The organism is Dactylosporangium darangshiense, from assembly GCF_039537565.1.
Lineage (GTDB): Bacteria > Actinomycetota > Actinomycetes > Mycobacteriales > Micromonosporaceae > Dactylosporangium > Dactylosporangium darangshiense.
The window spans coordinates 1-55,437 of record NZ_BAABAT010000042.1 but is presented as its reverse complement, the minus strand read 5'-3'; the positions used below and the strand labels follow the sequence as shown (position 1 = coordinate 55,437).

Genomic DNA, 55,437 nt, shown 5'->3' with positions numbered 1-55,437 from the left:
CGGCGACATCCCCGGCGACTCGCGCCCGGGTGACGCCGCGTCGGCGGGCGTGACCGACTCCGCCTCGCCGCTGGTCGTCCCGCCGGCGAACCCGCCACAACCCGGCGTTTGCCCGGCGCCGCCGGGGGTGGAGCAGAAGCCCGGCGGCCCGCAGTACTCCCTGCCCTGCCGCGGCACCGACATCGCGCTCACCGTGGACGACGGGCCCGACCCGACGTACACCCCGAAGATGCTGGCCCTGCTCGCGCAGCAGGGAATCCGGGCCACGTTCTGCATGATCGGCCGCAGCGCCGCCGCGCACCCCGACCTCGTCAAGCGCGTCCTCGACGGCGGCCACCACATCGCCAACCACACGTTCAGCCACCCGATGAACATCGCGAAGATGCCCGCGGGCGCCGTCCACACGGAGATGGCGCGGGCCACCGACGCGATCGCCAAGGCGGCGGGCGGCGGATACCGGCCGAGGCTGTTCCGCTCCCCCGGCGGCGCCTGGTCCTCGACGGTCCTCGGGCAGTGCAGCGCCCTCGGGCTGCACCCGCTGGACTGGAGCGTGGACCCCCGGGACTGGAGCCGCCCCGGCGTCCAGCACATCGTGACCACGATCATGAAACAGACCCACCCCGGCTCGATCATCCTCGAGCACGACGGCGGCGGCAATCGCGAGCAGACCCTCACCGCCCTCGGCTTCGTCCTGCCCAAGCTCCGCGAGGCCGGGTACACCTTCGCCCAGCCCTGAATACGGGGCGCGGTTGCGTTGTTCGATGATCGTCTGTGCGCGCGTTCATAGTGACGCCGAGCATGGCGGCGGGAAGCCGGCCGGTCGTAGGGTGGCGCCGTGCATCCTCTGGAGCTCCGTCTGCGTGCCGCCACGCCCGGGCTGATCGCGTTGCCGTGGCTGGAGCCCTTGGCCGAGTGGGACGCCACGGAGGTGCCGTTCCGCGACATCCCGGTCGGCCCGAGCCGGCATCTGGTGCGGTTCGTCGAGACCGACGGCGCACTCTGGGCGTTGAAGGAGCTGCCGCAGCGCATTGCCGCGAAGGAGTACGCGGTGCTGCGAGACCTGGAGCGCCGCTCGCTTCCGGCGGTGCGCCCGGCCGGTCTGGTCATCCAGCCGTACGAGGACACCGCGATCCTCGTGACGCGCTACCTGGACCGGTCGTGGCAGTATCGCCGGCTGTTGATGCGGCTGCCTACGGAAGCGTCGAAGCACCGCGAGCGGCTGCTGGACGCGATGGCGAGTCTGCTGGTGGACCTGCACCGTAACGGGGTGTTCTGGGGCGACTGCTCGCTTGCGAACACCTTGTTCTCGCGCGACGGGCAGATCCTGCAGGCATTTCTCGTCGACGCCGAGACCAGCGAGATCCATCCGCAGCTCAGCGACGGGCAGCGGCAGTACGACATCGACATCCTTGTCGAGAATGTCGCCGCGGGCATGATGGACCTTGCGGCCCGGCTCGAACAGCCGCCCGAGGTCGAGGAGCTGCTCATCGAGGAGGCGTGCAGTGTCGCCACCCGCTATCAGGCACTGTGGGACGTCCTGCACGCCGAGCCGGTGTTTGCGTTCGACGACCGGTATCAGATCGAAGGGCAGATCCGGAAGCTGCACGATCTCGGGTTCGCCGTTGACGAGGTGAAGCTTGAGCCGACCGGCGAGAGCGGCGGGAAGGTGCGACTGAAGGTGGCGGTTGCCGCCCGCCGGTTCCACGCGACCCAGTTGCACGATCTGACCGGTCTTGATGTGGGAGAGGGCCAGGCGCGGATCCTGCTCGGTGACCTGCGGGCGTACCAGGCGCGTGTGCGGCAGGCCAATCCGGAGCTGACCGACGAGCGTGCGGCGCAACGTTGGCTGCAAGAGGTGTACCGGCCCGGTATGGCGAGGGCGCACGAGGCGGTGGGTGGACTCGGTGATCCGATCCAGGCGTACTGCGACCTGCTGGAGGTGCGCTGGCTGCTCAGCGAGCAGGCCGGGCAGGACGTTGGCGACGCGGCGGCGCTCGACGCGCTGCGGGACCGCTCGGTCCCGCCTCTGTCGGCGGCGAAAATGGCGATCGCGGAGGCCTCGACCGGCACGTTTCCCGCCCTGACCCCCCAGCTGCTCGCCGAGCTCTCCGACGACTGAGAAAGGTCCCATTCCCCACGACCGCGCACAAACCGCACGTCACAGCGACCGAACCGGATCTCGTCGGCGGTCGTCCGAGTGCCGGCTTACAAGGCGGCGCGGTAATGGGCGAGACGGTGCCGCTGCGCGACGAGGCGGCGCTCACCCGCGCGGCCGCGGCGTGGGTGGCCATGTACGGCGAGACGGGGCGTTCCACCATCCGGGCGGCGGGCCGGCCGCCGAGATGTACCGGGTGACGCCGCGGGTCGTGTTCGCGGCCGGCAAAGCCCGTTCACCCAGAACCGCTACCTGTTCGGGGTATATAGAGGAGCCATGCGCATTTCGATCTGGCCCGGCGCCGGGCAGCGGTACGACGAGATCCTCGAGGTGGCCCGGCACGCGGAGGCGACCGGGTGGGACGGCGTCTACGTCGCCGATCACTTCATGCCCAACGCCGGCCCGGGGCGGGACCCGCTCGCGCCGGTGCTCGAGTGCGGCAGCCTCGTCGCCGCGGTCGGGGCGGCCGTGCCCCGCGTGCGGATCGGGTCGCTGGTGTACGGCAACACGTACCGCCACCCCGCGGTACTGGCGAACATGGCCGCCACCGTGGACCACGTCACCGGCGGGCGGTTCACCCTCGGCGTCGGGGCCGGCTGGCAGGTCAACGAGCACGAGCAGTACGGCATCGAGCTGCCGCCCGTAAAGCAGCGCCTCGACCGGTTCGTGGAGGCCCTGGAGGTGCTCCACGGGCTCCTGCGGCGGCCGGGCACGACGCTGCACGGGGAGTACTACGACCTCACCGACGCCGTCTGCGAGCCAAAGCCGGTCCAGGACCCGCTGCCGATCCTCATCGGCGGCGGAGGCGAGCGGCGGATGCTCGGCATCGTCGCGCGGTACGCCGACGTGTGGAACACCTGGGGGCACCCGGAGGTCATCGCGCACAAGTCGGCGGTCCTCGACGAGTTCTGCGCCGCGCAGGGCCGCGACCCGAAGCAGATCGCCCGCACCGCGCAGGCCCTCGTGGTCGTCGACGGGCCGGTCCCGGACATGCCCATGCCCGTCATCGGCGGCAGCCCCGGGCAGCTGCAGGAGACCATGCAGCGGTACCGCGAAATCGGCCTCGACGAGCTCATCGTCCCCGACGGGCTGCTGGGCAAGGGCGCCGACCGGCTGCGCGCGATGGACACGATCCTGGGGCTATCCGCAGCTCATTAGAACTGTCGCGATGGTGCGAGCGTGCACGGCTGCAGCGGCCCCGGCCCGGATCGTCGCCCGGGCCGGGAGCCGCCACGTTGCCGGTCGGCGTCCCGGCCGCGCTCATCAGGCGATTCAGTACCGGATGGTGACCGTCGCCGCGCCCAGGACGATCGGCAGCTTCGACATGTCGACCTTGAGGACCTCGCCGTCGTCGACCGCGCCGCTGGCGTCCAGGGTCTTCTGGTGCACCAGGTACTTGCCCGAGGTCGCCGACTTCACCGGGGCGCAGGCCGTCGTGTCGGACAGGGCCGAGGCCTCGCACGCCGCCTCGTCCTGGCCGAGCAGGTGGTCCATGCCGAAGTCGCTGTCGTTGGCGATGTACAGCGTCCGCCCGCCGTCCGCGGCGGCGACGCCCTCGATCTTGTCGTGGCTGAAGAAGGCGCCCGACGGGTCGAGCTGGTTGAGCACGGTGCCGATCTCGAGGTACGGCGTCTTGCTCACCGGCGTGATACCGGCCTGCGCCAGCAGCAGCTCGGCCTTCGCGGTCGGCGCGTCGCCGACGTACGCGTCGATCGACTTCTGCCCGTTCGCGGTCGCCACCGTGTAGCCCAGCGGGTTGACGCCGTCGCCCTTGACGTCGGTGGCGCCGGACAGGTCGACCTCGTAGAGGTTCTTGAACGTCGCCGTGCCGGCCGCGCCCTGGCTGCCGTCGCGCTCGTCGACGAGGAACTTCGTGTCCGACAGGGCGGTGATCTCGCTGACCGCGCTGACCGTGGTGGCCGGGTTGGTGAGCAGGTAGAGGTACTCGTGCATCGCCTTCGTGCGCAGGTCGACGGTCACGATCCGCACCGGCGCGACGTTGGCCGGCTTGACGGTCTTGCCCTTGGCGTCCAGCCCGTAGTCGGACACCGTGAGCGCCGACTGCATGATCCCGCCGAGCGTGCGGCCGTCGGGCGTGACCGTGAGCCCCTCCATGCCCTTGTTCTTGGTCCGCAGCTTCAGCTCGATCGGCAGCGCGTGCGAGTCGACCTTGTGCCCGGCGTTGGTGCCCCACGGCGAGAGTCGCTCGAGCTCGGTGCCGTTCTTGTCGAAATGCGTGATGAACGGCCCGTACTCGTCGGAGATCCAGAAGCTGCCGTCGGCCAGAGCGACCACGCCCTCGGAGTCGTAGCCGTTGTTGGGGTCGAGCGTCACGGCCGGGTTGCTGCCCGGCACCGTGTACGGCACCGCCGGGTCGATCTGGTTGCCGTACAGATCCTCGGTCTTCTCCGCGCTCGCCGCGGCCTTCGTGACCGGGTTGGCCAGCCCGTTGTACGGCGTGCCGTCGGGCGCCTTGAGCCCGATCGTGCGCTGCAGCACCAGCTTGGCGCCGACGAGCTGGAACACGCCGATGCGCGGGTTGAAGGTCGGGGCGAGGAACACCTTCTCGCCGAGCGGCCCGAGGTCGTCGGCGTTGGGCCCCCGGTCGGTGACTCCGTAGAACCAGCCCGGCCGCCCCGGCACCGCGACGAACGACGAGCCGTAGCCGCCGCCGGAGATCTGCGCGGTGGTGCCGCCCGGCCCCTCGAGCCCGCCCAGCGACGGGATCTTGTCGCCGCCCGGAACGGCCCCCTTGCCGCTTACGGGCCAGGACGTTGAGGCGCATGCCCGCAACCAATCGGCGACGAGCGAACGCCAGGTGACCAGCCGGTGTCGCCTCATGGTCGGGAAACGGAATCAGTACTCACGTTCCGGCAACTGGGGTGAGATCGTTGTCGGATGATGGAGGCGGCGCGCCGCGCGCTCGAGCAGATGCGGGGCTCCCCCGACGCGTGGCACACGGTGCGCTACGAGCGTGTGACCGGCCCGGACGGGTATGACCGCGACGGGAACGCTGCGCGGCGGGCGGCGGTGTTGTGGGCGCTGCAGTACGACCACCGGGTCGAGGACCTGGCGCTGGTGCGGTGGCTGGCCGAGCAGGAGGCGCGATGCCGGCGCGAGGCGCCGTTCCAGGGCCTGACCGAGGAGACCGAGCTGGCCGGGTTCCTGCTCGCTCTCCTCGGCCAGGTCGAGGACGTGTGGCGGCAGTGGGAGATCAAGCGGGCCAACTTCGACACGTGGTGCGGCTACGACGTCGAGCATCTGGCCGCGGCCGGGGTGCAGCGCACCATCGCCTTCGTGCGCGGCAGCGAGCACTCCGAGCGCGACGACGTCCTCGAGCGGCTGCTGGGTCTGGACGAGGAGGACCTGAGCGGGTGGTGGGAGAGCTCGCGGTCGCGGTTCCCGGCCGACCCGGACGCCGAGGATCCGCTCACGTGGATCGGGCGCGCAAAGCTGGCCGACGAACTGGACCTCGCGCGCCGGTGGCTGGACCGGTGGGCCGCCGGACGGCCGCGGGACAAATCCACGCTGAGCGAGCTGCGGTACCAGCTGGCGGACCTGGGGGCCTTCGACGAGGCGGCCGCGGCACAGCGGGAGGCCCTGGCGTATGCCGGCAACGCCTGGGACTCGGCGTCGGGCCGGCGATCGCTGGCCGAGCTGGAGCGGCGGGCCGGGCATCATGATGCCGCGTGGGAGGCACTGCGGGCGTGCCGCCGGGCGCTGGACGATGTGCCCGGCTGGTCCGAGGTGGGCCTCGGCCGCATGTATGTCGAGGAGCTCTTTCTGCTGGCCGGCGCCGCCTCCGCCGCGTTGACCCGGACGGTGTTCGACGAGGCGGACCGCCAGGCAGGCTCGGTCGGCGACCTGCCGCTGGTGGTGTTGCGGGCGGCCGCGGAAGCGGCGGAGAAGGCCGGCCGCGACGACCGGGCACGGCATTACCGGACGCTGCGCGATGCCGAACAACGCCGCATCGAGGCCGAACTGCCGCGGTTCTGAAGCGCCCACGCGCCGCGACCACGGCCGTCCAGCAGCAGCTCGACGACCGGCCGCTGGGCATTGCCGGCGCGATCTCGCCGGACGGCTACCGGGTGAAGCCCTGGCATCGAGTCACCACGACACCGTTGACGAAGTACCTGGCGAAAGACTGTCCGCCGCCCGCGAGAGCGCTCGGCTGACCGGCGCGATCACAACGCGACGGCCGGGCGGCTCGGGCACAGTCACCTGAAGTGCGCGGCGGCGGGCCACGCGCTCGGCCAACGAGTGCGCGGCCCGCCCTGCTGAGCCACGGTCAGTTGACCGACGGGTTCAGTGCCACCTTGAGCCAGCCCGGCTTGCGCATGTCGAACTCTTCGTACGCCGTCATCACCTCGCGCATCGGCTCATGCTGGGTCAGCATCTGCTCCGGTCTGACCACGCCGGACTCGACCATCGCCAGCAGCTTCGGGATGTAGCGAGGGTGGTTGCCGTTGCCCATGTTGATGGTGAGGTTCTTGTTCATCGCGGTGCCGATCGGGAAGAATCGGTCCGTCGGCGGGTACACGCCGATGATCGCGAGGGTCCCCGCCTTAGCCAGGGACTCGATCGCCCAGTGGTGGGCCTGGGTCGGAGCGTCGCCGGGCCTCCAGCGGCCGTTGCGCTCGTTGGTCTTCGGGGCGATCTCCCGCAACTCCGCCCGGTGCAGTTCGTCCGTGTCTCGGGCTTTCGCGGCCGCCGGGCCGGACTTCGGGCTCTCCGCGTCGACCCCGACGGCGTCGATCGCCCGGTCCGGACCTATGCCACGGGTCAGTTCCATGATCGCTTCGACCGGGTCCACCTCGTTGAAGTTGATGACCTCGGCGCCGAGTGCCCGGGCACGTTCCAGCCGATCGGCGTGACCGTCGATCGCGAGCACCCGGCCCGCGCCGCGCTGGAACGCGGATAGAATGGCGAACTGACCCACCGGCCCGCAGCCCCAGACCGCAACCACGTCGCCGTCGGTGACCTGCGCGATGACCGCGCCGAAGTATCCCGTGGGGTAGATGTCCGACAGCGGGATCGCCTGCTCGTCGGTGATCGATTCGGGCAGCCCGAACAGGTTGGTGTGCGCGTAGGGGACGCGAGCGTACTCCGCCTGCAGACCGTTGAAGGAGCCGTTGTCCGCGGGCGCCCCGTAGAAGGCCGTTCCGGACCGGGCGCCGTTCGGGTTGATCGTGTCGCACTGCGCGTAGTAGCCGGCGCGGCAGTACGCGCACGAGCCGCAGCCGAGGACCGCGGATAACAGCACGCGGTCGCCGCGGCGGAAGTTGCGGACGTTTTTGCCGACCTCTTCGACCACGCCGACACCCTCGTGACCGAGGACGAGGCCCGGCCTCATCCCCCGCACGGTACCCCGGATGAAATGCAGATCAGTGCCGCATATCGCCGCGGTGGTGATGCGGACGATGGCATCGGTGGACTGCTCGATCTTCGGTTCGGGCACGGTGTCCAGGCGGATGTCCCCCACGTCATGCCACACAACTGCTTTCATCGCGCTCCTTCGTCCCGCCGAGTTTGATGTGACCCGGCGAGGCCTTCCCACGATTGCGCGGCTCTACCGCGGGGCGAGGGCTACTGCATGGCACGGTCGGCCACCGCGATGACGAATGCCACCGCGGTGGACACGAACGTACTGGGAAGATCTGCGACCGTCGATTGGGCGGTCGGGGACGAGCTACGGCGCGGGGGACTCGGTCGCGCCGATGGCGCGAATGCGGGCCGGCCACAGCGCCTTGGTACCGAGGGTCGTGACGATCGCGGGCACGAGCAGCGGGCGGATGAGGAATGTGTCGAGCAGAATCCCGAAAGCCATCGCGAATCCGAACTGGAACAGTTCCCGGATCGGCTGCGTCATCAGAACGGCGAACGTCGCGGCGAGGATGAGCCCGGCGGAGGACACGACCCCGCCGGTGCGGGTAACCGCCGCCCGGATCGCTTCCGGTAGCGCCCGGACGCGTAGCTCCTGCTTGAGCCGGCTCATCACGAAGATGTTGTAGTCAACGCCCAGGGCGACGAGGAACACGAAGATGTAGGCGGCGACCCGGTTGCCGATACCCTCGTCGCCCAGCACGGTCAGGGTCAGCAACGTGGTCGCCCCGAGCGTGGCGACGAACGACAACACCAGGGTCATGGCCAGGTAGACCGGCGCAAGGACGGAGCGCAGCAGCAGGCCGAGCACCACGGTGACGATCGCCAACACCAGCACGACGATGTAGCCCATGTCCCGGTCGAGCGCGTCACGGATGTCGGCGGTCTGCGCCGTCTCGCCGGCCACGAGCACCTCTGCGCCGCCAACACCGGCGTTCGCGGCCGCGGTGCCGGCGGCTGCGCGCAGCGGTGCGACCATGTCGAAGGCGTGGGAGCCGTACGGGTCGACGTCGAGAACGACCTGGACGGCCGCGGCGGTGCCGTCACCGCTGAGCTGTGGCCGCCCGCCGACGCGCGCCACCCCGTCGACGGCCCGCAGCGCCGCCGCGATCGCGGCGCTCTGCGCGGCGGTGACACCGGCACTGGAGTGCACCAGCACCGTGGTGGGGGCGATCTCGCCGGGGCCGAGGCCGTCACGCAGGAGCGCCTGGCCACGTGCCGAGTCGGTTTCGATGCGGAAGCCGCTGACGAAGTCGAAGCTGGTCCGGTAGTTCACCAGGCCGAGACTCAGCAGTGCGAGAACGGCGACGACTCCTGCGATCACCTTGGCCGGCGCGTCGGTCACCAGCCGCGCCACCCGATGCCAAGCGGCGCCGCCCAAGCCGCGCTGCGCGGCCCGGCGCTCGCTCAGCGGCCAGAACACGGCTCGGCCGGCCAGCAGTACCAGTGCAGGAATGAACGTAAACGCCACCAGCGCCATCGCCGCCACGCCCAGTGCAAGGTAGGGGCCGAACCCGCGCAGCGCAGGGGACGCCGACACCAGCAGGGCGAACATGGCCAGCACCACGGTCGAAGCGCTGGACAGCACCGTCTCACCGACGCCTCGCATGGCGATCTGCATTGCCCTGAAGCGGTCCGGCTCGTCGATCAGGGCCTCGCGATAGCGGGCGGTGATGATGAGGGCGTAGTCGGTGCCGACTCCGAACAGCAGCACCGTCATGATCGACGCCGTCTGGGAGCTGATGTCGAACCAGCCCGCGTGGGCCATCAGGGCGCCGAGGCTCTGCGCGACCCGCATCGCGACACCGACCGCCAGCAACGGAATCAGCGCCATCAGCGGTGAACGGTAGATCGCCAGCAGGATGGCCACCACGAGCACGACCGTGGCCAGAAGCAACGTCCTGTCGCCGCCGCTGAACACCGCCGTGGTGTCGGTCGCGATGCCGGCCGGGCCGGTCACCGCGACCTCGGCGTCACCGGCCTGCTGGTCGGCGACGCGACGCACGGCGGCAACTGTGTAGCGAAACGACGCATCCGACGGGCTGCCCTGCACGTTGGCGACCACGAGCTGGGTGCCGCCATCTGCGGAGACCAGGCCTTCGGCCGCCTGCGGAGCCCGCGCCGCCGAGATCACTCCGGCCACGCCGCCCGGACGGTCCGGTCCCGTCAGGACGTCGTTGATGCGCAGTGCGGCGTCGGCCGTCGCCTGCCGGTCGCTGCCGCGGCCGTGCACGACGATGATGGCGGGGGTTCCGGTCTGCTCGGGAAACGCCTGCCGCAACAGTTGACGTGCCCGCATCGAGTCCGACGCCGCCGGTGGCAGGTTCGCCGACGCGTTGTCTTCGACCGACTCGAGCTTCGGGGCGACGGCGGCCAACACCCCCACGATGATCAACCACAGGCCGACCGTCGCGGCGGCACGCAGCCGCGACGCCAGGAACATGCGCAGCAGGTTCGGATACATTCAGACGGTCCTCATCGACGGTGCAGCTTAGCGACAGGGGTGTCGCTAAGTTTTGAGGGACTCTAGCAGCCGCTTCATGCTGCCTGCCGGTGGGCATGACCATTGCGATGTGCGTGCGGGGAGAAGATGCCGAAGATCAGCGCGGGAACGGTCCGGGAGCATCGCGCGCGGCGTCTCGACCAACTTGTCGACGCCGCCGAAGCGATCATGGCCGAACATGGCGTCGACGGCCTGACGGCCGGCGCCGTAGCGACCCGCGCCGGCATCGCCCGCAACAGCATCTATCGGTACTTCGACTCCATCGACGAGCTCATCGAACTCGTCGTCACCCGCGAGTTCCCCGCGTGGGTGAGCGCGGTGAGCGCGGCGGTCGAGGCCGAGCGGACACCGCAGGCACGCGCCGTCGCCTATGTGCGCTCCAACCTCGAACTCGCCGCCCGCGGCAGCCACGGACGTCGGGCGGCGCTGTCACGCGGCGCCCTGTCGGCGGCCGGCCGACAACGCGTCAAGGACCTGCACGGCGACCTGACCGCCATCCTGGCGGAGGTGGTCAACGACCTCGACACGGCGCAGCCCGAGCTGCTGCACGCGGTCCTGCAGGCGCTGGTCGACGCCGGAATTGGTCGCATCGACGTCGGGGGCGAACCGCGGGGTGTCATCGACTACGCCTGCGATGCCGCCACGCTGCTCGTCGGCTGACCGTCCCGGGTCGCCCTGCGCCGCGCAACCCACCCTCCGGTCGATCAGGCGGTTGGCGATCGTGGGGGCGAGCACGGACTGGCCCGCGGCAGCGGTGCGCAGGCCGTGTGGCCCCGCTTCCATCCGCGGCCGTGTGCGCGGCGGACGGGGCCGCATGCGCGTGGCTGGTCGGGCCGGATCGCCGGCCGTTCGGACCCTGACGGTCGCGGACGGCCGGCATCCGGTGCTGTTTGCCGGAACGGTGCTGTGTCAGACGCCGATGTTCCGGCCGTCGACGCGCCACGCCACGGCGATGCCGGGCTTGGCGAAGTCACCGTCGGGCCAGTTCGATGCCGGGTTCTCGATCGACGCGCCGCTGATCTCGCCCGGGTGCTGGACGGCGACGAAGGCGCTCCTGTTGTCGGCGTGGATCCACGGGCCGCAGGTCTCCGCGCCGTAGGGGACTGTCAGGAACTGCTTGAGGCGACCCTTCTCAGGGCCTTCCAGCGGTACCGCGAAAAGACCGTCGTTGGTGCCCAGTGCGTTGCCGTCGGTGGCGATCCACAGGTTGCCGGCGCCGTCGAACGCGACGTTGTCCGGGCAGGAGATCGGCGAGACCTTGGTCTTGTCGAAGCCCATGAAGTACGTCGCCGGATCCTTGGGGTCGCCGCAGACGATCGGGATCGTCCAGGTGAACGTGGTCGCCGTGTGGTCGCCGTTGTCCTCGGTGATCTCGAAGATGTGGCCGTGCTTGTTGTTGGTGCGGGGGTTCGCCTCGTCGGCGGGCGCCTTGCCGGCCGGGCCGCGGGCCGTGTTGTTGGTCAGCGCGACGTAGATCTTGCCGGTCTTCGGGTTGGGCTCGACGTCCTCGGGCCGGTCCATCTTCGTGGCGCCGACCGCGTCGCCGGCGAGCCGGGTGAAGACCAGCACCTCCGCGGTGGTCATGCCCGGCACCTGCGACTGGCCGTCCTTGACCAGCGGTACCCACGTGCCGGTGCCGTTGAACGCGCCGTCGGTGGGCAGCTTGCCGCTGCCGTCGATCTCCGCGGCCGAGGTGAAGCCGAGCTTCGCCACGTAGAGCGTGCCGGACTCGAGGAGGGTCAGGTTGTGCCGGCGGGCGGAGGACGACTTGCCGGAGTCGAACTTCTTGTCCGACACGAACTTGTAGAGGTAGTCGAAGCGCTCGTCGTCGCCCATGTAGGCGACGGCCTTGCCGTTGCCGGCGATGACGACGTTGGCGCCCTCATGCTTCACCCGGCCGAGGGCCGTGTGCTTGCGCGGCGCCGAGTCCGGGGTGAACGGGTCGATCTCGACGATCCAGCCGAAACGGTTGGCCTCGTTGGGGTGCTTCGACAGGTCGAAGCGCTCGTCGGCGCGGTCCCATTTGCGGCTGCCGGACGGGTAGTGGTTGACGGTGTCGATCCCGTACCGGTTGAACCGGTCCTTGTCGACGCCGGTCGACGTCTCGGCGCCCACGAAGTACTGGTTGAAGTTCTCCTCGCCGGACAGGATGGTGCCCCAGGGCGTGACGCCGCCGGCACAGTTGTTCAGCGTGCCGATGACGTCGCGGCCGCTCGGGTCGGCCTTGGTCTTCAGCAGGGCGCTGCCGGCGGCCGGGCCGTCGACCGTGAAGTGCGTGGCGAGCGCGGTGACGCGGCGGTTGTACCGGCGCCGGCCCTTCGACACCGGCACCCAGCGGCCGGTGTCGCCGACCCGCTCGAGCTCGACGATCGACATGCCGTGGGCGGCCATCGCGACCCGCAGCTGCTCCACCGACAGCCCGTCGATGCCGGGGAAGCCGGGGAACATGAGGTCCTCGTTGGTGTACTCGTGGTTGCACACGAGCAGCGCCTGATCGCCGCGGCGGTCGAGCGGCAGCACCGCGACGAAGTCGTTGTTGTACCCGAACTGCTTCGACTGCGCCTCGGCGCTCTGCTTGGCCACGTTGAACCGCGGCGCGCCCGGCACGACCTCGTCGCCCCACTTGATGACGACGGCGTGCTCGTAGCCGTTGGGCACGACGATGCCGTCGACCTGGTTCGGGGTGACGGCCTTGAAGGTCAGCTGGGACGGCTCCGGCGACTTCGCCGCGAACGTGTCGACCTCCGGCAGCTCGACGTCCGTGCCGCCGGCTGCCGCGCCGGGGGCGGCGAACGCGGGCACGCCGGCGGCGGCGACGCCGGTGCCGGCCAGACCGATGGCGAGCGCGCCGCGCATGAGGCCGCGGCGGCTGACGCTGTTCACGAGGTCGCCGAAGTACTCGTTGTCCGACTGGTTCGGAACAGGGTGGTCGCAGGCGTTACCGCAGCGGTACAGGCAGGTCATGCGATCACGTCCGCTGTGGGTCACCTTCGCCGTGCCGATGAACGGCAGATGGCGCCGGGTTGGCTCCTGCATACGGGCTCCTTGCGAGAACGGAAGTCGTGTTCACCTGGGATTTCTTCGGCACCGTATGAGCCGATGGTGAACGCTGCTCGACCTCCAGCTGAACCATTACGTGGAGGTGTTCATATTCCTCGCAATTTGGACAATAGCGGGCCGCCTCAATGTCCGCTCACCATGCCGGATGCCGCTAAGCGCCCCAGGCGGCAGGCGCAATCGAGGTTCAGTCGACGTCGTCAGGTTGCCGTAGCCGGCCATATAGGGTGCCGCGCGGCTTTTCCAGCGGCAGCCGGGCCATCGCCCGGCCGAGCTCCCCCCGCGCTCGCAGAAAATGCTCGGCCGCCCGCTGCGCCGCCGCCACGGCCTCCTCATCCACGGACGCTGCTGTACGGCCGAGATCACCGGCGATGTTGTGCAGGGGCCCCATCGACGCCATCAACGGGGCGATGACGCGCCCAGGATCGATCCGGACGCCGGTGGCAAGACAGGCGGCGAGCTCAGCGACGGCGTCGGCCACCTTCTGTGCCAACCGGGTCGGCTCGGATGTCATCGGCACAGCCTAGGACTGCCCGTGCGGCGCCGAGGTGCGGGTAGCCATCCCGCGATCTCCACGCCAGGAGCCGAGCTGACGCCTCAGCCGGCGAGCAGCTCCAAGGTGTCGACGACCCGGTTCGAGAAGCCCCACTCGTTGTCATACCACGCGACGACCTTGACGTGCCGGCCGTCGACGCGGGTCAGCGCGGCGTCGAAGACCGCCGACGCGGGGTTGCCCGCGATGTCGCTGGAGACGAGTGGGTCGGTCGCGTACTCGAGGATGCCCGCGAGCCGGCCGTCCGCCGCCGCGCGGTACGCGGCCAGCACCTCGTCGCGGGTCACCTCGCGCTCCACGGTCGTGTTCAGCTCGACGATCGAGCCGACGGGCACCGGCACCCGGATCGAGTCGCCGGAGAGCTTGCCGGAAAGCGTTGGCAGGACGAGCCCGATCGCCTTGGCGGCGCCGGTCGTGGTCGGCGCGATGTTGACGGCGGCGGCCCGGGCCCGGCGCAGGTCGCGATGCGGGCCGTCCTGCAGGTTCTGCTCCTGCGTGTAGGCGTGCACGGTCGTCATGAATCCGTGCTCGATGCCGGCGAGCTCGTGCAGTACCGAAGCGAGCGGCGCCAGCGCGTTCGTCGTGCACGAGGCGTTCGAGACGATTGTGTGCGCGGCCGGGTCGTACGCCTCCGTGTTGACGCCGTAGGCGAGCGTGACATCGGCCCCGGCCGACGGTGCGCTCACGAGCACGCGCCGCGCGCCGGCGTCCAGGTGCGCGCGGGCGGCGTCGGCGGCAGTGAACCGGCCGGTGGCTTCAAGCACCAGGTGTACGTCGAGCTCGGCCCACGGCAGCTTCCCGGGCTCGCGCTCGGCGAGCACCCGGATGCGCCGGCCGTCGACGACGATCTCGTCGGCGTCGACCAGCACGGTGCGACCGAACCGGCCGAGGGTGCTGTCGTAGCGGAGCAGGTGGGCGAGGGTCGCGGGGTCGGCAAGGTCGTTGACGGCGACGACCTCGAGCGGGCTGCCGCGCTCGATGAGCGTGCGCAGCACGCTGCGCCCGATGCGGCCGAATCCGTTGATGGCAATGCGAATGGTCACGCCTCGATGGTCGGTGCGCCTGCCGTGCGCCGACAGGCGCTCCCGCGCCAGTCCGCGCAAGGATCGCGCCAGGCGCCCGGCGGGTTCAGGACGCGCGCGGCATCGGCCGGGCGAAGGTGCGCCGGTACTCGCTCGGCGAGGTGCCGAGGATCCGCTGGAAATGCATCCGCAGGTTGGCGCCGGTGCCGAGCCCGACCTGGGCGGCGATCTGCTCGACGCCGAGATCGCTGCGCTCCAGCAGCTCGCGGGCCCGGTCGACGCGGGCGCGGAGGATCCACTGCGTGGGCGTGTGTCCGGTCTCCTCGACAAAGCGACGCGAGAGCGTGCGCGCCGACACGTTCGCGTTGCGGGCGAGGTCGCCGAGCGCGAGCGGCTCGCCGAGCCGTTCGAGGGCCCACTGGCGGGTGGCCGCGAAGTGCTCGCCGGCGGCCTCCGGCACGCTGTGCGGGATGTACTGCACCTGCCCTCCGCTGCGGTACGGCGCGGCGACGAGCCGCCGGGCGACGCTGTTGGCCAGGGCGACGCCGTGGTCGCGGCGCACGAGGTGCAGGCAGAGGTCGATGCCGCTGGCGGCGCCGGCCGAGGTGAGCACCTCGCCCTCGTCGACGAACAGCACGTCCTCGTCGACACGGATCTCGGGGTGCCGGCGGGCGAGCTCGTGCGTGTAGTGCCAATGCGTCGTCGCGCGCCTGCCGTCGAGCAGTCCGGTCGCGGCGAGCGCGAACGCCCCGGTCGAGATCGCCGCGAGCCGCACCCCACCGGCGTGCGCAGCCCGCAGCGCGGCGACGACGTCGGCGGGCGGGTCCTCGCGGTCGGGATGCCGGTATCCCGGGATGAAGATCGTGTCGGCGGCGTCGAACGCGTCGAGCCCCTCGGCGACGTGGTAGGCCAGCCCGTCACCACCGGCGACGAGCCCGGGCGCGGCGCCGCACACGTGGACCTCATAGGGCATGCTCGGCCGGTTCGTGAACACCTGGGCCGGTATGCCGACGTCGAGCGGCTTCGCTCCGTCGAGTACGAGCACGACCACGCGATGGATCCCCTCGGCCATCGCCGCCCCCTTCCGTCGTGGTGCAGCCTCGCACCGCCGGATCGGGTCCCGACAGTGGCGTGATCGCCGCGTACCGCAAGTTTCTCGCCACCCGCCGGTGTGCTCACAGGCCGGACTCCAGGAGTTGCTGGAGCTTGACCCCTTCCGGAAGCCGGTCCCAGGCCAGGCAGGTGCCGAAGCGTGGCTGAAGCGATGTGACGGAGCCGGTGAATTGGCCGGGATGTACGGTCTGGAGCCGTAACACGAATCAGCGGTTGTACCAGTCTGTGGTGCCGTCCAGGTAGTGCTTGTTGCGTTCGGTGAAGGCTTCGACAGTGAGCGGAGCCCGGCCGGTCAGGTCTTCGACGTTGTTGTTGACGCCGGCGAAAATGCCGTTGCGGTAATCCACGGCCACGGCGATCAGGTGTTGCATGAAATGCGGATCGAGGCCGCGTTTCTCCAGGTCGGCGTGGAATTCGTCGAGGCTGATCGGCACGTAGGACACTGTGCGGCCCAGGACATGGGTCATCGCCTCGGCGATCTGGTGGTGGTTCATCTCGACGGCACCGTACAGCGGGTAGATCTTGCCGGCGTGCTGCTGCGGATCGGCCAGGAGCGCCGCGATGACACGGCCCTGGTCCTCGGCGGCGATGGGAGCGTGGCGGCCGTCGGCGAAGGGCAGTCGCAGCTCACCGGTCTCGACGTCGAAGAAGTTGACCAGCCATTCGGCGAAGAACGTGGGCCGGATGTGGGTGACCCCGCCGCTGAAGTGGTCGAGGAGCCGTTCGGCGATCCAGTGCTGGCGGGCGGCGGCGCTGACGGCGTCTCGCCGGGCCGAGATCTGCGACATGTTCACGATGGCCGAGACGTTGTTCTCCTCGGCGGCCTGCAACAGGATCGCGCTGGCCTCGATCAGCCCGGGGGCGATCGGGTAGGTCAGGTACACGGCGTCGATTCCCCTGGCCGCCTTCGACACCGCGTCGAGGTCGAGCAGGTCGGCCACGACGATCTCGGCGCCGACTGTGGCCAGCCGGTCCGACCTCTTGTCGGTGCGGCGCACCAGCGCCCGCACGTGATGGCCGTGCTCGAGCAGGGTCTTCGCGGCGTATCCGCCGGTCTTGCCGGATGCGCCGGTGATCAGGATGTTGCTCGCCATCATGGTTCCCTTCGGGCTGGGTCCTCATGTTCTGCGGTAGGCAACAACCGCAGACCATGAGGACATATGCCCTATACCGAGCCCTTTTCACCCGTAGATCAGGCGCGGGTGGGCTGACCGAACCAGCGGTAGAGGTGGTCGTCCAGGTCCTGCTGATCGTCGCCGATCCAGGCGACGTGGCCGTCGGGGCGCAGCAGGACGCACGGAACATCCAGTGCCGCGGTGGGATCCGCGAGGTAGTCGACCCGGTCCGACCAGCCGCCGACGGTCAGGCGTTCGGTGCGGTCCAGCAGCAGGCCGCGGCCGCGATGCAGCAGATCGTAGAGGTGGCCCTGTTGCACGTCGATGTCGCGCAGGCGGCGGCCGAGCAGGTCGGGGCCTTCGCCGAAGTCGTAGCGGAGGCCGATCGCGGTGATCTTCTCGATCAGATAGCGGTTCACCTCGTCGAAGTCCATCAGTTCGGTGAGCAGCCTGCGCACGGCCTGCGGGCCCGCTTCGGTGGACAGCAGTTCCATCTGGGCGCGGGTGTTGTCCAGCACGTCCTCGGCGACCGGATGACGTTCGGCCTGGTAGGTGTCCAGCAGTGTTTCCGGCGCCCAGCCGCGGATCTGCGCGGCCAGTTTCCAGCCGAGGTTGAACGCGTCCTGAACGCCCAGGTTGAGGCCCTGTCCGCCGGTGGGTGGATGGATGTGTGCCGCATCGCCGGCCAGCAGCACCCGCCCGACCCGATAACGTTCGGCGAGCCGGGTGGCATCCCCGAAACGGGACAACCAGCGCGGGGAGTGCACGCCGAAATCGGTTCCGGCGATGGTACGCAACTGTTGTCTGAAATCCTCGAGGGTGGGCGGTTCCGTGCGGTCGCCGACTCCCGCGGCGGGAACCACGACGCTATAGACCCCAACGCCTGCGGGCCGGAGCCAGAATCGCTGATGGGTCCCGCTGATTTCGGTCACCCTGGCGGCGATCTCCTCCTGCGGTACCCCCACCGCCATCTCGCCCATCAGCGTCTCGGTCCGCGAGGGTTCGCCGGGGAAGCCGACGCCGAGCAGTTTGCGCACCGTACTGCGCCCGCCGTCACAGCCGACGAGATAGCGCGAACGCAGCCGTTCCCCGTCGGCCAGCTCGACGGTCACGCCGTCGTCGTCCTGCTCGAGACCGGCCACCGTACAACCGCGCCGGACCAGCGCACCCAGTTTGGTCGCATGTTCTTCGAGCAGGTGAACGATGACCGGCTGCGGGATGCCCAGCAGATAGGCGTGCGCGGAATCCAGGCCCTCGGGCGCGGGTTTGTTGATGGCGGCGAAGAAGCCGCCGGCCGGACGCTGTCTTCCGCGTTCGAGAATGCGCTGCAGCAGTCCGCGCATTGCCATCAGCTCGATGCTGCGAATATGCAGACCGACGATGCGGACGAACGACGCAGGCTCGGTTTCCTTCTCCAGGACGAGTACCCGCACATCGTGCAGCCGCAGTTCGGCGGCCAGCATCGCACCGGTCGGCCCGCACCCGGCAATGATCACGTCGAACATGAGGGGCGCGGGGACCTGCAGAGAGTGCATGTGTGTTGCCTTTCGGGAGTGCCTTGTTGGCGAGGCGCTCCCGGCGACACCTACGTCAATCGCCCGACCGTGACGGGAAGGGGAGCACCCACATCGATACAGCGTTCATGGGTCTCACCTCCTCGGGCGGTGTCTCGGTCAACCGCAGGCTACAAGCCCGAGCATCATCCCGTCCAATCCTTGCCTGCCACGTGATCAGAGCCGCTCATGCGCCGGTCGCCGGCGCGACGTAGCGGAAGGTGCGGCGCTCGGCGCGGGCGAACCGCCGGACGAGGAGCCCTCCGACGGCGCGCAGGGCGGGACCACCCGGGATCCGCCGCACGGCGTGCGGCGGGAGGCCGTGCATCACCCAGGCGAGCACTGCCGGGACGTCGCGGGGGCTGTACTGCGGCGCGAAGTGCTCCTTGTCGAGCCGCTCCCAGTCGTGCTGGGTGAGGTGGGCCTGGACGAGCGCCATCGCGTCACGTTCCTCGTGGGCGAGGTGGGCCTCGAGCCGGTCGCGCAGTTCGGTGACGTGCCCGGCGAGTACCTCGCGCGCGTCGGCGGTGCCGGTGGTCTCGGCGGCCAGTCCGGCGAACCCGGCGCCGCAGGCCTGCAGCAGCGGGTCGATGTGCTCGTGCTCGGCGGCCATCGCGCGCAGTACGGCGGCGTCCTCGCCACCGGCCGAGCGCTGCAGCAGCAGCGGCCAGAGCCCGGAGTCCTCACCGTGGTGGTGCTTGTGCAGTGCGCGTGAGAACAGCGCCCACCGGCGCTGGAGCCGTTTCCAGCACGCCCGGTCCCCGGCCGGGGTGGCGGCCGAGGCCACGGTGAACAGGGCGAGGTCGCGCCGGAACGCGTGGTGCATCAGATACATGCCCGCGGGGTCGACAGGGCCGGCGGGTGCGGCCGTCTGACCGGGAAGGACGAGCTGCTCGACGCCGAGGGCACCGTCCGGGCGGATCGTGGCTGTCATGATCTCTCCTTTCGCTTGAGCCACGGTACTATGAATTGACCTCTGATAAAGTCAATTAGTGGTCGAACGAAAGCGGACATATCACTCGAACATCCGGGCGCAGCAGGCCGAGCGGACCCGAAGCGCCGTGATCGCCGCCGCCGCGGAGTGCTTCACCCGGCTCGGATACGCCGAGACGACCATGAAAGCCATCGCGGCACACGCGGGTGTCTCGGCGCAGACCGTCTTCGCGCACGGCAGCAAGGCCGCGCTGCTGCTCGCCGCGGTCGACCGGAGCATCGCCGGCGACGACGACGCCGTGCCGCTGCTCGCACGGGACCGGTTCCAGCAGATGCTGAACGCGCGCGCCAAGGATGAGAAACTCCGCCTGCTGCGCGGGATCACGGTGGACTGGCTACCGACGGCCGGGCCGATCCTGCGCTCGTTCCGCGACGCGGCGCCCGGTGATCCCGAGATCGCCGCGGCGTGGCAGGAGTACGAACGCCGCCGCCACAGCGACGCGCGGACCATCATCGAGTCCTGCTCGCACCTGCTGCGGCCCGGGCTGACGGTCGAGCGGGCCACGGACATCTACTGGGCGGCCCTCAGCCTGCAGACGGCGGACGCATTCCTGCTCGGCCGGGGATGGTCACTGACCGATTACGCCGACTGGCTCATCGACGGCATGGACCGCCTACTGTTCCGATGACACCCGCCCCACCGGTACCGCGGGCCGGCTGACGGCCCGCGGTACCGCCGGGTCTTACTTGCCCTTCAGGCAGAGAACCGTGCCCTTCTGGCCCGACTTGCCCTCCCAGTAGGTGTCCGTCGCCTCCCGCCACTGGTTGCACACGTCGGTCGCGTTGACCTCGCTCTCGGTCTTGTCCTCGACCCGGCCGAGCACGCTGAAGTTCGCGTCGGCGCTGTCGCACTTGACGATCGCCAGATCGTTCGCGCCCTTCTGGTGCAGGCAGTCGCCGACCTTGGCGTTCAGGGCGTCGTCGCGGCTGAGGAACCAGCCGACGCCGGCCACCACGATCAGGACGACAATCGAGATCACCAGCCGCGGGACCTTGATGCCCTTCTTGGCCGGCTGCGGCGCCACGGGCTGCTGCAGGGGCGGCTGCTCCTGCGGCTGCGGCTGCTGCTGCTGGGGTGTGGTCATGGTGTTAATGCCTCCCGTTGAATGTGTACCGGGTATGGCTACCGGGTCGGAACCGGTTCGTCGAGGGGTAGTTCGCTTCCCAGCTTGTGACGTTGATCGCTTACGCGGACCGCCACAGCACGGCTACGTTCGTCAATCCGGCAGGACGGGCTTCTCCCAGACGGACACGTGCTGGGTGCTCTCGCTCGTGAACGGCTCGTGGTGCCAGTTCGCCCACCGGTCCCATAGGCGCAGGCCGGCCATCTGGGCCATCAGGTCCAGCTCGGCGGGCCAGACGTAGCGAAACGGGATCGAGCGGAAGCCGCCGCGGCCGTTGACGACCTCGACGTAGTTCGAGCTCATGGACTGGGTCGCGACGTCGTACAGGTCGTAGGCCCACCGCGTCTCGCTCACGTGGAACGGCACGACATCCTGCCCGGGCGGGAGCCTGCGCAGGTCCGGCATCATGACCTCGACGACGAACCGGCCGCCGGGCTGCAGGTGCGCCGCGACATTGCGGAAGCAGGCCACCTGCGCCGCCTGCGTCGTCAGGTTCATGATCGTGTTGAAGACCAGGTACGCCACGGAGAAGGCCCCCTCCACCCGCGTCGTGGCGAAGTCCCCGATCGTCACGCCGATAGCGTCGCCGCCGGGTTTCTCGCGCAGCCGGGCGACCATGGCCCGCGACAGGTCGATGCCCTGCACGGCGACGCCGCGGGCGGCCAGCGGCAGCGCGATGCGCCCCGTGCCGATGCCGAGCTCCAGCGCCCGGCCACCGTCGGCGAGCTCGACGAGCGTGTCAACCACCGGCTCGACCACCGCCGGGTCGGCCATGTCCGCCGACGACTCGTCGTACCTGGCCGCGACCCGTTCCCCGAAGTACCCATCTTGATCGATCACCGCAGGACCCTACCGCGGCTCCGCCGAGCACTGCGCGGGGCGCCGTTGCTTCCCGCGGCATTGCCTTGGATCACTACTGGATGGTGATCGTTCGCTTCTGCACGCCCCAGCGGTCGGCCTCGGCGCCCGGGAGCCACACGTCGACGATCTGGCCCTGAATCCAGGTGCCGATGTCGGCCGCGTAGCAGTACCCGTACCCGTCCACCCTGAAGCGGGTCCCCCACGGGATGTACCGGGTGTCGACCGCGCAGATGCCCAGCGCCGTGTTGATGCCGCTCGCCGTCTGGCCGAGGTCGTTATACGACGTGATCTCGTATTCGAACTGGGTTCCGGCGGGAATGGCGTACGGCTGGACGGCCCCGCTGTCGGCGAGCACGTACGGCTGGGACAGCGCTCCGGTGGAGGCGTCGCTCCCGTCGGAGCGCAGCGCCGCGACCGTGTAGTGCGCGTTGCGGCACGGTGCGGTATCGGTCACGGACAGCGTCGCCTGGCCCCAGTCGTCGACCCAGCCGACCGACTGGCTGTTGCGCCACACCCGGTACGCCGCGGCGCCCGTCACCCGGTTGAAGGTGATCGTCACGCTCGAGCCGCTGAGCGCACCGGTCACCGTGGACGGTGCGGGAAGCCGGCCACTCAGGCTGATCAGCGGCCCCTGGCTCGTCGAGTTGTGGCTCGGCCCGACGACGCGCGCCGGTGGGGTGACGGTCGACCAGAACGGGCAGGCCGCGAGGCTCGCACCGGGGCCCGTGCCACCGGTCGGCGACGGCGACGGGCTCTTCGTCGGCGACGGGCTCTTCGTCGGCGACGGGCTGGCCGGAGCGGAGGTCGGCGGCGGCGTGGAAGTGGCCGGCGGCGTGGAAGTGGGGGGCGCCGTCGTGCCGGCCGTCAGCACGAAGTCATCGGCGTAGTACGTCGGCTGCCCGTACCACCCGTGCACGAACACGGTCACGCTCGTGGTCGCGGACGATGTCGTGAAGGACGTCGTGAGCTGCTGGAACGTCCCACCGGTCGACGGGGTCCAGATGCTCGCGCCGGAGGCACCGACATACACGTAACTGCCGTTCACCCACGCCGTCAGCGTGTAGGTCGTGTTCGGCGAGACCGGTACGGATTGGGTGCACTGGGCCGTGTCGCCGGCGCTGGGCGTCGCCTTCAGCGCGTAGGTCCCGGAATGGACCGTGCCCGTCGCGGCGCTCGTCGTGCCGCTGCACGACCACCCGGACAGGCCGGACTCGAACCCCGGATCGCCGACAGGGTTCGCGCCGGCGTTGGCCGGCAGCACCATCGCGGAAATCGCCACGACGGCGACCGTCACGCACGCGGCGCCGATCGCCAGACCTCTCCACCTACGCATACATCGATGAGAATGGCTAGCTCGTCCGAATGTCAAGGTTTGTTAACTGTTTCTGAGGACCATTTATGGTGACCCTCAGGTCTGCCTGCAGCGCGGACCTGCGTGGCGACGCCGTCCTCGTGAACCGTTCGCCCCGCTCGGCACGACGAACAAGGCGTGGGTGACGAAGGGTCGAGCATGCTGACGCGACCACCGGATCCGCGGGAGGACTCCCAGCTCCTCGCCGCGATCGCCGACGGCGACAGGGAGGCGTTCGGCGAGCTGTACCGGCGCCACCTGCCATGGCTGCTGGTGCGGCTCGGGCGGCGTTGCTCGTCGCCCGAGCTCGTCGACGAGGTCGTACAGGACACGTTCGTGGCGGTCTGGCGGTCGGCCGGGCGATGGGACCGCCGGGGCGAGGTGGCCGCGTGGATCTGGGGAATCGGCATCCGCCGCCTGGTCGATGCGCTGCGGCGTAGCCGGCCGCCGGCCGATGAGCTGATGGAGTTCGCCGGCGTCGAGACGTCGGCCGAGGAGCACGTGCTGCTCGCCGTCCAGTACGGCGACGTGGGGGCGGCATTGGCGAGCCTGTCACCGGAGCTACGGGCAGTGGTGCAGGCGACGGTCCTCGATGGGCTGACGACGCGGGAGGCCGCCCAGCTGCTGGGCATCCCGCCCGGCACGGTCAAGACACGGATGATGCGCGCCCGTGCCCTGTTGCGGCAGCGGCTGGCATGAGGGGGAGGTTGCGATGACCGAATGGCACCTGGATCCGGAGGCGATCCGCCGGTACGCGCAGGGGGCTGTCCCGCCGTATCTGGCCGCGTCCGCCGAGGCACACCTGATGAAGTGCGCAGCCTGCCGGGGCGTGATCTCGGCCCATGTGGATGCCCGGCGGGCGGAGGCGATCTGGCACGAAGTGGTCGACCGGGTCGACGCACCCCGGCGGAGCCGGCCCGAACGGATGCTGGTGCGGCTCGGCGTCGGCGAAGCGACGGCGCGCCTCGTGGCCGCAACACCGACGCTGCGGGGGCCGTGGTTGCTGGCGGTCGCGGGTGTGCTCGCGCTCGCGGCCTGGGCGGCCCAGGTCGATGAGCGCTTCCTGCGGATGTTCCTCGTCGTCGCCCCGCTCGGGCCGCTGGCGGGTGTCGCGGTGGCCTTCGCGGGCGGCCTTGATCCGACCCGGGAGATCGGGCTGGCCGCGCCGTACTCGGGGCTGCGACTGCTGCTGATCCGTACGGCCACGGTCCTGGCGGTCACGGCGCCGATCGTGGCCGTCGCCGGGCTCGCGCTGCCGGGCTCGAACTGGCTGGCCGCCGCCTGGCTTTTGCCCACCGCCGGGCTCACCTGCGCCGCGCTGGCGCTGACCAGCCGCATGACACCCGTCGTCGCGGTCGGAGTCGTGGCCACGGCGTGGGTACTGCTGACCGCCCCGACCGCCATCACCGGCCGCCTCGACCTGGCCTTCGGCATCGGCGCCCAGGTCTTCTGGCTCGCCCTGGCCATCGGCGGCAGCCTCTGGCTCGCCGCCGCCCGCAACACCGTCACGATCAAGCTGGGGAGAAACGCATGATCACAGTGCGCGTGCAGGGCGTCACCAAGTCCTTCGGTCGTACGGCGGCGCTGGACGGCGTCGACCTCGAAGCCGGACCGGGGGTGACCGGACTGCTCGGACCGAACGGGGCGGGTAAGACGACGCTGCTGCGGATCATCGCCACCGTCCTGGCGCCGGACCGGGGCACGGTGACCCTGTTGGACCGTGACCCGTCGCGTCCCGAGGACCGCAAGCGCATCCGGGAACGCCTGGGCTACCTGCCGCAGGATGCCGGTTTCCATCGGGGGTTCACGGTCTTCGAGTTCATCGACTACGTGGCGATTCTGAAGGAGATGACCGACCGGCGGGCGCGGCATGACGAAGTCCGCCGGGTCATCACGCTGACCGGGCTGGCGTCCGTCAGCGCCAAGCGGATCCGGGCCCTCTCCGGCGGGATGCGCCGGCGGGTCGGGCTGGCCCAGGCCCTGCTGGGCGATCCCGACCTGCTCGTCCTCGACGAGCCGACGGTCGGCCTCGATCCCGAGCAGCGGCTGCGGTTCCGGGAGATGATCTCGCACGCCGGCGAGGGGCGCACGGTGGTCATGTCCAGCCACCAGACCGAGGACGTCACCGCCCTGTGCACCAGGATCGCCGTGATCCACCAGGGCCGGGCCCGATTCACCGGTACCCCCGCAGAACTGACGGCACAGGCCGCAGGCCGCGTGTGGACGCAGGCGCAGCGCTCGCCCGCCGCACTCGCGGCGTGGCGCACCGGCGACGGTACCTACCGCAACGTCGGCGACCCGCCCGACGGCGCGGACCTCGTCCCACCCACGCTGGAGGACGCGTACCTCCTGCTCATGGGCGAACCGGAGCTGGAGGTCACCCACTCATGACCGCTGTGGCGCCACTGATCGGCCGGGAGGTCCGCCGGCTCGCCCGGCATCCCGTGCTGTGGCTGATACCCGTCATCGTGGTCGCGGCCGCCGCCCTTGACTCGGCCAGTGCCGGCCGGAACGCCGGCTACTGGTACGGCACCATCTTCACCGCCGTCGCGTTCTTCGGGCCCATATTCGTCCTCTTCGCGGCGAACCTGATCGCCAGCAGCGCCCGCCGCAGCCGGGCCGAGGAGATGCTGGCGGCCACGCCGACCTCGGACACGCGCCGGACCTGGGCGATGAGCCTGGGTGTCGCGCTCCCACTGGCCGGAGTCGGCGCCGTCGCGGTGGGTGCCATGGCGCTCATCGACGGCGTCAACGACATCCCGCCCGACCAGCTGCAGAGCGCCGGCGAGCTCGCCCAGCTTCCGTTCGTCCTCGCCGGTGCCGGGCTGCTCGGCGTCCTCGCCGCCCGCTGGCTGCCCTTCACGGGCGGCGTGCTGATCACCTTCGTCGCCGCGACCCTCGGCGCTCTGGTCCTGTTCCGGCGGTTCGACTCCGGCATCTGGTGGATGTGGTGGTCGACCGGGACCACCTTCGAGGGCCAACGACCGGTGCCGGGCGAACCGTGGCTGCACGCCGCGTACCTGTTCGGCCTCTGCGCCTGCGCCACCGTGGCCGCCGTCTACCGTGATCGCACACAGTGGACACGGCTGGCCCTCGTCGGTGTGCCGGTCGTGGCCGCCACCCTCGCCCTCGGCTGGCTCCAGCTGTCATGACACCACCCGTGGCGTGGGAGCTCGTCCGCAGCGGGCACCTGGTGCGCAGCCTGCGCCTGGCCCCGTTCGGACCCGGCGTCGCCGCCGTCGTGGTGTTGCTGGCGGCCCGCCGCGGCGGCACCCACGACGTCGCCGGAGACCTGCGGATGCTGGGCCTGCTGCTGGCGCTCGGCAGCGGGTACGTGCTCGACGACGGCGCGGCGGTCACGCTGCAGGCCAGCCCGTACGGCCCGGGCCGCCGGCTCTGGCTGCGAATCGGCTGTGCCGCGGCCATCGTCACCCCACTATGGACCTCAATGCTGGCCTACCTCCTGCCCTCGGCACCGGCCGGCGACCGGTGGGCGCTCGGCCTCGGCCTCACCGTCGAGCTCGCCGCCGTGCTCGCCGTGGCCTGGACCGTCGCAGTCTGGGGGCGTCGCTTCGGAGTCGAGCATCCCGGCATGATCACCACCCCCGCGCTCCTGGCGTTGCTGTTGCTGGCGGGGTCGATATCGCGGGCGCCGATGCTGGTCGGGCCGGGTCCACAATGGACTGCGGCGCACCTGCGATGGTCGGGCGTCCTGGCCGGCGCGGCCTGTGTGCTCCTGGCCGGGATGCGCGACCCGGCCGCCCGGTCCGGCCGGCGCGGCGTTTCACGTCCGCAACGCTGAGGCGTACCTCGCGCTGGTCTCCGGGCTGCGCCGGGGCGCCGCGCTGCCCGGGTCCTCCGCGACGTACACCAGTGCCGGCAGCGCCAGGTCCGCCGCGGCGGCGAGGGCGTCCTCGAGCTCCTCCGCGGACTCGACGGCGAACCCCCGCCCGTAGCCGAGCGCCGCGGCGCAGGCGGACACGTCCTGCAGCCCGCCCCGCCGGGGAACCGTCTGGCCGCCGGTGCTCGCGTACACGCCGTTGGCGCTCACCACGTGGATGACGGGCAGCTGCTGGAAGGCGATGAACTGCGCGCACGACCACCCCATGAGGTGGTTGCCGTCGCCCTCCAGGACAACCGCCCGGGACGACGCACCCGCGAGCACGAACCCGGCCGCGACCGCGCCGGCCAGACCCATGCCGCCCTGCAGCGGCAGCGCCAGGGCCTCGCCCGGGTCCACCATGGCCATCACCTCGCGGGTGAGGTAGCCGTTGCCCACGAACAGGGGCCAGCCGCGGGCGCGCGCACAGGTCACGATCCGCGCGGCGATCTCGCTGCGCTGCATCATGCGTGGCCCGGCCGGACGAGGAGGGCACGGTGCCGGCCGGCCGCGACGCAGTCGTCGTACCACCGGCGCATGGCGGTGAGGTCGACCTTCGCGTCCGGCTCGACGATCCGGTACGAGATGCCCAGCGTGAGCATGAACTGGACCGTCCGTTCACCGGTGACGACGTGATGGCCCAGCCGGTCGTCCCCGGTTCCCGCCCAGCCGACCACGAGGAACATGGCGACGCCGATGTCCCGCGCCAGCGAGAGCAGGGCGTCGCCGCACGTGAAGAGTCCGGCGTTCTTCAGGTACACGAACGGGTTCCGCCCGCCGAGCGCGAGTCCACATGCGACTCCCACCGCGGCGTCCTCGCGGGGGGCCGTGTATACCGGCATCGAGGATCCCACCGCGGCCATGAGCCCCGCAAGGTGGGAGTCCGGCACGCCGACGGCAACATCGAGTCCCAGCGCCACCGGCAACTCGTGCAGCGCGACCCTCGTAACCATGCGCGGTCCCGGTCTCTCGCGGCGTCTTCAGGCTGCCGCGACGCCCGGCTCACCCGACAGGCGCAGGACCTCCTGGATCGGGGCGAGACCGGTCAACGCCGACAGCTGACCGCCGCGCCGCAGCTGCGCGGCGAGCCGGGTCATGGTAGCGAGCGCACCGCGCAGGAGGTGGTTGGCGTAGACCACCATGCCGTATCCGGCGTGCCCGAGCTCGTCGAGGGTGACGTCGGTGTAGGCGGTCGGGATCGACGCCAACCGGGCCGGGCCGGTCCACTTCTTGGCGATCTCCCACAGGTCGTCGACCTCGCCCCCGTTCGAATGCACGACGACGATGTCCGCGCCGGCCTCCGCGTACGACTGTGCCCGGTCGATCGCGTCGTCGAGCGGGAGCCCGGCGATCAGCGCTTCGGTCCGCGCGACGATCACGAAGTCGTCGCCGGTGGCCGCTCGGGCCCGTGCCACCCGGCCCGCGAAGGCCTCGCGGCTCTCCAGCGATCGGTCGACGGACTTGATGAGGCTGTTGCGCTTCGGGAAGGCGCTGTCCTCGATGCACATGCCGGTGACGCCGCTGAGGTGGAGCTCCCGCGCGACCCGGGCGGCGGCAAGGTCGGTGCCGTACCCGTTGTCGCAGTCCACGACGACCGGCAGCGTGGTCGCGGACCGGATCGTCTGCGCGACGTCGATCATCTCCTTGGCGCCGAGCAGGTTGCGGTCCGGGATGCCCTTGGTCGCCGAGATCTCCAGGCTGCTGACCCAGCAGCCGTCGAAGCCCGCCTCCTCGGCTATCCGGGCAGCCACCGCGTTGTGCGTCCCGACCAGCAACACCGGTGCAGACGGTTCCTCCGGCGGCAGCAGCCTCTGCCGGCGCGCCTGATACTCAGCTGCCATCATCGGTCCCGTCCCGAGGTCCACGCTTCTCCGCTGAACATACGGCGGACTCTACAAGCGACGGCCCGGTTCTCGGCCTCGCGCGACCGGAAGACAATCAATGACAATCAATCCGGCCACTCAGGCGTGCCCGAGCACGCGCTGGTCGGTTCCACGTCGAGGACGTACGCCTGCGCCAGTTCCTGAACCCGTTTGTGCACCAGGTCCTCGTCGGCGACCGCGAGGTACACCAGGCCGGTGGTCGACGCCGAGTGCAGGCGGGTGCCGATGACGTCGCCCGGTCCGACGGTCATCGACAGCCGCACGACGTCCGGCACCCGCGCCAGCTCATCCGGACCGGAGATCCGGACCACCCGGCCGGGGCGCACCGGCAGGTCACAGTTGACGATGATGTCGTCGCGCAACCGGCGGACCGGCGCCGGCACCGACGGGTCCCGGCCGAGGGCGGTCTCCATGAAGACCCGCCACAGGTCCACCCCGTACTGCATCTCGATCGCCTCGACGATGCCGCCACCCGCGGGCCGGCAGGCGATCTCGCCCACCAGGAAGCCGTCGGCGGTCTTGAACAGCTCGAGGTGGGTGACGCCGGTCCGCAGTCCGAGCGCGCGCACGACGCGCTCGTGCAGCGCGACGATCGGCTGGGCGTCGGGATGCCGGTCGGGCAGCAGGTAGGAGCCCGTGAAGGCGTCGATGTTGCCCAGCAGTGGCATGAAGTACCGCGACGCGGCGGCGAACTCGACGCGTCCATTGTGGACGACGCCGTCGCAGTGGTACTCACCCTCCATGTCGACGAACCGTTCGACCACCAGCGGGCAGTTCGCGTGCCGGAGCCCGTCGCAGGCGGCCGAGTCCCGGATGGCCGCCCACGCGGCCGGCGACGGTGCCGCGAACGTGTTCATCGACCCGGTTCCCAGCGCGGGCTTGACCACGACGGGCCAGCCCACGCCGGCCGCCGCGGCGGGAACTGCGGACAGGTCCGCCACGACGCGGTAGGGCGCCACCGCGATTCCCTGCGCGGCCAGGGCGGCCTTCATCACCGGTTTGTTGGAGAACAGGTTCGCCGTGTCGAAGGGTATCCCCGGCAGCCCGAGGAACGACCGCAGGTAGCCGCCGGCCTGCTGGCTGCGCTCCGACGGCGCGACCACGTAGTCGGTCGGCGCGGCGGCCTGCAACGCCAGTGCCGTGCGCTGGACCGCCGACAGGTCGCCGATGTCGGTCACGAAGTGCAGCCGGACGTCGGCGGAGTACTGCACGGCATACGCCGCCTCGGTGATGACGTCCAGCTCGGCGTCCGGCGCGACGGCGCGCAGACGGTCGACCGCCTCGGTCTTCCCCGAGTTGACCAGCAGGACCCGGGGCGCATCGCGGGTCGGTCCCGGTGCCATCAGCCCGCGCCCCGCGGTACGCCGACCGGATCACCGGCCGACAGCGCGGCGAACCGCCGGGCGATCTCCTCCTCGTTCGCGCCGCGGACGAGGAAGGCCGCCTTGCCGTCGACCGCGCTGGTCGCCGTGCCGGACCGGTCGCTCACCACATGCTCGACCAGCCAGTCCGGATGGTCCGCCGGTGCCGCCAAGCGCCGGCCGCCGGTCCACAACAGCCAACCGGTGCGGGCGGCCACGGGCGTCAGCTCGCGAGTGTCCCGCCACAACCCGACGGCGATGAGGCACGCCAGTCGTGACGTGTCGACGCCGTAGGTGTACCGGATGCTGTTCCTGATCATTGCTCCGCCACTGCGGCAGGCCACCTCGCCGGCGAAGAACCGGCCCGAGGAGTCCGCGAGGAACTCCAGGTGCAGGATGCTGACGCCGTGGCCGGCCGGCAGCCGCCGCACGAACTGCCGTGCCGCGCCGGTCAGCAGCCTGCGCGCCGGTGACGAGTCGTCCAGCATGATCGACCCGGAGTTGTCGGTGGCGTACCGGTGCGGCGGGCAGCTGTACCGCGACGCGGACACGAGCAGGGCGGCCGAGCCGTCCACCACGACGTCGACGTGGTACACCGAGCCGGCCACGTACCGCTCCGCCATGAGCCGTCCGGTGTGGACGCTCGTGACCCAGGCGGGGTCGGCGACGCAGGTGCGCCGTAGCTCGTCGTCGTCGTGGAACACGCGCACCTGGACGGCTCCTGCGCCGTCCCGCGGCTTCACCACGACCGCACCGAACTCCCGCCGTGCGGCGAAGACGTCCTCGAGGCAGCCCACGGTTCGGTACGGCACCGCGGGCGTGGCCAGGCCGGCGAACAGCGCCTTCATGGCGACCTTGTCGCGGAACGCCAGGGCGGAGGCGGACCGCTGGCCCTCGATGTCGAACAGGGTCCGGACCTCGGCCGCCCGCAGGACGTCGTCCTCGGAGTTGGCGAACAGCCGGTCCGGCCGGTCCTCGCCGCAGATCCGGAACAGCTCGCCGAGCACGGCGTCGGAGTCGTAGTCGTCGACCAGGACCCGGCGCACGCCCGGCCCGAGGTCGGAGTCCGGGCGGACGGTGCCGCGCGAGCTGACGACCGTGACACGCGCCCCCGGTGCCTCCTGCAGGATCCAGCGGTCGCACGGTGCCGCCGAGCCGGGCCGCTGCAACACCACCACGTGCACCGGGATCACCCCTCCTGTAGCGCCAGATCGCCGACCGCGCGGGGCGCGAGGGGCACCACCGCAACCAGCAGCCCGGCCAGCACCACCCAGCCGGGCGCGGCCAGGCCCACCACCACGAGCGTGACCAGCGGCGGCCCCACGATCTCCTGCGCCGCGGGGCCGAGCCCGAACACGGCGAGGTACTCCGCCTTGCGGTACTCCGGAGCGTACCGGTACGACGCCTCCCAGGCCGCGGCCGACTGCCACAGCTCGCCCGCGGTGAGCAGGACCGTTCCGAGGACCAGCAGCGCGACCGACGCGGTGCGCCCCACGTGGGCGGCCGCGGCGAACGCCGCACAGCACCCGACCAGCGCGAGGCCGGCGCGGCGGAACGCGCGAGTCGTCCCCGCGACGCTGTCCACACCGGAGCTGAACGGCACCTGGAACGCGACGGTCAGCACGGTGTTGAGACCGACCAGGAGTGGTACCACGGCAACCGGCGCCGGGGTGGCCAGCAGTGCCCACATCGGCAGCGCCACCGTCAGGATCGTCGTGTGCAGGTACAGCATGCCGTTGAGCCCGGCCAGCCGCAGGTAGCGCCAGTCCCGGAAGTCGGCGAGGAACGTGAGAGGGCCGCGGCGCACCGGCGACGGGGCGGTGTCGACGCGCAGCCGCGCCAGCAGGAGGACCACCACGGCGAAGGACGCGGCGTCGGCGAGGATGACGGTGCGGTACGCGGCGACCGAGTGCGCGGCGAGCAGCGGCGCGGCCGCCAGAGCACCCAGCGAGAAGCCGGCGTTGCGCACCGAACGCATCAGCGCCATCGTGCGGGTGCGATCCGGCCCTGGTACCGCAGCCGCCACGACCGCCTGGGTGGCCGGCGACGCCGTGCGCTCCACCACGCCAAGCAACAACGACACCAGGACGAAGGTCGTCGCGCCGTCGACGAAGGCGAGTGCCGTGAACCACACGGCCCGCCATGCCTGTACGCCGACGAGCATCCGCCGGGCACCCCAGCGGTCGGTGAGGGTGCCCAACGGTACGGACGCGAGCAGGCCGGCTGTGCCGGAAACGGCGAGACCGATCCCGATCGCCGCGGTGCTCAACCCCGCGGCCCGGATCAGGAACACCGTCGATCCGGCCAGGTACAGCCCGGTGCCGGCGGAGTCGGCCAGCGCGACGACCCCGAGCGCGCGACGAGGGCTCATCTTGTGCTGACTGCGATCAGTGCGGCGGCGCGCGCGGCTCGCTCCTCGGCGTCCGGGCCGGTGGGTCCCGTGGCGATGACGTGGCCGATGCGGTCCCAGGAACTGGTCAGCGGCGCGACGGTGCTCCCCGGGGTGGCGGTCACGGCGACCTGGTGTACGCCCTCGGAGCGCTCGGCGATGTCGATGCCGCTCACGTCCGCGACGACGCCCGGCGGGCAGGTCAGGAACCGGATCGCGGCGCTGCGGGACGGTGCGCTCCGATCGGCGACGCCGGCACCGCCGAGCAGTCCCACCAGATCGGCGGTGATCGATCCGCCGTAGGCCAGGTCGATGAGCTCGTCGATGCTGTCGCCGGGCAGCCGGGCGGCGCACTCGACCAGGTGCGGGTCGACGCCGTCCACGAGGATCCACTCGGCGTGCAGGACTCCGCTGCCGAACCCGACGGTGGCGGCCAGGCGCGTCGTGAGCTCGACGACGGCCGCGGTGACGGCCACCGGTAGCGCGGCCGGCACCACGTGGCCGAGCTCCACCGGCCACGGTCCATTGTGGACGACCTTGGCGGTGACGTTGACGAACCGGACGGTGCCGTCGTCGACCAGGCATTCCACGCTGACCTCGGGACCTTCGAGGTACTCCTCGACCAGGTAGCGCACGGGCGGGGTGCGACGCGCGCGCATGCGCGACTCGTCGACGCAGGCGCTCTGCGACCACGCGGCCGCCACATCGTCGTGCTCCGACACGACCCGCACGCCCAGGCTCGCCTGGCGACCGGTCGGCTTGAGAACGCAGCGGCCGTGCGCTGCGCGGAACGCGGCGACATCGGCCGGCCCGGCGGCGACCCGCCAGCGCGGCTGCGGAAGACCGACGGTGCCGGCGTGGCGGCGCAGTGCCTCCTTGTCGCGAAGGATCCGGGCCGCCCCGGTACCCGCACCGCGCAGCTGCCACGCCTCGGCGAGTGCGGCGGCGGCTACCACGCCGTACTCGACCGCGGGCAGAACGACCCTGACGTCACCGGGTCCGCCGACCGCGTGCAGCAGGCTCGTGGTGTCCACCTCGTCGTGGATGGGCATTTCCAGCAGCGCGGCGACACAGCGAAACGGCGCCAACCGGCGCCGCACGTCGCGGGCCGCGATGACGTCGGCCTCCTCGAGCACGACGAGCGAGGCGGCGGGCAGCAGCCGGTCCAGTTCGGCAACCAGACCCTTGCTGAACCCCACCAGCGCGTGCGTCGCCCCGGCGCGCATCACATTCACGACTCCCTCATCGCTGCGGATCGGCCCTCACGGAACCATAGGCCGACATTGATCTCAAGATGTCTTTCGGTCGATACACAGCGGCGGGTGAACCGGCATACATTCGGGTCCGTCGCGCATTTCCGCGCGAACCCCGTCCATTTGATTGATTGATTGGTTGATTGGATCGTCATGGCCACAGCCACCATCACCGCACCCGTTGCGTGGGAAGACATCGTTCCGCGGTGGACGAAGTACGCGCCACCGGCCAGACCGTCGGCCGACGACGTCGCGCGGATCCGGTCGCGGATACGACTCGACGAGGATCGCGACCAGGCCGAGGTGCTGGTGCTCGGCTCGACACCGGAACTGCGCACGATGCTCGCCGGAATGTCCCGGCTCCGGGTGACGGTGCTCGACCGCGTGCTGCCCATGATGCAGGCCATGACAACGCTCATCGAGGCCGAGTCGCTGAACGAGGTGTGGATCCGCGGCGACTGGCTGACGGCGCCGCTGCCGACCCGATACTTCGACCTGGTGGTCAGCGATCTCGTGCTCGGCAACCTCGATCCCGACAACCAGCGGGACCTGATGTCACGCGTGCGGTCGATCCTCAAACCGGGCGGACGCTGGGTGTCCAGAATGGACTGTGTCGACGAGTACAGTGTCTTCGAGGATCTGGACACGTTGCTCGACCACTACTCGCGGCTGGCCGATCCCACCGCTGAGGACGTCTGTGAGCTGCGCAGTGTGGCTGGCCTGCGACACTGGGATCCGGCCAGCGGCTTCCTGTCGTACGCGGCGCTCGGCGAAGCCATGGACCGCTACTGGGACGGTGACCGCTTCGTTCACCCGGACAACCACACCAGCCTGCTGCTCACCAGGCTCCGCGAGGTGACGCTGCCGTACGGCCGGCCATACTGGTTGAGCCGCAAGGCACAGCTCGACGCCGCGCTCGGACAGCACTTCCGCGTGGTGGACGAGCAACGCGACGACTCGCCGTACGCCTATCCGGGCCGCGGGTATTACGTGTACGACCTCGCGCCACGCGTCTGAGCACCTGACCGAAGGTCAATGCACCCAGAAGGCGTCCGGGAGGGCCCGGACGTCGATCGCGGACCGTTCGAGCAGCTCGGCGACGGGTAGCAGCGCGATCGACGCCGCATCCCCGGCGTCGGCCATGCGGCGGATCACGCCGGCCTGCCGCCGGGCCCGCTGCGGCACCACAGCACCGAACACACCTCGGTCGCCGTCGTAGCCGTACGCGTCGAGCAGAAGGTGCAGGCGGCGGGACCGCTCCCGCAGGTCGTCGTCGCTCAACGGCACGCCGTCGCGCGGCGACGCGAGCGGCACCCAGGTCAGCGCGGAGAACGCCAGATCCCAGTCCGGTGACGACGGACCGGCGATGTCCCAGTCGCAGAAACCGATCAGCCGGTCACCGTCCACCACGGCGTTGAAGGGAGACGCGTCCTGGTGCCCGACGACCAACCCGGGACCCATCGTGCCACCGATGAACCAACGCTCGTCCTGCGGCGGCGTGAAGTCGGCCGTCAGGTCGTGGACCCGTCGCAGCCACCGGCCGACCTGGGCCAGCATCGAGTCCGCCGCCGCCCAGTCGGGCCAGGGATCCCGGTCTCCGATCGTTTCCCCCGGCAGATAGGTGAGCATCTCGCGGCCCTGGTCGTCGAAGCCGAGCGCGCGGGGAGCGGCATCGAAGCCGGCATCCTCGAGATGCCGCAACAGCGCGTGCACCGTCGCCGTCCACGGCGAGGCCCGCTTGTGGACGACACCATCGATCAGCACGGCACCGGTGGTGTTGCCTCCCGGCAGGGCCACTTCGCGCATCTGCCGTGTGTACCAGCCTTTGACCGGGCAGCGACACCGAATTTCTCGAGCCATCGGCTACCACCATGGCGGGTGAGCGCACCTATTCCGGACCTGGCTCCCGATGCTGCGGCCGCTGGGGGTAGATCGGATCAGCCGGCCAGTCCCGAGGGCCGCTCCACGGCGCGGGAACAGCGTCGACCCGGGCGGCGATCGTGTAGGCAAGTGCCTCGTAGTTGACCCTCCAGCCCCGAAAATGCGGCCACGCATCCTCCGCGGGTCGTTCGGGGGTGAACCCGGCGGCGCAGGCCCACGCCACGCCGTCGCGGAACTCGGCGAAGGTGAGCGCGATCGCCTCGTCCGGGATCGGATCCGGGTCGTAGGGAATGCTCCTGGCGTCGGCGATGTCGCGAAGCGCCAGGAAACCGGCGCGCAGCACGAGCCTGGCCTCCGACGGCGCGCTGCGCGGCGCGCAGGCCAGCTGCATCGCCGCGGCATCCATGACCGCCAGCAGCGACACGACCCAGCTGCGGTACGGCTGCGGCGACCGGAACGACAACAGGATCGGGTAGTTGGCGTGGGTTTCGCCGACGTCGGCAGCCAGCCGTGCCCAGTTCTCGTAGACCCAGGGGAACTGTGACTGCGCGGCGATCAGGTGCTGGCGGGCCAGCAACTCCGGCCCCCAGGACGGCTCGCCGGCGAGCGCCCGCAGCAGGGTCACCTGAGTCTCCCGCCGGTTGTACGCCCCGTACATCGCGGGCAGATACGCGATCTGCAACGCAATCAGGAGCGGGCCCGAGGCCGCGGCCAGTATGTCGATCACCGTCGTCTCCGGTCCTCTGGGGACCGCGAAGCCGAGCGAGAACAGGCTCGACCCGGCCTGCCGCAGCGCCGCCGGCCAGCGCAGGCCCGGGGTGACGCCGTACGCCAGCGCCGCATACGCCACGAACAACGAAAACAGCCACGCGAGCAGCTGCGACACCAGTGTCAGCGGAGCCAGCCATTCCAAGGTCCGGTCGAGGGTGGTGTACCGGTGGCGGGCCCCCGGCCGCCGACGCAGGACGCTCCGCCAGAACAACCACAACACCGTCGGCAACCAGGAGGCCTTGGTACGCGGAGCGACCAGGCCGCGACCAGCGTTCACCACCGTGGCGACCAGCAACACCGCGCCGAGAAGTCCGACCACCAGTCGCATGCATCCATCATTTCGCGATCGAAGCAGCGATCCATGCGATCGAGGTGGCTTTCCGAGGCGGTTTACCTGTGTGCAGCGCGCATTCGGGCACTGTTCGGTGTGCCATCACGCCGTTCACTCAGCGGACATCTGCGAGGCGGCGTGCAGCCGCTGGCAGTCGATGTCGATCGGCAGTGTGACGGACAGCGACGTCCCGCGGCCCGCCGGACTCGAGAAGCGCAGGTGCCCGCCGAGCGCCTCCACCCGGTCGGTGAGGCCCACCAGCCCGGAGCCGAGGGCTGGGTCGGCTCCCCCGACACCGTCGTCGCGAACGGCGATCGCGAGGTTCTCGTGCCCGGACGCATCGTCGACGGTGATGTCCACCTCGACGTCGACCGCGGAGGCCTCTGCATGCTTGGCGGCATTCGTGAGCGCCTCGGAGACGACGTAGTACGCAGCGACCTCGACGCAGTCGGGCATCCGGCGTTTGGGACCCGGGCTGACGGTGACCGGGACGGGACTTCGGCGGGCGAGCGTCTTCAGCGCCGCCATGAGGCCGCCCTGGGAGAGGATGGACGGGTGGAGGCCCCGGGAGATCTCCTGCAGGTCGTCGAAGACGTTCGCGAGGCCCTCGCTCGTCCGGGACAGCTGGGCCCTGAGCTCGCCGTCATCAGCGGGCACCGACGCCTCCGCCGCGCGAAGTTGCAGGCCGAGCGCCACCAGGCGCTGCTGGACGCCGTCGTGCAGGTCGCGTTCGATGCTGCGGCGGGCCTCGTCGGCGGCGACGACGATCCGGGCACGCGACGCGTTGAGCTGCCGCCGGCTCTCGGTGTTCGCAACCGCGGTGGCCAGGAGCTCAGTGAACTGCGCCAGCCGCTGCTCGGCGCCGGGTGGCGGTGGCTCGGGCCGCGACCAGAGCACCACGAGCGCGCCCCACACGTGGCCGCTCACCGTGATCGGCGCGGCGACCGACGAGCGGTACCCACTCGCTCGCGCCAGGTCGGCGAGTGCGCCGCGACGGCCGTCGTAGGTGTCCACGCGGGCCGGCCGGGAGGAGTGCAGTACCAGTTCCGTGACGCCGCCTGCGACGCCGATCCGCCGGCCCAGCGACGGCTCGACGCCAGGCTTGCCGTGCTCGGCGACAACGGTGACGGTGCCAGGATTCTCCTCGCGCATCAGCATCGTGGCGTCCGCTTCCAGCAGCGACGCCGTCTCGGCGGTGACGGCGGCAACGACATCGGCCGGCGGCTCACCGTGCGCGACGAGGACCGCGACGCGCCGCAGGCTCGCCTGCTCGGTGGCGAGCGCGCGCAGCTCGTCCTGGCTCACCCGCAGGGAGGTGCCGATCTCCTCACGGTCGATCGCGACCGCGAGCAGCCGCGCCAGCCCCGGCATCACCCTTTCACGCAGCCGCCGTTGGATCGGCTCCGGCAGGTCGGCGGGAAGCACGAGGTTGCCGGTGTGGGGACCGTACCGCAGCGGGAGCGCCAGCCGGGGCGCGTCACCCGGGACGCTGCCGAGCTCGATCGCCGCGTACGGCAGGTGCAGTGTCGCCGCCAGGCGGCGCGACGCCTCTGGCAGTACCGAACGCAGGTCCTCCGCGCCCAGCATGAGGTGCGCCAGGTCGGCGTGGAGATCGGCCTCCTGGCGGCGTTCGGCCAGCCCGACCGCTCGGGCGCGGGCCTGCCGGGCCATCGAGCCGGCCAGCACCGACACCACGAGAAACACCGCAAGCTCCACCCAGTCTCGTGCCTGCGTGATGTCGAGGTGGCGAACGGCCGGGACGTACAGGATGTTGTAGGTGGCCGCGCTCGCCACGGTCACCGCCACCGCGAGCCACAGGCCCCAGATCCAGGAGACCACCAGCACACCGAGGACAAAGATCACCACCAGGGCATCCGGCGACGCGATGCGTGCGAGCAGGTGGACCAGCAGCGTCTCGACCACGACGAACAGCGCACCGGCTGCGATCCCCAGCGCAAGCGGCGGGGGGTTCGCCCGCAGCAGCCAAGCCGCCTGGCGTACCTGCATGACCGGCCCCATTCTCCCAGGAGACGTGGGCGACAAGTTTCCATTCTCCTGCTCGGGCTGGTGGCGCGACCATCGGAATCATTCGGTCATCGGTGTCGATCATTTTCCTGGGTACTGCTGGACGGGCCGTCCTGCGCCGGCGCGGTCGGCTCGAGTGCCTGGAGTTTCCTGGTCACGATCGTCTTGTCCGCCCCGCTACGGGTCATCGCGATCGCTCGACGAAGGAAGGCGGCGGCCGCCTCGGTGTTGCCGTCGGCGGTTTCGATATCGGCCAGAGCCACGGGCAGGTATGGGTAGTTCGCCAGTCGCACATCGGCCAGCAGCGGGACGATGATCTCGCGCGCCGCGGCGGTCCCGTAGGCCTTCCAGTGGGCGATGCCGCGGCTCAGTTCCGCCACCGGACTGGGGTGCCGCCGCAGGTAGGAGTCGTAGAGCTGCGCGATCCGCGGCCAGTCGGTCGCCTCGAAGGTCAGGGCACGGGCGTGGCATGCGGCGATGGCGGCCTGGTGGGTGTAGGGGCCGCCGCCGAAGCGAGTCGCGGTGGCGAGCGCGTCGAGGCCGCGACGGATGAGCAGGCGATCCCACAGCATCCGGTCCTGGTCCTGCAGCAGGACGGGGCCGTCTGCGCCGTTTCGGGCGCGGAACCGGGAGGCGTTGAGTTCCATCAGGGCGAGCAGGCCGTGCGCCTCGGCGGCCGTCGGCAGCAGGTGGACCAGCATGCGGCCGAGCCGCATCGCCTCGCCTGCCAGGTCGGGCCGGGTCCAGCCGTCGCCGGAGGTGCCGGCGTACCCCTCGTTGAAGATCAGGTAGATGACCTCCAGCACCGCGGGCAGTCGATCGATCTGCTCGGTGCCGGCCGGGTTCTCGAAGGCGAGCCCGGCATCCCTGATGGTGCGTTTTGCTCGGGCGATCCGCTGGCCGGCAGTGGCCGACGGCACCAGTTGGGCGCGGGCGATCTCCGGGGTGGTCAGCCCGCCGAGCAGCCGCAGCGTCAACGCGACCCGTGCGTCGCGCCCCAGCGACGGGTGGCAGCACACGAAGATCAGCCGCAGGATGTCGTCGTCGATGTGGCCGTCTGCGAGGTCCTCCATCGCAATGTCCTCCCTCGTCGCCGCCTCCTCGGCAATGCGCTCGTACTTCGAGTCGAGATCGACGCTGCGTCGTATCTGACTGACCGCCATGCGGCGGGTCACCGTCATCAGCCAGGCCCCTGGCCTGTCGGGAACCCCCTCGGACGGCCACTGCTCCATGGCCGCCACGAACGCGTCCTGCGCCACCTGCTCGGCCACGCTCGGATCTCGCAGGATGGCGTGCGCAGCCGCGACCAGCCGAGGGAACTCGATGCGCCACTGGTTCTCGACCATCGCGTGGTCGACGGGCCCTGCCTGCCGGCCCCGGCTGTCCGCCGGACCGCGCCCGGAGTTCGACTCGTTCAGTTCGGGCCTCCCGTCGCGTCCCCGGGTCCTCTGGGGCCGGTCACCTGCCGGATCTCAACGTCGCACTCGCCGTCGTGGGCGATGGCGAACCTGCGGCCCCACTCCCTGGCCTCGGCGAGGCTTCGCGCCTCGATGAACGCGAACCCACCCACGATCTCCTTGGCCTCGGCGAAGGGCCCGTCGGTGATGCTGATCCGTCCGTCGTGGGCCACGATCCGGGCGCCGTAGGAGCTGGGTAGCAGGCCGTCGGCCTGGAGCAGCACGCCGGCCGCCGCGCACTCCCGCATGAACTCGCCCATCCGCTGCATCAGTGCAGGGCTGGGCAGGCCGCCGGCCTCGAAGTAGTCGTTCGACTTGCTCATGATCAGGAAGCGCATCAGTGGCTCTCCTCGATGAATCCTGTGCCTCGACGTCCTCACTGGACGTCGTTCGAGGAGGCCGGTTTTCGACACGGACGGCAAGACGTTCCCGGCCGGCGACGCAAAGACTCGGGCGCCGGCGATGTCGAAAACGACCGTGGCCCGATCGACGTAAATGTGGGCCGCCCACCACGTCACGATCCACCAGGAGCCCTTCATGCGCATCATCACCGCCAGCTTCTTCATCTCCGTCGACGGTGTCGTCGACGCCCCGCAGGAGTGGCACTTCCCCTACGCCAACGACGACGTGGCGCGAGTGGTCAGCCACGCGACCAGGGACGTCGACGCCCTCCTGATGGGCCGGCACACCTACGAGGAGTGGAACGCGTTCTGGCCCACGCAGCGCGGCTACCCGCTGGCCGACTTCATCAACGGCACCCACAAGTACGTCGCCAGCGACACCCTCACCGACCTGGGCTGGGGCCCTGCCAGCGTCCTGTCGGGCGACGTCGTCGCCCACGTCGCCGCCCTGAAGAACTCCGAAGGCGGCAACATCGCCATCAACGGCAGCGGCACCCTGACCCGCCACCTGCTGCAGGCGGGCCTCATCGACGCGTTGCACCTGCTGGTCCACCCGATCGTCCTCGGCGCCGGCAAGCATCTCTTCGAGGCCGGCACAGCCCCGGTCGGACTGTCCCTGCAGTCCCAGGAGTCCTTCGACAACGGCGTGACCTACCAGGTCTACACACCGGCCGCGATCGACAACGCGGCATGACCACGCGCGGGCAACACCCGATGTACATCAGCAAGGGGACATCCATGAGCGCCACCGGTACCGACTTCGCCACTACTCTGCTCAGATCCCTGGACGGCACCACGATCGCCGTCGACTCCATCGGCTCCGGGCCGCCGCTCATCCTCGTGGGCGGCGCCTTCAGCTACCGCCGATCGCATGGGCGCTCCCCCGCCGATCGTGACCCTGATGAGGCTCGTGCCGTTCTGGAAGAACCTCAAGGCGACGGCCCACACGCTGCCGGCCGATGTCGCCGTCATGGGCGACACCATCGCGGGCAGGCCGCTGGGCCGCCACCCCTGGGCGCAGATCGAGGTCCCCACCCTCGTCCTCGATGGCAGCAGGAGCCCGAAGGCGACCAGCCTGGCGGCCGACCAACTCGCCGACCGCCTGCCCGCCGCGCAGCGGGCCACCTTGGCCGGGCAGGGCCACAACGTCTCCATGCCCGCCCTGGAGCAGGCGATCCGCAGGTTCGCCACCGAGCTCGCCAGCCGCCCCGACTGACCCGACCCTGCCCGACTCGCTCCCGAAAGGCACCCAGATGTCCACCGTGACAGCCCTGCGCCCGGCCCGACGCAACACCGTCTCCAGACGGCTGCTCGCGGGCATCGTCTCCCCGATCCTCTTCCTGGTGGTCAGTTACCTCCAGATGCCGTTCAACCCCGGCCTGGACCTGACCAAGCACGCCTTCAGCTACCTCAGCATCGGCGACACCGGCCCGATCCAGCAGACCAACTTCATCGTCATGGGCCTGCTGAACATCATCGCCGCGACCGGTCTGCGCCAGGTCGTCGGCGGCCGGCTGGGAACCGTCACCGCGATCCTGCTGGCCCTCGACGGGCTCGGCCAGATCATCGCCGGCGTCTTCACCCTCGACCCGTCCAACGGGTTCCCCGAAGGCGCCACGGCCGGCATGCCGGAGGCGGTGAGCACGCACGGCAACCTGCACGGCGTCGGGTTCGGCCTGTCGATGTTCTCCTGGCTCGTCCTGCTGATCCTGCTCGGCAGCGTCCACAAGGCCGCCGGCGACCGCGGCTGGGCGCGACTGAGCATCCTGGCCGCCGTGGCGCTCCTGGTCACCGCGGCGTGCCTGATGCAGCCGTTCGGGACCGTCCTGCTCTACGTCGTGCTGTCCTCGACGTGGCTCTTCATGGCCGCAACCTTCCAGCACCTGCGCTCGCAGAGGCGGACGGGAACTGGTCGGTGAGGAGCAGGATGAAGGCAGATCACCGCCGCGCTCACGCGTCCCCGCCGCCGTAGAGCGCCACCGCGAGGCGGCGGTACTGCTCAAGCGGCAGCCGCTGCCGATCCGGGTCCGGGGAGTCGGTGTCCTCGGTGAGCACCTGCAGGGCGACGTGGTCGGCGCCGGCTTGATGGAATTCGTCGATGCGGCGCAGTACATCGCCGACATCACCTCGAGCGACGACCGCGTCGACCAGGCGATCGCTGCCGCCGCCGGTGAGGTCTTCCTCGGTGAAGCCCATCCTGCGCAGGTTGGTCGAGTATCCGCGCTTGTCGAGATAGAACCGGAGCGCTTGGCGGGCGGTCGCCCGTGCGCCGGCCGGATCAGCCGCAAGGACAACCTTCAGTTCGGGTGCCAGCAGCGGCCCGGCGCCGAGGACGGCCCGCGCTTGCTGGGTGTGCTCCGGCGTGGTCAGAAATGGATGGGCGCCGGCGGAGCGCGCCGCGGCCAGGGCGAGCATTCTCGGCCCGACCGCGGCGAGCACCCTGTCACCGGCCGGCTCGCCCGACGCGTCCAGCTCGTCGAGGTACGCGGCCATCCGATCGTACGGTGAGAGCCGCCACTGGCCGGCTTCGCGGGGCCCGTTGCCGAGGCCCAGCAGCAGCCGATCGGGGTGTGCGGTGGCGAGCCGCCGATATTCTCGTGCGACTGCCGCCGCCGAAGGGTGCGTCCAGATATTCACGATCCCGGTGGCCACGGCGATCCGCCGCGTCGCGGCCAGCAATGCTCCCCCGACCTCCATGATCGTTGGGCCGTTGCCGAGCCAGATCGCGCCGAATCCGAGCTCGTCAACTTCGGCGGCGGTCTCCGGCAGGCGTGCACCCTGCCGGATCCAGAGCCGCAGTGGTACCCAGAGGCCAACCCGCCCCAGGTCGATCGTCATGTCAGCGCCTTGTGCAGCGCCGCGAAGATGCGGTCCTCGTCGGTCTCGCTCGTCCGCCAGTTACTGAAGGCAAGGCGCAGGGCGGGCGTGTTGTCGTACACGGTCGGGGTGGCGAACACCTCGCCGGTCTCGGCGATGGCGCGGACGGCGTCGGCCACGTTTCCGGGTACCGCGAAGCAGACCACGTTGAGCCGGACCGGAGCCAACAGCCGCACGCCAGGAATCGTCGGCAGGCGTTCGCCGAGCCGGCGGGCCGACGCGATGTTGCGTTCGACCATCTCGCGGTGCCCGTCGAGGCCGTACGCCGTGAGGGTGAACCACGCCGCCAGGGCTCGAAGCCGCCGCGAGTTCTCCGGCGTCAGGTGCAGGTAGTCCGGGTTGTCGGTGGGTGCGCCGAGATACGCGGCCGAGTTGGCGAAGACTGCGACTTGCAGATCTCGGTGGCGGGTGAACTGGACCGCGGCGTCGTACGGGACGTTCAACCACTTGTGCAGATCGACGCAGATCGAGTCGGCCTCGGCAAGCCCGTCGAGGAGGCCGGCGTGGTGCGCAGACAGCGCGGCGAAGCCGCCGAAGGCGGCATCCACGTGCAGCCAGAACGGGTACCGCTCCTTGAGTGACGCAATCGCCCGCAGGTCGTCGAAGTCCACGGTATTGACCGTGCCCGCGTTGGCGATCACGATCGCCGAGCGCCCGTCGAGCGCGTCGAGCGCCTCGGCGAGACGCCCGACGTCGACTGCTTCCCGGCCGGCCTGCACGGGCACCAGCTGGAGCCGGTCCCGCCCGATCCCCAGCATGGACAGCGATTTGACGATGCTGGAATGGGGTGTACCGGAGAACAGATGGATGTCCCCGAGGGCCTGGACACCGGCCTGGGCCACCGAGACGCCTCGGCGCCGGCCGAGCCACTCCCGGGCGATCGCCAGACCGACGAAGTTGGACATCGTGGCGCCCGTGACGAACGCCCCGGTGTGCTCGTCGGTCAGGCCGAACGCCTGCCGCAACCAGCCGACGGTCTCCCGTTCGAGGTCGGCGGCGCAGGAATCGCCGGCGGACGCCGCATTCTGGTCGAACGTGCTGGTCAGCCAGTCACCGGCGAGCGCGGCCGGGGTAGCGCCACCGGTGACGAATCCGAGGTACCGCGGGCCCGCGCTTCCCGAGAAGCCCGGTTCCCAGCGGTCGGCGAAACGGTCGAGAGCGCCGTGCAGGCCGATGCCGGCGCGCGGCAGTGGATCCGGGGGGACCACGGCAGCCTGCCGGGCCACCGGCCGGTTGTCGAGGCCGGCGAGGACCTGCTCGGCGAAGCGTCTGGTCGACTCCAGAAGGTCCGGAAACGCGGCTAGATCGTCTGCGAGGTGCCGATACATGCCGCGCACACTATGCGGGCGGCGGGCCGAAGTCCCGATCCACTTGTGCAGAATTGGACCATGAACGTTGCGTCCCGCCTCGGTGCATGGCGATCGGCCGGCGGTTCGCTGGCGCAGTCCCTCGCGGCGGCGGTCCAGCATGCCGTGCTGGACGGCCAGATCCCGGTCGGCAGTCCGTTGCCGTCCGAGCGCGCGCTGGCCCGGGACATGGACGTCAGCCGGGGCACGATCGTCGCCGCGCTCGCACTGCTGCGCGACGCCGGCTGGATCAGGACCCGGCACGGCAGCGGCAGCGTCGTACGCCTGCCGCCGCGCCTCACCACCCGCACCGCTCCATGGTCACTGGACCACGGCGGCGGCGAGGTCGAACTCGACCTGACCCAGGCCGTGACCGCCGCACCGCACCGGGCCTACCTGGCGGCGGCACGGCGAGCCGTCGACCGTTGCGCGACCCTGCTCCTCGACGCCGGTACGGCGAACGCCGGCCTGCCTCAGCTGCGTGAGCTCCTGGCGGAGCGCTACACCCGGCAAGGCCTTGCCACCCATCCGGGCCAGATCCTGATCACGTCAGGAGCCACCGCGGCGCTGACCCTGCTGGCCGATCACCTGTGCGACCGGCGCCGTCCGATCCTCGTGGAAAGCCCGACCTATCCCGGGGCACTGACCGTCCTGCGCCGGCGCGGTACTCGCCTGATCTCGATCCCCGTCAGTGAAGGGAGCTGGGGGCAGGCGCCAGAGCTCATCGGATCGAGCCGGGCGAGCCTTGCGTACCTGACGCCCGATTTCCACAACCCCACGGGCGCGCTGATGCCGGACGACGTACGCCGGCAGGTCAGCGCGTGCGCGGACCGCCACGACGTGACCGTCGTGGTGGACGAGACCATGCGCGATCTCGACCTCCGAACACCGCCGGTGGACATCCCGCATCTCGCCGGACCGCGGGTGATCACCATCGGTTCGACCAGCAAGGTGATCTGGAGCGGCTTGCGGGTCGGCTGGATCCGAGCATCCGCCGCCCTGGTCCGCGAGCTACTGCTCCATCCCCTCCAGGCACGGCTGTCACCGCCGCCTTTGGAGCAGCTGATCGCACACGACCTGCTCGGGGACCTGGACGGGCTCGTGTCCGAGCGACGAGCCCAGCTGCGTCACCAGCGAGATCACCTGGTAGGTCTGCTCGGAGACCATGGCGGCTGGACCTACACCGTGCCGTCGGGCGGGCTGACCGTCTGGCTGCAGTTGCACAACACCACCGCCGTCGCCGTGGCTGCGCGGGCGAGGCGTCGCGGGCTCGCGCTGACTCCGGGGCCGCAGTTCTCCGCCGACCGTACGCTGACGAACTACCTGCGGGTGCCCTTCACAGCCAGTCCGGAGATTCTCACCCGAGCCGTCGATCTGTTGGTGAGCCCGCCCATCTGAGCGAGCCCGTCAGACGTCAAGGTCGTCACCAACCGACGCCCGGCCCACCTCCCGCATCGTGTATCAAGACCGGGCAGCCGTCGCGGCCGCCTCGCCGCCGTCCGGCGGCGACTCGGCGAGCAGGCGGCGGTGCAGCTCGGTGGTCAGGACGTGGATCTGGCGGGTCAGCTCGGTGTTGGTCTTGAGCTCCAGCTCCTGCTCGTTGAAGTCGTGATCGGCCTTCGCCTGCTGGAACGCCGCCTGGCGGTTCTGGCCGATCATCACGAACGTGGAGAGGAAGATCGCCTCGAGGGACACCACGAGCGTGAGCGTCGGCCAGGGGCTGCGCTCCAGCCACAGCATCCAGACGGCGAAGAGCACGGCGTGGACGTACACGAACGGCATGGAGCCTGCGAAGGCGGTCACCGCGTCGGCGACGCGCAGCTGGAGGCTCGCGGCCGCCTTCGCCTCGTGCGCGACGTTGACCGGATGGCGGGGGCTGGGGATTTGGTCGGCCACAACTCACTCCGGAGGACGGCTGTCGGTGACGCGCATCCTACAAGGTGAGGGCGTCGCGGTACGCCCCCGCTGAGCCTTGGCTACGCGATCCGGCGCTGGTCGGTGGCGGCGTCCGGTTCGGGCGATGCCTCCGCCCCCAGCGCGTCGCGCAGGGCGGCACGCGACGTGATGCCCAGCTTCGGGAAGATCCGGTGCAGGTGACCGCTGACCGTACGGTGGGACAGATACAGCTTCTGGCCGATCTGCTTGTTGGTCAGGCCGCCGGCGGCCAGGGTGGCGATGCGCCGCTCCTGCGTGGTCAGCGCGACCGCCCGGCTGTCGGGCGAGACGGCCTCGGCCACCCCGGCGGCCCGCAGCTCGTTGTGGGCCCGCACCGCCCAGGGCCGGGCACCCAGCCGGTCGAGTGTCTCCAGGGCCGCGCGCAGGTGCAGGCGGGCGCGGGCGGTGTCGCGGGTGCGGCGCAGCCACTGCCCGTAGGCGAGCTGGATCCGGGCCTGCTCGAACGGCCACCGATCGGCGTCGGGCATGGACAGGGCGGCCTCGAACAGCGGGCCGGCCCGGTCGTCCGGTGCAGCCAACGCGGCCGCGCCGAGGGAGCTCATGGCGCGGCGCGGCGACATGTCGGCGGTGCCGGCCCGCTGGGCGGCGGCGACGTGGGCCCTCGCCTCCTCGATGCGGCCCGTGCGCACGGCCGCCTCGACGAAGTCCATGACGGTCCACGAGCTGATCATGCTGGGAGCGAACGCGCCGTCCCGGTTGAGCCGCGTCGCCTGCAGGTAGGCCTCCTCGTAGTCGCCCTGCCCGAGCGCCGTCAGGGCGCGCGCGTACCAGGCGAACGCCTGTGTGTTTCCCAGGCCGCGCGGCGCGGCCCAGCGGCTGACCTCGTCGCTGAGGGCCCGGGCCACCTCCGCCTGGCCGCGGGTGGCGGCGACGAAGGCCAGGTGGACCCGCAGATGGCACTCCAGCAGCTGGTAGCCGAGGGCGGCCGCGAGGTCCAGACCCTGCCGGGCCAGCTCCTCGGCCTCGTCCCACTGCCCGCTGTGATAGGAGTCGCCGCTGAGCACCAGCAACCCGGTGATGGCCGCGCCGACGGCGCCGCAGTCGAGCTCGCGGTCGATCATGCTCCGGCACAGATGCCGGTACTCGCCCAGCGTGTCGGTCCCCATCGCCGCAAAGGCCAGCGGGATGAGCCGCCACGGCGGCGCGTCGGCCGGGAGCGTGTCGAGGGCGCTGAGGAGGCCCTCCCGCACCCGGCGCGGCGCCGGCCCCGTGTCGACGAGCGCGTCGTAGCACAGCCGCACGGCCGTCCTGCCGTCCGGGTCGAACCGGGCCAGCGCGTCCCCCAGGAGCCGCCACAGTTCCTGCCGGCCGCCGAAGATGGAGGCGTTCAGCAGCGAGTAGAGGACGTCCTCGGTCCAGTCGCAGTTGGCGTGGGAGGTGTCGGAGTCCGCGAGCGCCCCGGCCAGCAGCCGGTGTGCGGCATCGACCTGGCCCTGGCCGTACATGAGGTACGCGGCGGTGGCGGAGGCGAAGACCAAGCTGGTCGGGGTCCCCGACGCCTGCCGGGCGTCGTCCGCGCGCCGGGCGTCGGCGAGCAACCGCGTCACGCGGTCCAGCGGGCCGGTCGCGCTGGCGATGTAGGCCGCCTCGATCAGCCTGCGGGACCGGTCGGCGGGATTTGGGCTGAGCTCGCCGGCCCGCACGAGCGGGTCCACCGCGGCGGCCGTGCGCCCGCCGCACGAGATCGACAGGGCCGCCGTTTCCAGCGCCTGGGCCACCGCCTCGTCGGGTCCGGTGGCGGCCTCGGCCAGGTGCCACGCGTGCCGGGCCGGCTCACCGGTCAGGGCCTCGGCCAGCGCCAGGTGCGCCGAGCGGCGTTCTTCCGGTGTGGCCGCGCGCACGATTGCCGAGCGGATCAGCGGATGCCGGAACTCGGGGCGGCCGGCCCGGCCGATCCGGACGAGGCCGGCCAGCGGCGGGGCGCCGAGGTCCGCCCGGATCGCGGGCAGGCCGGCCGCGGGATCCAGCGCGGCCAGCAGCAGTTCCTGCCGGGTGGGTGCGGTCCGGTCGGGCAGCTCGGCGGCGAGGGCGGCTTCGAGCCGCCCGGTCAGGGGCAGGAACTCGGGCAGGGGGTCCTGCCCTCGGCGTTGCCGGTCGCTCAGCCCGGCCGGCAGTTCCACCAGCGCCAGCGGGTTGCCGGCCGCCTCGGCGAGCAGCCGGCGCCGGACCGGCGGGGTCACGTCCGGGTGCCGGGCGTCGAGCAGCGTGGCCGCCGGCTCCGGGGCCAGCGGCTCGATCTCCCGTTCGGCCAGCCGGACGTCGTCCCGGACGCCCTCCAGGAAGCTGCCGGCCAGGGTGCGCTCGGCGGCCAGGAACGCCAGCGGCTCGCCGCCGACACGCCGCGCGGCGAACCCCAGGACGGTCGCGCTGGCGCGGTCGAACCACTGCAGGTCGTCGGCGATGACCAGCAGTGGGCGGTCGGCGGCGGCCGCGCGCAGCAGGGCCAGCACGGCGGTGATCAGCGGCGGGTTGTCCGACGGCAGCGGCGTGAGTTGCAGGACCTCGTCGAGCGCATCCCGGTGCTCGCCGGCGAGCCGATCGACCTGCTCGCGGAGCGGGTCGAGCAGCTGGTGCAGCGCGGAGAAGCCGATCCCGGTCTCGAACGGCGCGCCGGAGGCGCGCAGCACCCGGAGCCCGCGATCCGCGGCCCGCGCCGCGGCGGCGTCCAGCAGCGCGGTCCTGCCCACCCCCGGCTCGCCACGTAGCAGCACGCCGGCGCCGCCGAGCCGGTCGAGCAGCGAGTCGATCAGCTGCAGCTCGGCGCTCCGCCCTACGAGATCCGATATCCGTCGTTGACCCATCGCTGCCCGTTCTGGGAGGTAACCGCGAATTGCGGCCTTTGCCCAGAACAGGCTACCCGGACCGCTTCGGCACCGGCCACGCGCGGCCGAGCGCCGCGCCGAGCCTCGTTCTCATCCGCGGACCGACGGGCACGTGCGCGGCCAGGGCGGGCCCGCCGCGGTTGCCGGCCGTGGCCATCAGCTGGGCGGCAAGCTCCGCGGCGCCCGGGTCTGCGGCAACGGCGATCCGGGTGCCGTCAAGGAGGTGCTCGCCGCCGTGAAGGGCCACCCAGGCCGCCGCCGCGTACGTCTCCTCGATCGCGACGGGGTAGCGAGCTTTCGGGGACAGGCTGTAGTCGACGACGACCACGGCCACGCGGAGGTCGGTCATCAGCCTGGTGGCCAGGCGGCGGACGCGCGCGTCGCCGGACCGCTGCTCGCCGTCGTGGACGTACAGCACGACGGGCAGCGGCTCAGCGGCGTCGACCGGCCGGAACAGGCGCAGCCACGTCTCACCGACGGGGCCGCCGGGGACGGTGAGGTCCACGAAGTCCAGCAGCGCGGCAGTCATCAGCACTCCAGATGGGTGTCGGTACACGAGCGGACACATCGCATCGTCCGCGGCCCCGGGGCTGCGTTGCATGGGTCAGATGACCCGAGCCCGCTCCGGGCGGGTCATCTGACCCATGCGCCGAACCGCCGGCCGCAGCAGGATTCATGCAGAAGCACCGCAACGGTGCGCACCAGAGACAGGAGACCGATCATGCGGATGGTGATGATCGCGGCACCCGGAGCCGGGAAGGGAACCCAGGCCTCCCGGATCGCCACCCACTTCGGCATCCCGCACATCGCCACCGGCAGCCTGCTGCGCAGCCACGTCGAACGCGACACGCGGCTGGGCCGCACCGTCCGCGGCTACATGGACCGCGGGACGCTGGTGCCCGACCGGATCGTGCTGCGAATGGTCCGGCGGGCGCTCACCGAGGCGAAGGCCGCAGGCGTCGGCTATGTGCTCGACGGCTACCCGCGCACGCCGGCGCAGGCCGGGTCGGTGTACCAGGTGGCGGCGGAGCTGGAGATGACCGCCGACGTCGCGCTGCACCTGGAGATCGACGACGAGGAGGCAGTACGCCGCATGCTCTCCCGGTCCGCCGCCGAGCACCGCACCGACGACACCGAGTCCGTGATCCGGCGGCGCCTGGCGCTCTACCACGAGGTGACGCGGCCCGTCCTGGACTGGTACGCGGAGCGGCGCATCCTGCTCTGCGTCGACGGGATGGCCCCGGTCGACGCAGTCACCGCCCGCGTGCTCGAGCTGCTGGAGGTGGTCGAGGCCACCCCGCCGGTCGACCGCGCTCCGAAGATCCCGCTGCCCGCGCTCGTGTAGGACGATCACGGAGACCCACGCGTGCCGGGCTCGCTCAGCCACCGAGTTTCGGCGGAGGTAGCAGTGACGCCGGCATGACCGCGGCGGCAGGTGCGGCCCGGCACGTACGGGTCGAGGACAGCCCGTCGATGCGGTCCAGGCGACGGGTGCAGCGTGGCCGTCCGTGCGGCGGGCGGTTCGCCGAGGGCCCGGGCCACTGCGTCCGAAGGACCCCAGTCGCACGCCCCGAGACCACCCCGGCCGCCCGCAAATGCTGTCACCGGCTCCGGCGACCAGAGCCTGCCCTGCGCCGGCTGCGCCGCCCACTGCCGGCGCGCCGCGCCCGTCCGCCGCGACCCCTGACCGCCCCGAACAACAGGAACAACACCACGGCCCCGATGATCGCGGTGATCCAGGTGCTCAGGTTGAAGAACGTGTCCAGCGTCTGCACCCCGAAGAGCTCTTTCGCCAGGAAGCCGCCCAGGAGGGCACCGACGATCCCGATGACGGTGGCCAGTAGCAGGCCGGTCTTCTTTCCGGTGAGGTTTTCGGCGATGAGGCCGGCGATGGCACCGAGCACGATCCAGGCGATAACGCCCATGACGCTCTCCTTGCTTGCGGGTCGATACCCCAAGCAGGGCGACCCGCACTGCCGGATGCCCCCATCGACTGATCCCTAAACGTCTCTCGCGTCTCCGAACCTGGCCGGTACGCCGGCCGGCAGCTTCATCGAGTCTTTCCTGGGGTGGGGGGAGGCGGTGCCCCGGGTAGGAATCCGCAGGGCACCAGGACAACCGTGCCGGACACGAACCCGCACCGTAGGGCCCACCTGGTGAAGCAGGGTCCGGTCGCGGTGGGTCCGGTGCGCCGCTGTCATCGAGAACCGCGAGGGCTCCCAATGGAAACGTCTGGCGAGTAGTGTGCTCGTAGGTTCCCGTACCCACGTGCGCACCTTGTCGAGCCTGCAACGCCCACGACGTTGGGTTGTTGCCTTCCCGGCCCTGGGCCCAGCCCCTGCCCGCCCACCAAGCAATTCCTGGAAGTAGTTTGGGCTGGAGGAACCATGTCCACCTCATTTTCGCCGTTGACCCCGACGGCGCAGCTCCGCATCGACACGAACTGCTCGTCGCCGGTCACGGTCCGGGTCGCCGCGATCGGAGAGATCGACCTGGCAACCGCGCACGTGCTGCATGAAGAGCTGCTCAGCGCGTTGCACGCGCAGGCTCCCGAACTCCTCGATGTTGACCTTGCAGGGGTCACCTTCATGGACTGCATCGGACTCGGCGTGCTCGTCGCCGTGCGCGCGGCCGCAGCCCAGACGGGATGCCAGCTGCGGGTCGTCAACCCGCAACCCATAGTCCGTCGGGTTCTGGAAATGATCCGGCTGCTCTGCGTCCCTGCCGCCCCGTTCGACGAGCCGCCGCTCGCGCCGACCAGATCCGAAGATCCGTCCCGGATCGGACCCACCACCGCGGCCGCGACGCCGTCACTCGAGCTGCTGGTCGCCGCCTGACCAAAGCTGCCCGCGACCGTGGGAGGTGGACACACCAGGCCATCCCCGTGGCTTTGTCTGGCCGGTGGGGGTCAGGGCGAGATCCTTGATGAACCTTTTTCGCACCCCGACGGCGAGCGCTGCTGACTTCCCTCCAACAGCGTATTGTCGGTCGCGGGGTCGGCGCTCACACGCGGACCCGCCGTCAGCGTTCGCGCTGGTACTTCCTCTCCGCCCGGACCCCGCGGTCAACGACCAGCGACTCCCGGCGCTCCAACAGAGGCGCCGCACCGGCCGGCACACCCGCGGCGTGTCCACAAAGGACGTGCGATCAGCATGACCGTTCTCGCCGCGCCAGCGACGATCATCACGACCATCACCCACGCCGCCGAGCCAACGAGACCGGACGTCAGTCACGGTGGGCATCGTCCACCTGGTTCAAGTGGTTCAGCGTCGCCGGACCGGGAACGTATAGACAACACCCGGCCGCTTCGCGGGACCGACCCGGTCAGCGTCGACGGATACCGGTTGGTGTCCCGGCTCGGATCCGGCGGGATGGCCGACGTCTTCCTGGCCGTGGCGCCCACCGGCCGTCCCGTCGCCCTGAAGCTCCTGCGCGCCGGCGCCGGAGCGCGCGAGGCATGCCGACGCGAATTCCGGCTGGCGTCCATGGTCGGCGCGGCCTGCACCGCACCGACGCTCGGCCACGGCGTGTCGGCGGCCGGCGCGTACCTGGTGACCGCCTACCTTCCCGGCTACCGGTGCGCCACCACATTGGCCGGCCGACCGACGCCGACCGGGCAGTTGTGGAGGTTCGGATCGGCGATGGCGCACACACTCGCAGCGGTCCACGCCCGAGGCGTCGTGCACTGCGACGTGAAGCCGTCGAACCTGCTGGTTCGGGGCCACGACGTGCGGATCATCGACTTCGGTATCGCCCGGTACGTCGGGGAGCGATACGGGGGCGGCGTCGTGCACTGCAGCCGTGGCTGGGCCGCACCGGAACAGCTGTGGATCACGCCGGCGACGCCGGCCGTAGACGTCTTCGCCTGGGGTTGCCTCCTCGCGCAACTGTCCAGCGGCGTCCACCCGTTCGCCGGCCAGAGCGAACAGGAATGGATCCTGCGGATCCGATCGGCGCAACCGGACCTGTTCGGCCTGCCGCCAGGCCTGGATGAGGTGATCCGCGCGACGTTGGCGCGCGACCCGCGGGACCGGCCCACTGCACATGAACTGACCATGATCTGCCGGGCGCACGGTGACGGACACCCCCGACCGGTGCAGCCGCCAAGAACCAAGCCACGACCACACCACGGCGCACTACCCCGAACGCTGCGGCGCTCACGGCGACGGTCCGGCTGACAGCAGGGCTGTCGCCGGTGAACCAGCGCCAACACCCGTCGTGGTCATCCGCCACGACCCGGCAACGCGGCTGAACCCTCAGCCAACCAGTGAACGAGCTCAATGCCTGACGCCCGCGAACCGTGGCGGTTCGAGCAGGGTGACGGTGCGCGGCAGGTCGCCCGGGCGACACCACTGGACTCACCGCGTCCGCCGTCCCGGTCGATCCGCGCGGGACGACCGACACCACTCCGCCGCTGTCCGTCCACTTTGGAGCTGACTGTTCGGTCAGTTGCGTCGCCGCCGTACGGGACGCCGGCATCTCCTACCGGCGACCGCACGTACTCGCGACGTTGCGAACGACGGTTCGTCGGCACGTGTCCGGTCCGCGTTGGGCACAGCGGAACGTGTTGTGGCAACGTCCGGACGGACGCCGCGCCGTCCCACTACGGCCTTGCCGACGAAGCCCGGGCCGTTCAGGACGATGACTCCTTGAGGAGTCGGTTCAGTTGGAGGTCGTCCAGCGCGGTCCACGCCGGTTCATCCGTGTCGGCGAGTCCCTGATCAGTACAGCATGGCGTTGTCGCCGAGGCTGGGCGGCCTTGCCTGGCATTGGCCGGGGCCACCCGCCCGGCATTGTTCCGTCCGTCTTCGGCCGCGTGGAAACGCTCACGAGCGAGATAGCGGACAAGGAGGGTGACGTAGACAGCACCTGCGAGAATGATCACGGCAATCATTGTTGGCTCCAGACGGGGGCGCGTGTCCGGGTCCGGACGGAGCTTCCAGCGAGAATGGCTGGCAATCCGGCCCAGGGGCGCCCCCGAAGATCGGGAGCGCATCGACGATGGGCGACGGCGAGCCACCGGGGGCCGGAGCGACACACATCACCGTACGCGCCTGCGTGCCACACGGCATTACGAGTCGACCTGGCCGCACGCGGTGTCGCCTTCCGGTCGCCGCCCGGCACATCTGCGCCATCGACACAGGGGACCCGTGGTCGCCGCCGCGGACCCCGCTCACGGAATCCTGGACGTCGATGATCTAGTAGTACTGGTCGAGCGTCTGCCGGTGGACCGGCCCGCAGCGGGTCGCCACGGCGGCGACGAGACCCGGTCGCCAGAGATCTTAGGTGCAGACTCCGTCCTACGCCGCCTCCTTGCACTCAGACAGGGAGAGTGCTAAACCGGAGTTAGCACTCATGCTGTGCGAGTGCCAGCCGAAATGGGATGCGCATCGGTCATCGCAGGTCGGTCCACGATGAAGGACCACGCAGATGGCCAAATTGATCGCCTTCGGGGAGGACGCCCGGCGCGGCATGGAGCGCGGTTTGAACCTCCTTGCGGACACGGTTCGGGTGACGCTTGGCCCGCGAGGCCGCAACGTCGTGCTGGACACGAAGTGGGGCGCGCCGACCATTACCAACGATGGTGTGAGCATCGCCAACGAGATCGAGCTCGACGACCCCTACGAGAAGATCGGCGCCGAGCTGGTCAAGGAGGTCGCGAAGAAGACCGACCAAGTCGCCGGCGACGGCACGACGACGGCGACCGTCCTCGCTCAGGCGCTTGTGCGCGAGGGTCTGCGCAACGTGGCTGCGGGTGCCAACCCGATGGCGCTGAAGCGCGGCATCGATGCGGCGGTGGCCTCGGTGATCGAGCAGCTGGCGTCGCTTGCCAGGAATGTGGAGACCAGGGAGCAGATCGCTTCCACGGCCTCGATCTCCGCCGGTGACTCGATCGTCGGCGAGATCATCGCCGAGGCCATGGACAAGGTCGGCAAGGAAGGCGTCATCACCGTCGAGGAGAGCAACACCTTCGGCCTCGAGCTCGAGCTCACCGAGGGCATGCGCTTCGACAAGGGCTACA

Annotated in this window: 53 protein-coding genes (1 of these 53 only partly in view); 21 read left to right on the top strand and 32 right to left on the bottom strand. The window is 70.8% G+C overall.

Features of this window, described 5'->3' with window-relative positions:
* From ABD901_RS45285 to ABD901_RS45270, 4 genes are all read left to right on the top strand, one after another.
* Window positions 1–736, top strand: the 3' portion of a protein-coding gene (locus ABD901_RS45285) for a polysaccharide deacetylase family protein (protein ID WP_345137697.1). Its footprint begins 98 nt before the window's first position; 736 of the gene's 834 nt are visible here — the last part of the coding sequence; its start codon lies beyond the left edge, outside the window; the stop codon is at window positions 734–736.
* Window positions 737–835: 99 nt separating this feature from the next.
* The gene (locus tag ABD901_RS45280; protein ID WP_345137696.1) at window positions 836–2,119 is read left to right on the top strand and encodes a DUF4032 domain-containing protein; all 1,284 of its coding nucleotides are present in this window, start codon (window positions 836–838) and stop codon (window positions 2,117–2,119) included.
* A 104-nt stretch (window positions 2,120–2,223) separates the two neighbouring features.
* A complete protein-coding gene (locus ABD901_RS45275; RefSeq protein ID WP_345137694.1) occupies window positions 2,224–2,355 on the top strand; it encodes a hypothetical protein in 132 nt (43 codons plus the stop codon).
* A gap of 76 nt (window positions 2,356–2,431) precedes the next feature.
* Complete coding sequence (locus ABD901_RS45270) at window positions 2,432–3,313, top strand: TIGR03560 family F420-dependent LLM class oxidoreductase (RefSeq protein ID WP_345137692.1); 882 nt, start codon at window positions 2,432–2,434, stop codon at window positions 3,311–3,313.
* Between the two features lie 114 nt (window positions 3,314–3,427).
* Here ABD901_RS45270 and ABD901_RS45265 read toward each other — a convergent pair whose 3' ends face one another.
* The gene (locus ABD901_RS45265; protein WP_345137690.1) at window positions 3,428–4,996 is read right to left on the bottom strand and encodes an esterase-like activity of phytase family protein; all 1,569 of its coding nucleotides are present in this window, start codon (window positions 4,994–4,996) and stop codon (window positions 3,428–3,430) included.
* Between the two features lie 57 nt (window positions 4,997–5,053).
* Between ABD901_RS45265 and ABD901_RS45260 the strand changes: the two genes are divergently transcribed.
* Window positions 5,054–6,151 carry a hypothetical protein gene (locus tag ABD901_RS45260; RefSeq protein ID WP_345137687.1) on the top strand — a complete coding sequence of 366 codons (1,098 nt, stop codon included), beginning with the start codon at window positions 5,054–5,056 and terminating at the stop codon, window positions 6,149–6,151.
* 292 nt (window positions 6,152–6,443) lie between these two features.
* On the opposite strand, the gene ABD901_RS45255 is transcribed toward ABD901_RS45260, so the two are convergent.
* Entirely contained in the window at window positions 6,444–7,661 is a 1,218-nt protein-coding gene (locus tag ABD901_RS45255; RefSeq protein WP_345137685.1) for a zinc-dependent alcohol dehydrogenase, read from the bottom strand.
* Window positions 7,662–7,844: 183 nt separating this feature from the next.
* A complete protein-coding gene (locus ABD901_RS45250) occupies window positions 7,845–10,001 on the bottom strand; it encodes an MMPL family transporter (RefSeq protein WP_345137680.1) in 2,157 nt (718 codons plus the stop codon).
* Window positions 10,002–10,127: 126 nt separating this feature from the next.
* On the opposite strand from ABD901_RS45250, the gene ABD901_RS45245 reads away from it, so the two are divergent.
* On the top strand, window positions 10,128–10,700 hold the full coding sequence (locus ABD901_RS45245) for a TetR/AcrR family transcriptional regulator (protein WP_345137678.1): 573 nt from the start codon (window positions 10,128–10,130) through the stop codon (window positions 10,698–10,700).
* Window positions 10,701–10,949: 249 nt separating this feature from the next.
* Here ABD901_RS45245 and ABD901_RS45240 read toward each other — a convergent pair whose 3' ends face one another.
* The 7 genes from ABD901_RS45240 to ABD901_RS45210 form a co-directional block, all read right to left on the bottom strand.
* Window positions 10,950–13,076: a PhoX family protein gene (locus tag ABD901_RS45240; RefSeq protein WP_345137676.1), complete on the bottom strand. Its 2,127-nt coding sequence runs from the start codon at window positions 13,074–13,076 to the stop codon at window positions 10,950–10,952.
* A gap of 208 nt (window positions 13,077–13,284) precedes the next feature.
* Window positions 13,285–13,611 (bottom strand): hypothetical protein, encoded by a 327-nt coding sequence (locus ABD901_RS45235; protein ID WP_345137673.1) that lies wholly within the window; start codon window positions 13,609–13,611, stop codon window positions 13,285–13,287.
* Between the two features lie 83 nt (window positions 13,612–13,694).
* Complete coding sequence (gene gap / locus ABD901_RS45230; RefSeq protein WP_345137671.1) at window positions 13,695–14,693, bottom strand: type I glyceraldehyde-3-phosphate dehydrogenase; 999 nt, start codon at window positions 14,691–14,693, stop codon at window positions 13,695–13,697.
* An 85-nt stretch (window positions 14,694–14,778) separates the two neighbouring features.
* Window positions 14,779–15,744: a GlxA family transcriptional regulator gene (locus ABD901_RS45225; RefSeq protein ID WP_345137669.1), complete on the bottom strand. Its 966-nt coding sequence runs from the start codon at window positions 15,742–15,744 to the stop codon at window positions 14,779–14,781.
* A 247-nt stretch (window positions 15,745–15,991) separates the two neighbouring features.
* Window positions 15,992–16,879: an NmrA family NAD(P)-binding protein gene (locus ABD901_RS45220; protein ID WP_345137667.1), complete on the bottom strand. Its 888-nt coding sequence runs from the start codon at window positions 16,877–16,879 to the stop codon at window positions 15,992–15,994.
* A 98-nt stretch (window positions 16,880–16,977) separates the two neighbouring features.
* Window positions 16,978–18,405, bottom strand: coding sequence for a rifampin monooxygenase (gene rox, locus ABD901_RS45215; RefSeq protein WP_345137666.1), 1,428 nt, complete (start codon window positions 18,403–18,405; stop codon window positions 16,978–16,980).
* Between the two features lie 235 nt (window positions 18,406–18,640).
* On the bottom strand, window positions 18,641–19,387 hold the full coding sequence (locus ABD901_RS45210) for a hemerythrin domain-containing protein (RefSeq protein WP_345137665.1): 747 nt from the start codon (window positions 19,385–19,387) through the stop codon (window positions 18,641–18,643).
* A gap of 58 nt (window positions 19,388–19,445) precedes the next feature.
* Here ABD901_RS45210 and ABD901_RS45205 point away from each other — a divergent pair, with 58 nt between their 5' ends.
* On the top strand, window positions 19,446–20,075 hold the full coding sequence (locus tag ABD901_RS45205) for a TetR/AcrR family transcriptional regulator (protein WP_345137663.1): 630 nt from the start codon (window positions 19,446–19,448) through the stop codon (window positions 20,073–20,075).
* Between the two features lie 54 nt (window positions 20,076–20,129).
* Here ABD901_RS45205 and ABD901_RS45200 read toward each other — a convergent pair whose 3' ends face one another.
* The 3 genes from ABD901_RS45200 to ABD901_RS45190 form a co-directional block, all read right to left on the bottom strand.
* A complete protein-coding gene (locus tag ABD901_RS45200) occupies window positions 20,130–20,531 on the bottom strand; it encodes an LppU/SCO3897 family protein (RefSeq protein WP_345137661.1) in 402 nt (133 codons plus the stop codon).
* A gap of 132 nt (window positions 20,532–20,663) precedes the next feature.
* Window positions 20,664–21,410, bottom strand: a complete 747-nt coding sequence (locus tag ABD901_RS45195) for a class I SAM-dependent DNA methyltransferase (protein WP_345137659.1) — start codon at window positions 21,408–21,410, stop codon at window positions 20,664–20,666.
* Window positions 21,411–21,483: 73 nt separating this feature from the next.
* Window positions 21,484–22,764 (bottom strand): carbohydrate binding domain-containing protein, encoded by a 1,281-nt coding sequence (locus ABD901_RS45190; RefSeq protein WP_345137658.1) that lies wholly within the window; start codon window positions 22,762–22,764, stop codon window positions 21,484–21,486.
* A gap of 177 nt (window positions 22,765–22,941) precedes the next feature.
* Between ABD901_RS45190 and ABD901_RS45185 the strand changes: the two genes are divergently transcribed.
* The 5 genes from ABD901_RS45185 to ABD901_RS45165 are packed head-to-tail and all read left to right on the top strand — an operon-like array spanning window position 22,942 to window position 26,584.
* The gene (locus ABD901_RS45185) at window positions 22,942–23,481 is read left to right on the top strand and encodes an RNA polymerase sigma factor (RefSeq protein WP_345137657.1); all 540 of its coding nucleotides are present in this window, start codon (window positions 22,942–22,944) and stop codon (window positions 23,479–23,481) included.
* A gap of 13 nt (window positions 23,482–23,494) precedes the next feature.
* The gene (locus ABD901_RS45180) at window positions 23,495–24,316 is read left to right on the top strand and encodes a hypothetical protein (protein WP_345137655.1); all 822 of its coding nucleotides are present in this window, start codon (window positions 23,495–23,497) and stop codon (window positions 24,314–24,316) included.
* Window positions 24,313–25,173, top strand: coding sequence for an ABC transporter ATP-binding protein (locus ABD901_RS45175; protein ID WP_345137653.1), 861 nt, complete (start codon window positions 24,313–24,315; stop codon window positions 25,171–25,173). Before ABD901_RS45180 ends, ABD901_RS45175 begins: the two co-directional genes overlap by 4 nt.
* On the top strand, window positions 25,170–25,934 hold the full coding sequence (locus ABD901_RS45170; protein WP_345137652.1) for a hypothetical protein: 765 nt from the start codon (window positions 25,170–25,172) through the stop codon (window positions 25,932–25,934). Before ABD901_RS45175 ends, ABD901_RS45170 begins: the two co-directional genes overlap by 4 nt.
* Window positions 25,931–26,584, top strand: coding sequence for a hypothetical protein (locus tag ABD901_RS45165; protein ID WP_345137650.1), 654 nt, complete (start codon window positions 25,931–25,933; stop codon window positions 26,582–26,584). The genes ABD901_RS45170 and ABD901_RS45165 overlap by 4 nt, the downstream gene beginning before the upstream one ends.
* Here the strand turns inward: ABD901_RS45165 and ABD901_RS45160 are convergent.
* From ABD901_RS45160 to ABD901_RS45130, 7 genes are all read right to left on the bottom strand, one after another.
* Window positions 26,567–27,130, bottom strand: a complete 564-nt coding sequence (locus ABD901_RS45160; RefSeq protein ID WP_345137646.1) for a thiamine pyrophosphate-dependent enzyme — start codon at window positions 27,128–27,130, stop codon at window positions 26,567–26,569. The two genes, ABD901_RS45165 and ABD901_RS45160, sit on opposite strands and share 18 nt — an antisense overlap.
* Complete coding sequence (locus tag ABD901_RS45155; protein WP_345137644.1) at window positions 27,127–27,615, bottom strand: hypothetical protein; 489 nt, start codon at window positions 27,613–27,615, stop codon at window positions 27,127–27,129. The genes ABD901_RS45160 and ABD901_RS45155 overlap by 4 nt, the downstream gene beginning before the upstream one ends.
* Window positions 27,616–27,642: 27 nt before the next feature.
* Window positions 27,643–28,503, bottom strand: coding sequence for an isocitrate lyase/phosphoenolpyruvate mutase family protein (locus ABD901_RS45150; RefSeq protein ID WP_345137768.1), 861 nt, complete (start codon window positions 28,501–28,503; stop codon window positions 27,643–27,645).
* Between the two features lie 107 nt (window positions 28,504–28,610).
* Entirely contained in the window at window positions 28,611–29,888 is a 1,278-nt protein-coding gene (locus ABD901_RS45145; RefSeq protein WP_345137642.1) for an ATP-grasp domain-containing protein, read from the bottom strand.
* Window positions 29,888–31,090 carry an ATP-grasp domain-containing protein gene (locus tag ABD901_RS45140; RefSeq protein WP_345137641.1) on the bottom strand — a complete coding sequence of 401 codons (1,203 nt, stop codon included), beginning with the start codon at window positions 31,088–31,090 and terminating at the stop codon, window positions 29,888–29,890. Before ABD901_RS45140 ends, ABD901_RS45145 begins: the two co-directional genes overlap by 1 nt.
* A 5-nt stretch (window positions 31,091–31,095) precedes the next feature.
* Entirely contained in the window at window positions 31,096–32,277 is a 1,182-nt protein-coding gene (locus ABD901_RS45135) for an MFS transporter (RefSeq protein WP_345137640.1), read from the bottom strand.
* Window positions 32,274–33,521 carry an ATP-grasp domain-containing protein gene (locus ABD901_RS45130; protein WP_345137766.1) on the bottom strand — a complete coding sequence of 416 codons (1,248 nt, stop codon included), beginning with the start codon at window positions 33,519–33,521 and terminating at the stop codon, window positions 32,274–32,276. Before ABD901_RS45130 ends, ABD901_RS45135 begins: the two co-directional genes overlap by 4 nt.
* 330 nt (window positions 33,522–33,851) lie before the next feature.
* Between ABD901_RS45130 and ABD901_RS45125 the strand changes: the two genes are divergently transcribed.
* Window positions 33,852–34,565: a class I SAM-dependent methyltransferase gene (locus tag ABD901_RS45125; protein WP_345137638.1), complete on the top strand. Its 714-nt coding sequence runs from the start codon at window positions 33,852–33,854 to the stop codon at window positions 34,563–34,565.
* A 15-nt stretch (window positions 34,566–34,580) separates the two neighbouring features.
* Here ABD901_RS45125 and ABD901_RS45120 read toward each other — a convergent pair whose 3' ends face one another.
* The 5 genes from ABD901_RS45120 to ABD901_RS45100 form a co-directional block, all read right to left on the bottom strand.
* The gene (locus ABD901_RS45120) at window positions 34,581–35,354 is read right to left on the bottom strand and encodes a phosphotransferase (RefSeq protein WP_345137636.1); all 774 of its coding nucleotides are present in this window, start codon (window positions 35,352–35,354) and stop codon (window positions 34,581–34,583) included.
* A gap of 82 nt (window positions 35,355–35,436) precedes the next feature.
* On the bottom strand, window positions 35,437–36,528 hold the full coding sequence (locus ABD901_RS45115; protein ID WP_345137634.1) for a hypothetical protein: 1,092 nt from the start codon (window positions 36,526–36,528) through the stop codon (window positions 35,437–35,439).
* Between the two features lie 114 nt (window positions 36,529–36,642).
* Window positions 36,643–38,538 (bottom strand): sensor histidine kinase, encoded by a 1,896-nt coding sequence (locus ABD901_RS45110; protein WP_345137632.1) that lies wholly within the window; start codon window positions 38,536–38,538, stop codon window positions 36,643–36,645.
* An 86-nt stretch (window positions 38,539–38,624) separates the two neighbouring features.
* Window positions 38,625–39,902: an RNA polymerase sigma factor gene (locus tag ABD901_RS45105; protein WP_345137630.1), complete on the bottom strand. Its 1,278-nt coding sequence runs from the start codon at window positions 39,900–39,902 to the stop codon at window positions 38,625–38,627.
* Between the two features lie 68 nt (window positions 39,903–39,970).
* Window positions 39,971–40,351, bottom strand: coding sequence for a YciI family protein (locus ABD901_RS45100; RefSeq protein ID WP_345137628.1), 381 nt, complete (start codon window positions 40,349–40,351; stop codon window positions 39,971–39,973).
* A gap of 199 nt (window positions 40,352–40,550) precedes the next feature.
* Here ABD901_RS45100 and ABD901_RS45095 point away from each other — a divergent pair, with 199 nt between their 5' ends.
* The 3 genes from ABD901_RS45095 to ABD901_RS45085 all read left to right on the top strand — a co-directional run bounded on the left by ABD901_RS45095 (window position 40,551) and on the right by ABD901_RS45085 (window position 42,333).
* Window positions 40,551–41,108, top strand: a complete 558-nt coding sequence (locus ABD901_RS45095) for a dihydrofolate reductase family protein (RefSeq protein WP_345137626.1) — start codon at window positions 40,551–40,553, stop codon at window positions 41,106–41,108.
* A gap of 207 nt (window positions 41,109–41,315) precedes the next feature.
* A complete protein-coding gene (locus tag ABD901_RS45090) occupies window positions 41,316–41,630 on the top strand; it encodes an alpha/beta fold hydrolase (RefSeq protein ID WP_345137624.1) in 315 nt (104 codons plus the stop codon).
* 37 nt (window positions 41,631–41,667) lie between these two features.
* The gene (locus ABD901_RS45085; RefSeq protein WP_345137622.1) at window positions 41,668–42,333 is read left to right on the top strand and encodes a DUF998 domain-containing protein; all 666 of its coding nucleotides are present in this window, start codon (window positions 41,668–41,670) and stop codon (window positions 42,331–42,333) included.
* Window positions 42,334–42,364: 31 nt separating this feature from the next.
* On the opposite strand, the gene ABD901_RS45080 is transcribed toward ABD901_RS45085, so the two are convergent.
* Window positions 42,365–43,252, bottom strand: coding sequence for a TIGR03620 family F420-dependent LLM class oxidoreductase (locus ABD901_RS45080; RefSeq protein WP_345137620.1), 888 nt, complete (start codon window positions 43,250–43,252; stop codon window positions 42,365–42,367).
* On the bottom strand, window positions 43,249–44,619 hold the full coding sequence (locus ABD901_RS45075; RefSeq protein ID WP_345137618.1) for a pyridoxal phosphate-dependent decarboxylase family protein: 1,371 nt from the start codon (window positions 44,617–44,619) through the stop codon (window positions 43,249–43,251). The genes ABD901_RS45080 and ABD901_RS45075 overlap by 4 nt, the downstream gene beginning before the upstream one ends.
* Before the next feature lie 60 nt (window positions 44,620–44,679).
* Between ABD901_RS45075 and ABD901_RS45070 the strand changes: the two genes are divergently transcribed.
* Complete coding sequence (locus ABD901_RS45070) at window positions 44,680–46,035, top strand: aminotransferase-like domain-containing protein (protein WP_345137616.1); 1,356 nt, start codon at window positions 44,680–44,682, stop codon at window positions 46,033–46,035.
* A gap of 63 nt (window positions 46,036–46,098) precedes the next feature.
* Here the strand turns inward: ABD901_RS45070 and ABD901_RS45065 are convergent, their stop codons facing one another.
* The 3 genes from ABD901_RS45065 to ABD901_RS45055 all read right to left on the bottom strand — a co-directional run bounded on the left by ABD901_RS45065 (window position 46,099) and on the right by ABD901_RS45055 (window position 49,944).
* Entirely contained in the window at window positions 46,099–46,533 is a 435-nt protein-coding gene (locus ABD901_RS45065) for a DUF1003 domain-containing protein (protein WP_345137614.1), read from the bottom strand.
* 80 nt (window positions 46,534–46,613) lie between these two features.
* Window positions 46,614–49,394: a helix-turn-helix transcriptional regulator gene (locus tag ABD901_RS45060; protein ID WP_345137612.1), complete on the bottom strand. Its 2,781-nt coding sequence runs from the start codon at window positions 49,392–49,394 to the stop codon at window positions 46,614–46,616.
* A gap of 52 nt (window positions 49,395–49,446) precedes the next feature.
* Window positions 49,447–49,944 (bottom strand): alpha/beta hydrolase, encoded by a 498-nt coding sequence (locus ABD901_RS45055; protein ID WP_345137610.1) that lies wholly within the window; start codon window positions 49,942–49,944, stop codon window positions 49,447–49,449.
* A 192-nt stretch (window positions 49,945–50,136) separates the two neighbouring features.
* Here ABD901_RS45055 and ABD901_RS45050 point away from each other — a divergent pair, with 192 nt between their 5' ends.
* Window positions 50,137–50,760 carry an adenylate kinase gene (locus ABD901_RS45050; protein WP_345137608.1) on the top strand — a complete coding sequence of 208 codons (624 nt, stop codon included), beginning with the start codon at window positions 50,137–50,139 and terminating at the stop codon, window positions 50,758–50,760.
* A 256-nt stretch (window positions 50,761–51,016) separates the two neighbouring features.
* Here ABD901_RS45050 and ABD901_RS45045 read toward each other — a convergent pair whose 3' ends face one another.
* The gene (locus ABD901_RS45045) at window positions 51,017–51,340 is read right to left on the bottom strand and encodes a GlsB/YeaQ/YmgE family stress response membrane protein (RefSeq protein WP_345137606.1); all 324 of its coding nucleotides are present in this window, start codon (window positions 51,338–51,340) and stop codon (window positions 51,017–51,019) included.
* Window positions 51,341–51,802: 462 nt separating this feature from the next.
* Between ABD901_RS45045 and ABD901_RS45040 the strand changes: the two genes are divergently transcribed.
* Complete coding sequence (locus ABD901_RS45040; protein ID WP_345137604.1) at window positions 51,803–52,252, top strand: anti-sigma factor antagonist; 450 nt, start codon at window positions 51,803–51,805, stop codon at window positions 52,250–52,252.
* A gap of 510 nt (window positions 52,253–52,762) precedes the next feature.
* Entirely contained in the window at window positions 52,763–53,593 is an 831-nt protein-coding gene (locus tag ABD901_RS45035) for a serine/threonine-protein kinase (protein WP_345137601.1), read from the top strand.
* A gap of 455 nt (window positions 53,594–54,048) precedes the next feature.
* Here ABD901_RS45035 and ABD901_RS45030 read toward each other — a convergent pair whose 3' ends face one another.
* A complete protein-coding gene (locus ABD901_RS45030; RefSeq protein WP_345137599.1) occupies window positions 54,049–54,309 on the bottom strand; it encodes a hypothetical protein in 261 nt (86 codons plus the stop codon).
* A 536-nt stretch (window positions 54,310–54,845) separates the two neighbouring features.
* Between ABD901_RS45030 and ABD901_RS45025 the strand changes: the two genes are divergently transcribed.
* On the top strand, window positions 54,846–55,437 hold a 592-nt coding region (locus ABD901_RS45025; protein ID WP_345137596.1), incomplete at its 3' end, for a TCP-1/cpn60 chaperonin family protein.

What these genes read in the sequence shown, in the direction of transcription:
- ABD901_RS45070 (WP_345137616.1), top strand. Translation starts at nt 44,680, where the DNA reads ATGAACGTTGCGTCCCGCCTCGGTGCATGGCGATCGGCCGGCGGTTCG.
- ABD901_RS45145 (WP_345137642.1), bottom strand. Translation starts at nt 29,888, where the DNA reads ATGGCACCGGGACCGACCCGCGATGCGCCCCGGGTCCTGCTGGTCAAC.
- ABD901_RS45120 (WP_345137636.1), bottom strand. Translation starts at nt 35,354, where the DNA reads ATGCGCGAAGTGGCCCTGCCGGGAGGCAACACCACCGGTGCCGTGCTG.
- ABD901_RS45210 (WP_345137665.1), bottom strand. Translation starts at nt 19,387, where the DNA reads ATGACAGCCACGATCCGCCCGGACGGTGCCCTCGGCGTCGAGCAGCTC.
- ABD901_RS45130 (WP_345137766.1), bottom strand. Translation starts at nt 33,521, where the DNA reads ATGCGCGCCGGGGCGACGCACGCGCTGGTGGGGTTCAGCAAGGGTCTG.
- ABD901_RS45255 (WP_345137685.1), bottom strand. Translation starts at nt 7,661, where the DNA reads ATGAAAGCAGTTGTGTGGCATGACGTGGGGGACATCCGCCTGGACACC.
- ABD901_RS45225 (WP_345137669.1), bottom strand. Translation starts at nt 15,744, where the DNA reads ATGGCCGAGGGGATCCATCGCGTGGTCGTGCTCGTACTCGACGGAGCG.
- ABD901_RS45260 (WP_345137687.1), top strand. Translation starts at nt 5,054, where the DNA reads ATGATGGAGGCGGCGCGCCGCGCGCTCGAGCAGATGCGGGGCTCCCCC.
- ABD901_RS45220 (WP_345137667.1), bottom strand. Translation starts at nt 16,879, where the DNA reads ATGGCGAGCAACATCCTGATCACCGGCGCATCCGGCAAGACCGGCGGA.
- ABD901_RS45160 (WP_345137646.1), bottom strand. Translation starts at nt 27,130, where the DNA reads ATGATGCAGCGCAGCGAGATCGCCGCGCGGATCGTGACCTGTGCGCGC.
- ABD901_RS45165 (WP_345137650.1), top strand. Translation starts at nt 25,931, where the DNA reads ATGACACCACCCGTGGCGTGGGAGCTCGTCCGCAGCGGGCACCTGGTG.
- ABD901_RS45245 (WP_345137678.1), top strand. Translation starts at nt 10,128, where the DNA reads ATGCCGAAGATCAGCGCGGGAACGGTCCGGGAGCATCGCGCGCGGCGT.
- ABD901_RS45180 (WP_345137655.1), top strand. Translation starts at nt 23,495, where the DNA reads ATGACCGAATGGCACCTGGATCCGGAGGCGATCCGCCGGTACGCGCAG.
- ABD901_RS45265 (WP_345137690.1), bottom strand. Translation starts at nt 4,996, where the DNA reads ATGAGGCGACACCGGCTGGTCACCTGGCGTTCGCTCGTCGCCGATTGG.
- ABD901_RS45100 (WP_345137628.1), bottom strand. Translation starts at nt 40,351, where the DNA reads ATGCGCTTCCTGATCATGAGCAAGTCGAACGACTACTTCGAGGCCGGC.
- ABD901_RS45240 (WP_345137676.1), bottom strand. Translation starts at nt 13,076, where the DNA reads ATGCAGGAGCCAACCCGGCGCCATCTGCCGTTCATCGGCACGGCGAAG.
- ABD901_RS45175 (WP_345137653.1), top strand. Translation starts at nt 24,313, where the DNA reads ATGATCACAGTGCGCGTGCAGGGCGTCACCAAGTCCTTCGGTCGTACG.
- ABD901_RS45235 (WP_345137673.1), bottom strand. Translation starts at nt 13,611, where the DNA reads ATGACATCCGAGCCGACCCGGTTGGCACAGAAGGTGGCCGACGCCGTC.
- ABD901_RS45155 (WP_345137644.1), bottom strand. Translation starts at nt 27,615, where the DNA reads ATGGTTACGAGGGTCGCGCTGCACGAGTTGCCGGTGGCGCTGGGACTC.
- ABD901_RS45080 (WP_345137620.1), bottom strand. Translation starts at nt 43,252, where the DNA reads ATGACGATCGACCTGGGGCGGGTTGGCCTCTGGGTACCACTGCGGCTC.
- ABD901_RS45045 (WP_345137606.1), bottom strand. Translation starts at nt 51,340, where the DNA reads ATGGGCGTTATCGCCTGGATCGTGCTCGGTGCCATCGCCGGCCTCATC.
- ABD901_RS45060 (WP_345137612.1), bottom strand. Translation starts at nt 49,394, where the DNA reads ATGGGTCAACGACGGATATCGGATCTCGTAGGGCGGAGCGCCGAGCTG.
- ABD901_RS45040 (WP_345137604.1), top strand. Translation starts at nt 51,803, where the DNA reads ATGTCCACCTCATTTTCGCCGTTGACCCCGACGGCGCAGCTCCGCATC.
- ABD901_RS45075 (WP_345137618.1), bottom strand. Translation starts at nt 44,619, where the DNA reads ATGTATCGGCACCTCGCAGACGATCTAGCCGCGTTTCCGGACCTTCTG.
- ABD901_RS45050 (WP_345137608.1), top strand. Translation starts at nt 50,137, where the DNA reads ATGCGGATGGTGATGATCGCGGCACCCGGAGCCGGGAAGGGAACCCAG.
- ABD901_RS45105 (WP_345137630.1), bottom strand. Translation starts at nt 39,902, where the DNA reads ATGGTCGAGAACCAGTGGCGCATCGAGTTCCCTCGGCTGGTCGCGGCT.
- ABD901_RS45185 (WP_345137657.1), top strand. Translation starts at nt 22,942, where the DNA reads ATGCTGACGCGACCACCGGATCCGCGGGAGGACTCCCAGCTCCTCGCC.
- ABD901_RS45030 (WP_345137599.1), bottom strand. Translation starts at nt 54,309, where the DNA reads ATGATTGCCGTGATCATTCTCGCAGGTGCTGTCTACGTCACCCTCCTT.
- ABD901_RS45200 (WP_345137661.1), bottom strand. Translation starts at nt 20,531, where the DNA reads ATGACCACACCCCAGCAGCAGCAGCCGCAGCCGCAGGAGCAGCCGCCC.
- ABD901_RS45170 (WP_345137652.1), top strand. Translation starts at nt 25,170, where the DNA reads ATGACCGCTGTGGCGCCACTGATCGGCCGGGAGGTCCGCCGGCTCGCC.
- ABD901_RS45250 (WP_345137680.1), bottom strand. Translation starts at nt 10,001, where the DNA reads ATGTATCCGAACCTGCTGCGCATGTTCCTGGCGTCGCGGCTGCGTGCC.
- ABD901_RS45190 (WP_345137658.1), bottom strand. Translation starts at nt 22,764, where the DNA reads ATGCGTAGGTGGAGAGGTCTGGCGATCGGCGCCGCGTGCGTGACGGTC.
- ABD901_RS45090 (WP_345137624.1), top strand. Translation starts at nt 41,316, where the DNA reads ATGAGGCTCGTGCCGTTCTGGAAGAACCTCAAGGCGACGGCCCACACG.
- ABD901_RS45095 (WP_345137626.1), top strand. Translation starts at nt 40,551, where the DNA reads ATGCGCATCATCACCGCCAGCTTCTTCATCTCCGTCGACGGTGTCGTC.
- ABD901_RS45110 (WP_345137632.1), bottom strand. Translation starts at nt 38,538, where the DNA reads ATGCAGGTACGCCAGGCGGCTTGGCTGCTGCGGGCGAACCCCCCGCCG.
- ABD901_RS45085 (WP_345137622.1), top strand. Translation starts at nt 41,668, where the DNA reads ATGTCCACCGTGACAGCCCTGCGCCCGGCCCGACGCAACACCGTCTCC.
- ABD901_RS45150 (WP_345137768.1), bottom strand. Translation starts at nt 28,503, where the DNA reads ATGGCAGCTGAGTATCAGGCGCGCCGGCAGAGGCTGCTGCCGCCGGAG.
- ABD901_RS45115 (WP_345137634.1), bottom strand. Translation starts at nt 36,528, where the DNA reads ATGCGACTGGTGGTCGGACTTCTCGGCGCGGTGTTGCTGGTCGCCACG.
- ABD901_RS45270 (WP_345137692.1), top strand. Translation starts at nt 2,432, where the DNA reads ATGCGCATTTCGATCTGGCCCGGCGCCGGGCAGCGGTACGACGAGATC.
- ABD901_RS45055 (WP_345137610.1), bottom strand. Translation starts at nt 49,944, where the DNA reads ATGACTGCCGCGCTGCTGGACTTCGTGGACCTCACCGTCCCCGGCGGC.
- ABD901_RS45135 (WP_345137640.1), bottom strand. Translation starts at nt 32,277, where the DNA reads ATGAGCCCTCGTCGCGCGCTCGGGGTCGTCGCGCTGGCCGACTCCGCC.
- ABD901_RS45275 (WP_345137694.1), top strand. Translation starts at nt 2,224, where the DNA reads ATGGGCGAGACGGTGCCGCTGCGCGACGAGGCGGCGCTCACCCGCGCG.
- rox (WP_345137666.1), bottom strand. Translation starts at nt 18,405, where the DNA reads ATGTTCGACGTGATCATTGCCGGGTGCGGGCCGACCGGTGCGATGCTG.